The organism is Streptantibioticus parmotrematis, assembly GCF_019890615.1.
Classification (GTDB): Bacteria; Actinomycetota; Actinomycetes; order Streptomycetales; family Streptomycetaceae; genus Streptantibioticus_D; species Streptantibioticus_D parmotrematis.
In genome coordinates, this window is the sequence record NZ_JAINVZ010000008.1 from 56,951 (window position 1) to 113,838 (window position 56,888).

Consider the following 56,888-nt stretch of genomic DNA (forward strand, 5'->3'; position numbering starts at 1 on the left):
GACGGTGGGGGGATATCCGCGGTCCGAACCACCATGGGAATTAAGGCGGTTCAGGCTCGCCGGTGAACCGGGCTCGCGGTGTAAGCCCGATTCGGTGCGAGGAAGCTAGCCGGTGATTCCGCGAGAGATCAACCCGGAACGATCGTCAAGTGATCGTGGTCACAAGGGGATTGGGAAATGAGAAGGCGGGAAAGCCCTTTCCTGGCGCCGTTTTGGAGCTGTCCGGAGCCGTTCAGTTCCGCTCGGTGCCGAAAACCGGAAAAGGAACGGGATATTCCTGTGCCGAAGGTGCGGGCGATATTAGGGGAACCTCAAGAGAGGCTGCGCGGAACACGAGAAACGGCGGGTGTCCGGGCCGATTGCCCGAATACCCGCCGAATCGTTCGGCGCGGAGCGGCTACGCTTCCCGCCGGTGGTCGCCCGTCGCCCCGTCGATCAGCTCGCGCACGATGTCCATGTGCCCGGCGTGCCGCGCGGTCTCCTCGATCATGTGGACCAGGACCCAGCGCAGCGAAACCGTCTCGCCGCGCCACGAGGTGCCCGTGGCGTCCAGGTCCAGTCCGGCGATCACCTCGTCGGCCGCCGCGCGGGCGCGACCGTAGAACGCGAGCACGTCCTCGGGGCTCTCGTGCGGCTCCACCCTCAGGTCCGCGTTCTCGTCGTCGTCATCGAACGGCAGCGGCTCGGTCTCCCGGCCGAACGGCAGGCAGAACCAGCCGTACTCGACGGCGGCCAGGTGCTTGACCAGGCCGAGCAGGCTGGTGCCCGAGTCCGTCACGGGCTCGCGCAGCCGTTCGCCGTCCAGGCCCTCCGTCTTCCACACCACCGCCTCGCGGTGCCGGTCGAGGCTCGCCCGCAGGATGTCCTTCTCGCCGCCGGTCTTCGTCGTCTCCCGTGTCATGCGCGGAACGTACCAACGGCCACTGACAAGGAGCGGGTCACCAGATCTCGATCGCGTAGGACACGCCCGTGCCGGTGGTCTGGAGGCTGACCTTCTCGTCCTCGTCGGTCAGGTCCACGTCCACGGTGCCGGACGCCGCGGTGACCGTGTGGGTGGACACCCGCCAGTCCGAGCCGTCGTGCGCCGCGACGCGGACACTGGCGCTCGCCGAGCGGTCGCCGACCACGTCGAGGCCGAGGTGCAGCCGCCGGTTCGGCAGCGCCGACCACGCGGTCCCGTGCGGTACCAGGACCACCGTCGGCTGGTCGCCGGGGGCGACGGTTCCCGTGATCCACTGTGCCATGTCGTCCTCCGGTTCCGGTCCCGATCCGGCGGCCCACGCGCGCAGGGCCGTCGTGCTGGCGAAGTTCGCGACGTCGCGGTCGACGCCGCCGCTGCTGGAGTACTGGTGGAAGGTCCAGGGGTGCTGGACGCGCGGGGAGCCCGCCGTGGTGATGTCGGCGATCCACAGGCCGTCAGCCACGTACGAGGTGGTGTCCCGGTCCAGCCAGAAGTCGCGGTTGCAGTACAGCACCACGCGGTGCTGTGGTCGCAGCCGTTTCACCTCGCGCAGGAACGCGTCCTTGTCGGCGCAACTGACCCCGGTGTCCTCCCAGTCGGCGGCCAGCACGTCCCCCTGCACGCTCACGCACCGCTCGACGAAGTAGGACGCCTGGGCCGTCATGCTCCCCGGGCGCAGGAAGTGGTAGAAGCCGACCACCAGTCCGGCGGCCCGCCCGTGCGAGGCCTGGGCGGACTGCTCGGGGTTGACGTAGTCCGTGCTCTCGGTCGCCTTGACGAAGACGAACCCGAGCCCCGAGGTGGAGTAGTCGGACGACTGGTAGGAGCTGACGTCTATACCGTGCAGCACGGGACGCCTCCGATCGTTGTGCCTCGCACCCAGTCTTCCCGTAAAACCAAGGGAGTTAACGGACGGTCGCGAACCGTGACACTCCGCGCCCGGGGGCGGCGCCGTCCCCGCGCTCCGCCGCGCCGTCCCCGCGTCGCCGTCGCGCCGCGGCAGGGCCCGTCACCGGGGCGGCTGTTAGCATCGCCGCATGGTCCACCACTCCGCCGGTCTCATCTCGCGCCGGTACGTGGACCTGCACTACCAGGCCACCGCCATCTGTCCTCGGTACGTGTGACGCGTGCCCGGCACCGCCGGGCGTCCCCCTCACCCAGGACCACGTCCCGGATCTCCCGGAAGGCAGCCATGGACGGACTGGTGGCGTCCGCACGCCGCACCCCCCCGATCCGACGGGCCGACATCCCGCCCGCCGTCACCCCGCGCCGGGCCGCCTCCAGCGCCGGCACCGTCCTGCGCGCGGTGCTCGACCACGGGCCGGTGGCACGCAGCACCGTGGCCCGGCTGACCGGGCTCTCCCCGGCCACGGTCACCGGCCTGACCGGCGGGCTGCTCGCGGCCGGCCTGCTGCGCGAGGCGCCCGAGGCCGCCGGGCCCAAGGGGGTCGGGCGCCCGCACGTGCCGCTGGACGTCGACACCTCCCGCCACGTGGTCTGCGCCGCGCACATCGCCGTACTCCACTCCACCGTCGCCCTGCTCGACCTGCGCGGCCGGGTCGTCGCGCAGGACCGGCGGCCGCACACCGGCACCGCCCCGGACGACGTACTGGACGGTCTCGCGCGCGGGCTGCCCGGACTGCTGGCCCGACACGGCGACGGGCGCGCCCCGTTGGGCCTCGGCGTCGCGACCGGGGGCTGGGTGGACCGCGGTGGTGGCGTCGTCGTGCGGCACCCGCTGCTCGGCTGGGCGGACGTGCCGGTACGGGAACGCCTCGCGGCGGCGACCGGACTGCCGGTGCGGGTGGACGCGCACGCGCGGGCACTGGCCCGGGCCGAGCAACTGTTCGGCGCGGCCCGTTCCCGCGCGCGCGACAGCGTGGTCCAGCTGTTCGTCGGCAACGTGGTGGACGCGGCGTTCGCCACCGCGGGGACCATGCAGCACGGCCCGAGGTCGGCGGCGGGCGCGGTGGCGCACCTGCCGGTGGACGCCGCGGCCGACAGGCCCTGCTCGTGCGGCGCCTCGGGCTGCCTCCAGGCGGCGGTCTCGGAGCACACGATGGCCCGCCGCGCGGTCGAGCGGGGGGTGGTCGCCCGCCCGGTCTTCGCCGACCTGCTGGCCGCCGCCGAGGCGGGCGATGCGGGCGCGGTCGGACTGCTGCGCGAGCGCGCCCGGTTGGTGGGCCGGGCCGCCGCGCTCCTGCTCGACCTGCTCAACCCCGAGGTGCTGGTGGTGGTCGAGCCGGGCGTGAGCCGGATACCGCTGTGCCTGGACGACCTGCGCGAGGTGGTCCGGGAACGCTCCTCGGTCCGCGACGACCCGGATCGCGCGATCGTGCCCACCAGCTTCCCCCGCGAGGTGCTGGCGACCGCGGGCGGAGCGGTCCTGCTGGACGCGCTCTACACCGATCCGCTGGCGCAGGTGACGGCACCGAGTTAATTCAGTGAGTTGCATGGTTGACGGCGGTCGGCGCGGCTCGCGAGGATGGCGTCATGACCAGGCCACGGAACGGAATCGAGCGCACGCGCGCCAAGGCGTGTCGCTGTCCGCGTTCCTGAGTCGTCCCGCCCGCCCGGCGCACCCCGCCGGGACGTGAGCCGCTTCGTACCGAAAGCCCGCGGGAACAGGGCGCGTTGAACGCGGCCCGGACGGGCCGTTCGACCTCCCCGCGCTCACGGCGTCCGCCGCGCGCGACGTCCTTTCGACGCGTACGAGCGGCGCTGCGGGCGCCCTTTCCGCACCGCCGTGCCGCTTTCCCTGTCGTCGCCCTTTCACCGCCCCTTTCGCCGCCTTCTCGCCGCCGCGCTCCTTTCGCGCGCCCGAATCCGGGAGAGACCTTGACCACGATCACCTCCGTCAGCCCCTTCGGCCCCAGCACGGCCGGCGCGGTCGGCCCGTACAGCCCGCCCGCCGGGCCCCCGGGCGTCAGCGCCGACGGATTCCGGCGGGCCTTCCGCGGGCACCCCGCAGGCGTCGTCGTGATCACCGCGGACGCCGGACGTGGGCCGGTGGGGTTCACCGCGACCTCGCTCACCTCCCTCTCCCTCGACCCGCCGCTGGTCTCCTTCGGCATCGGCACGTCCACCTCCAGCTGGCCGCACCTGAAGGTCGCCGAGACCGCGGTGGTGAACTTCCTCGGCGCCGGACAGGAGGCGCTGGCACGGCGGTTCGCGACCAGCGGCGCCGACCGCTTCGCCGAGCCCACCCGCTGGCACCGCCTGCCGCACGGCGAACCCGCGCTGGACGACGTGTCCGCCGCGCTGCGCGTGCGGATCGAGAGCCTGGTCGCGGCGGGCGACCACCGCATCGTGGTGGCCCGGGTCGAGGACGCCTGGTCCGACGGGCGGGGCGGATCGCTGGTCTACCACGACGGCGCCTACCACCCGTTGACCGCCTCGGCCCCGCGGGACCACCGATGAGCACCGCCACGCCCCGCAGATCCTTCCTCGCCCTCACCGGCGCCGCCGCGCTGACGCTGGCCGGCTGCGCCCGGCAGGGCGTGGGGGCCGCCGCCGCGCCGACCGGGGCGCTGCCCACCACCGCGCCGCCGCCCGGTACCCGGCTGAGCATCGCCATCCACACCACGCAGATCCAGCTGGAGGCCTCGGGCCGCATCCACGACCTGCCGTTCACCGTCTCCCAGTGGCCCAACCTGACCGCCGGGCCCGACGTGATCCAGGGATTCCGCGCCAAGTCCGTCGACCTGGCCAACAACGCGGGCATCCCGCCGATCCAGGCGAACGCCATCGGCCTGGACACCAGGATCGTCGCCGTCCGGCTGAGCGAGACGCCCCTCTACGTCTTCGCCACGGCCCCCGGCTCCGCCGTGCGCGACGCGGCGGACTTCCGCGGCAAGCGCATCGCGTTCTCCCAGGGCCAGGCCCAAGGCGTCGTCGTACTGCGGGCGTTGAAGGAGGCGGGCATCTCCACCGAGGACGTCCACCTCGTCCCGCTGCCCAGCACGCAGTTCCTGACGGCACTTCAGGCCAGGCAGGTCGACGTCGCGCCGCTCGCCGAGCCCACGCTCACCAAATACCTGACGCAGTATCGAAAAGACGGCGCACGTGGCATCCACACCGACGTGGTCGACCTGCTGAGCATCCTGTGGGCACCCACCGAGGTCCTGCGCGACGAGGCGAGGACCGCGGCGATCCGCTCCTTCATCCCCTTCTGGGCGCAGGGCCAGGTGTGGGCCTACGAGAACCCGGCACGCTGGATCGAGGCGTACTACGTCAAGGACCAGGGCGTCACCCGCGCGGACGGGCAGCGCATCGTGGCCTCGCTGGGCAAGCCCTGCTTCCCCACCAGGTGGGACACGGCCATCGCCTGGGAGCAGCAGACCAGTGAACTGCTGACGGCCGGCGGCTTCGATCCCGCGGTGAAGGCGGCCGACCTGTTCGACCGCCGCTTCGAGGGCATCGCCGCCGCGTCCGTGCCCAGCGCCTACCGGAAGTGAGGCGACGATGAGTCAGGCCATCGCCCGGCGCCGCCTCGGCCCCGGACGCTCGTATCCCTACGGCCGGATCGCCGGGCCGTTGCTGCTGCTCGCGGTGTGGAGCGCGGCGGCCTACGGCGGACTGCTCGACCCACGCGTCCTGTCCTCGCCCGGCAAGGTGCTGTCCACCGCGGCCGACCTGATCGCGCAGGGCAGGCTCCAGACGAACCTGCTCATCTCGTTGCGCCGCGCCCTGCTGGGGCTGCTGTTCGGCGTCGGCGCGGGCACCGGGCTGGCCGTCGCGGCCGGCCTGAGCCGACTGGGCGAGTCGTTGATCGACGGCACGATGCAGGTCAAGCGGGCGATCCCGGCGCTGGCCCTGCTCCCGCTGCTCATCCTCTGGCTGGGCATCGGCGAGGAGATGAAGGTCGTCGTCATCGCGCTCGGCGTGGCGGTCAGCGTCTACGTCAACACCTACGCGGCGCTCACCGGCATCGACAGCCGATACGTGGAACTGGCCGAGGTCGTCGGCCTGAGCCGGGCGGCCTTCCTGCGCAAGGTCGTCGTCCCGGGCGCGCTGCCGGGGTTCTTCATCGGACTGCGGCTCGGCGTCACGGCGTCCTGGCTGGCACTGATCGTGGTCGAGCAGATCAACGCCACCAGCGGCATCGGCTACATGATGTTCCAGGCCCAGCAGTACGCGCAGTCCGACGTCATCGTCGTGGGCCTGCTGGTCTACGGGATCTTCGGCTTCGCCTCGGACGCGCTGGTGCGCGCGGTGGAAAGGAGGGTCCTGTCATGGCGACGGACACTCGCGAACTGAGCGTCGAACCGGGGGAGCCGACCACGATCACGGGCGGGCCGACCCCGATCGCGGGCGGGCCGAGTCAGGACGCGGGCAGGCCGAGCCCGGACGCCGCCTCCGGTGGGGCGCGGCCGCACGGCGGACCCGTCGTGCGTGCCTCCCGGCTGGTGCGCCGCTTCGGCGGCCGTACCGTCCTCGACCGGCTCGAACTGTCCATCGCGGCAGGCGAGTTCGTCGCACTGCTGGGGCGCAGCGGATCAGGCAAGAGCACCCTGCTGCGGGCCGTCGCCGGGCTCGACCACGAGGTGGCGGGATCCGGTGAACTGCGGGTGCCCGAGCGGGTCTCACTGGCCTTCCAGGACTCGCGTCTGCTGCCCTGGCTGCGGCTGCTGGACAACGTGGTGCTCGGTCTGAAGAGGCCGGGGGCGGCGGCCCGGGGGCGCAAGGCGCTGGACGAAGTGGGCCTGGCCGGGCGCGAGAGGGCCTGGCCGCACGAGCTGTCCGGCGGCGAGCAGCAACGCGCCGCGCTCGCCCGCTCGCTGGTCCGTGAGCCCGAACTGCTGTTGGCCGACGAGCCGTTCGGCGCGCTGGACGCGCTGACCCGGATCCGGATGCACGACCTGTTGCGCGAGCTGTACGCCCGGCACCGCCCCGCCGTGCTGCTGGTCACCCATGACGTGGACGAGGCGGTGGAACTCGCCGACCGCGTCCTGGTGCTGGAGGACGGCCGCGTCGCCCGCGACGTCGCCGTCGACCTGCCCGCCCCCAGGACCCCGCGCGATCCGCGCTTCCAGGAGTACCGCGAACTGCTGCTCGCCGCACTCGGCGTGAGCCCGCGGCCCGCGCTCCCTTCCGTACGCACCGCCGAGGAGACCACCGATGACCCGGCCCAGTGACCGCCGTCCCCTGCACCTGAACGCGTTCCTGATGAGCGTCGGCCACCACGAGGCCGCCTGGCGGCTGCCGGAGAGCGACCCGTACGCCGCCACCGATGTGGAGCACTACCGCAGGCTCGCCGCGATCGCCGAACGCGGCAAGCTCGACTCGCTCTTCCTGGCCGACAGCCCGGTGCAGTTCGGCAACCCCGGCAGGCGGCCCGCCGGGCGGCTCGAACCCATCGTGCTGCTGACCGCGCTGGCGGCGGCCACCCGCCACATCGGGCTCATCGCCACCGCCTCGACCAGCTACTACGAGCCCTACAACCTGGCCCGGCTGTTCGCCTCGCTCGACCACGTCTCCGGCGGCCGGGCGGGCTGGAACATCGTGACCACCGCCGGCGCCGACGCGGCGCGCAACTTCGGCCTGGACGACACCCCGCCGCACCGCGAACGCTACGAGCGCGCGGGGGAGTTCGTCGAGGTTGCCACGAAGTTGTGGGACAGCTGGGCCGACGACGCGATCGTGGCCGACAAGGAACGCGGGGTGCACGCCGAGGCCGACCGGGTGCGCGCACCCCGGCACCGGGGCACCTACTTCCGGGTGGACGGCCCGCTCAACGTGCCACGCTCGCCGCAGGCGTACCCGCTGCTGGTGCAGGCCGGGTCGAGCGAGGACGGCAAGGACTTCGCCGCCCGGTACGCCGAGGCGGTCTTCACCGCGCAGCAGACCCTGGAGGAGGCCAAGGCCTTCTACACCGACCTCAAGCGCCGCGTCACCGCCGCGGGCCGGGACGCCGACGCGGTGAAGATCCTGCCGGGCATCGTGCCGGTCATCGGCGACACCGAGGCGCATGCGCTGGAGCTGGAAGCGGAGCTGGACCGGCTGATCCTGCCCGAGTACGCCAAGCGCCAGCTCGCGGAACGCCTCCGGATCGACCCGGACGAGCTGGACCTCGACGCCGAGTTGCCGGACGACATTCCCACCGAGGACGAGATCGAGGGTGCCAAGAGCCGCTACACGCTCATCGTGGACCTGGCCCGCCGCGAGCACTTGACGGTACGTCAGCTCATCGGGCGGCTCGGTGGCGGGCGCGGTCACCGCACGTTCGCCGGGACCGCGACGCAGGTCGCCGACACCCTTCAGCAGTGGTTCACCGCGGGCGCGGCGGACGGGTTCAACGTGATGCCCGCCGTGCTGCCGTCGGGGCTGGAGGCGTTCGTGGACAAGGTGGTGCCGATCCTCCAGGAACGCGGGCTGTTCCGTACCGAGTACACCGGCCGTACCCTGCGCGAGCACTACGGCCTGCCCCGCCCGGCCGACCGGCTCGCCGAACACGTCCGGGAACCGGGAGAGTTGGCGTCGGCCCAGGTGTGACGACCCGCCGCCGGGGGCGCCGGGCGGCGGGGCGGCGTATCGTCGGGAGCGAGGGGGGCCGCCGTCTGCCTGGGGAGACGTCATGCGCCTGCTCGTCCTCGGCGCCACCGGCCCCACCGGCCGCCGCATCGTCGATCAGGCGCTGGCGGCCGGTGACCGGGTCACGGCGTTCGTCCGCGACCCGGCCCGGCTGCCCGCGACGGGCCACGCGGACGCCCTGACCGTCCACCGCGGTGACGCCACCCGCCGGGCCGACGTCGCCGCGGCGGCCGAAGGTGTCGACGCGGTGCTCGTGGCACTGGGCTCCGGCAACTCCGTCCGCTCCGACATCGCCTCCCGCTCGACGGCCGCGCTGATCCCGGCGCTCGGCGACGCCGGGGTCGACCGGGTCGTGATGCTGTCGGCGTACGGGGTGGGGGAGACGGCGAAGGACGCGGGGCTCGTGATGCGGGCCGCGTACCGGATCGCGATGCGGTCCCTCTTCGACGACAAGGCGAAGGCGGACGCCGCGCTGCGGGCGAGCCCGCTGGCCTGGACGCTCGTGTACCCGGTGACGCTCACCAACGGGCCGCTGACCGGCCGCTACCGGGTCGCCCCGAGGCTGCGTGGCGGGGGCGTGCCCAGGATCAGCCGCGCGGACGTGGCCGATTTCATGCTGGCCGAAGCGCGCCATCCGGCCTGGGTGGGCCGGACCGCCGTCCTCGGCGGCCGGGGGTAGACGGCCCGCGCGGCCTGCGAACGAGCGGGCTCGGCGGTCGGCCGACGGCAGTAGGTGGCATAGCCAACGATTTTCGGCCGAGTTGGGCCGGGGCATGGGGTTCGGCCGGTGCGGACGGGTAGAGTCCACCGAGGAATTAGGTGCCTGAGGAAACTAATTTCCGGTGGATGACGCGCCGGCACGGAGCGCGCCGCCGCCCGAGCGGACGGGAGTCCTGCCATGGCCGCAGCGCCGGAGCGCGTCCCCTCCCGGATCGTCGTGGTGGGAGCCTCGGCGGCCGGACTCACCACCGTGGAGGCACTGCGCCGCTTCGGCCACGACGGCGCCCTGACCCTCATCGGCGACGAACCCCATCTCCCGTACGACCGGCCCCCGTTGTCCAAGCAACTGCTCGACGGCACATGGGAACCGGACCGCCTGCGGCTGCGTGCCCCGGAGGCGCTCGACGCGCTCGGACTCGACCTGCGCCTGGGGACCCGGGCCACCGCGCTGGACACCGACCGCCGTGAAGTGTGCCTCGCGGACGGCGAACGCGTGGGCTACGACGCCCTGGTGGTCGCCACCGGCCTGTCCGCCCGCCGGCTGCCGGGCACGCGCGGACTGGCCGGAGCCCACGTACTGCGCACCCTGGACGACGCGTTGGCGCTGCGTGAGTCGCTGCGCGGCGGGGCCCGGCTGGTGGTGGTCGGCGGCGGGTTCGTGGGCGCGGAGGCGGCGGCGGTCGCCAGGACCCTGGGCGCCGAGGTCACCTTGGTCACCGATGAACCCGCGCCCCTGGCCGACGCGCTCGGCGCCGAGGTCGCGGGCATGCTCGCCGGCCTCCACCGGGCGCACGGCGTACGGCTGTCGACCGGCGTCCCGGTCCGCGAGGTGACCGCCGACGCGGGAGCCGTCACCGGCGTCCGGCTCGCCGACGGCCGCCTGATCGAGGCCGACGCCGTCCTCATGGGCATCGGCGCCGACCCCAACACCGGCTGGCTGCGCGGAAGCGGCCTGCGCCTCGACAACGGTGTCGTGTGCGACGCGACGCTGCGCGCGGACGACGGCGTGTGGGCCGCCGGTGACATCGCCAACTGGCCTGCACCGGAAGGCGGTTCACGCCGCGTCGAGCACCGCACCAACGCCGCGGAGCAGGGCATCGCGGTCGCCCGCGCCGTCCTCGCCGGGCCGGAGGCGGCCGTCCCCTTCGAGACCGTCCCGTACGTCTGGTCCGACCAGTACGACCTGCGCCTGCAGACCTACGGCCGCACGCGGGGCGCGGAGAGGGTGCGCGTCGTCGAGGGCGGCACGGACCAACTTCGACTGGTCGCCGTGTACGGCACGTCCGACCGCGTCACCGGCATCGTCGGCGTCAACCTCCCGCGCCGTACCCGCGCCTACCGACGGCTGCTCACCGGGAACGCCGCGAGCGACGAGAACGCCGTGGGCGCCGGATGGGACGCCGTGGACGCCATCGCGCGCGAGGACGCCGCACCCGTTCCGCAACGGACCGCGGGATGACCGGCACCCGCCCCGGCCGCGCCCCGCCGCGCGGACCGGACCCCCGACGCCGGAACGCCGGAGCTCACCCCGTCTCCAACCCCCGAAACGGACCCTACGGACCCAACGGAGCCGCACCATGGCGCATCCCCTTCCCGACATCAAGGACGAACCCCGGACCGGCCTTCCGCCCTACCCCATGCCCCGCGCCGACCGCTGTCCCTTCGACCCGCCGCCCACCCTGCGGCAGTTGCAGGCCGAGGCGCCGGTCAGCCGGGTCCGGCTGTGGGACGGCAGCACCCCGTGGCTGGTCACCCGCTACCACGACCAGCGCGCGCTGCTGGCCGACCCCCGGGTCAGCGCCGATGTCATGCGGGACAACTACCCGCACGTGACGCCCAGTTTCAAGGCCCGCAGGACGGACGCCAAGACGTTCATCTCGATGGACGACCCCGAGCACGCCAGGCTGCGCCGGATGGTGACCGGACCGTTCGCCATCAAGCGCGTCGAGGCGATGCGCCCGGCCGTCCAGCGCGTCGTGGACGACCTGCTGGACGAGATGGCCGCCGGGCCCCGGCCGGTCGACCTGGTGCAGGCGTTCGCGCTGCCGGTGCCGTCGATGGTCATCTGCACCCTGCTCGGCGTCCCCTACGCCGACCACGACTTCTTCCAGCGCAACAGCCGGTTGCTGATCAACCGCGACACGCCCGCGGACGCCGTGCTGGACGCCCAGCACCAGCTGATCGACTACCTCGACGACCTGGTGGGCGCCAAGCTCGCCGACCCCGACGACGACCTGCTCTCCCGGCTCGCCGCGGAACAGGTCTCCACCGGCGAGCTCACCCGGCGCGAGCTGGCCGTGATGGGATTCCTGCTGCTCGTCGCGGGCCACGAGACCACCGCCAACATGATCGCGCTGGGCACCCTCGCCCTGCTCCAGAACCCCGACCAGCTCGCCGTGCTGCGTGAGACCGACGACCCGAAGGTGGTCGCGGGGGCGGTCGAGGAACTGCTGCGCTACCTGCACATCACGCACTCCGGCCGCCGCCGCGTCGCGCTGGAGGACATCGAGATCGCCGGACAGGCCATCCGCGCGGGCGAGGGCATCATCCTCGCCAACGACATCGGCAACCGCGACGAGGACGTCTTCCCCGACCCCGACCGCCTCGACATCGGGCGCGACGCCCGCCGCCACGTGGCGTTCGGCTTCGGCCCGCACCAGTGCCTCGGCCAGCCGCTCGCCCGTGTCGAACTCCAGGTGGCCTACGGCACGCTCTACCGCCGCCTGCCGGGCCTGCGCCTGGCGACCGACTTCGAGCGGATCCCGTTCAAGCACGACGGCCTCGTCTACGGCGTCTACGAGCTGCCGGTCACTTGGTGATCCCCGCGCGGCCCCGCCGCCGCCCCCCCTTCGCCACCACCGAACGACACGAGGAGAACGACCCATGCGTGTGACCGTCGACCAGGACAAGTGCGTCGGCTCCGGGCAGTGCGTGCTCGCCGCCGAACGGGTCTTCGACCAGCGTGACGAGGACGGCGTGGTCATCCTGCTGGACGCCGAGCCGCCCGCCGAACTCGACGAGGACGTACGGCAGGCCGCCGTGGTCTGCCCGGCGCTCGCCATCGAACTCAGCGAGTGACCGCCCCGATCCGGTGAGCGCGGCCCGGCCCGGCGCACCCCCATGCCGCCGGGCCGGGCCCGTGTCCGCAGGCGCCGGTCAGTCCTCCTGCCGCTCCGGCTGCCGCTCGGGCGTCCGGGACGGGCCGCGCCGTCGTCCGCGCACGTGCCGGACCACCAGGGCCACGACCAGGACGGCGACGGCCAGCAGCACGTAGCCCTCGTAGCGCTGGATCGTCCGGTACACGGTGCCGATGTGCTTCCCGGTCAGGTCGCCCAGCGCCACCCAGGCGCCCACCCACATCACCGCGCCCAGCGCGTTGTAGACCAGGAAACGAGGCCAGGGCATCCGGGCCAGCCCCGCGATGATCCCGTTGGCCTGCCGCAGTCCCTCGACGAACCGGGCCACCACCACGATCCCGGCCCCGTACCGGCCGAAGAACGACTCCACCCGCGCGATCCGCTCCGGGGTCAGGAACACGTACCGTCCGTACCGCTCCACCAGCCGGTGCCCGCCGAAGCGGCCGATCGCGTAGCCGACGTTGTCGCCGAGCACCGCCGCGCACAGGGCCATCAACGCGACCCCGAAGACGTTCAGCCGTCCGGCGCCCGCGTAGACGGACGCGGCGATCAACACGGTCTCCCCGGGGACCGGCACGCCGAAGTCCTCCACGAAGACCACCCCGCCGACCGCCAGATAGCCCCAGTGGTTCAGCAGCGGCGTCAGCGCGGACAGCACACCCGGCAGGGGCGGTGGGGCGGCCATGCGTGATCCTCCTCGGCCATGACCGTGCGCCCCGGGCGCCGGTGCGCGATATTTGAGACAGCCCGATGTGACACCACGGGAGACCGACCGTACGGAGGCTGCCATGGCCAGCGATCCCGCCGAACTCCTCCAGGCGCTCGCCGGCGCGCACTACCCGGCCAGCAAGGAAGACCTGGCGTCCCGCGCCCGCGACCACGGGGCCAGCGACGACCTCGTGCGGCGGCTGGAACAACTGCCGGACAAGGAGATCAACGGACCCGACGAGGTCGACCGCGCGGTCTTCGGCGACCGCTGAACGGACCACCCCGCCGGGCGGTCCCGGACGCGGCCCTCAGGCGGAGGCCAGCGCGACCTCGGTGGACTTGATCAGCGCCACCACGGGGGAGCCGGTCTCCAGCTTCAGCGCGTCCACGGCGTCCCGGGTGATCGCCGCGGTCAGCTCCGCGCCCTCGACCGCCACCTTGACGCTCGCCATGGCGTTGCCCGTCGCGACCGACGTGACCGTGCCCGGCAGCTGGTTGCGGATGCTCAGGCCGTCCACCGTGCCGGTGGCGAGCGAGACCTCGGTGGACTTGGCGAGCACCCGTACCGCCGAGCCCTCGGCCAGCCCCAGGCTCTCCACCGCCTCCCGGGTCACCGCCGCCGTGATGTCCTGACCGCCCGTCGCGCGGACCCTCACCGTCGCCATGACCTCCCCGGAGGTGATCGCGGTGACCGTGCCGGGGATCTGGTTGCGGATGCTCAGGCTCATGGGAACGCCTCACTGGTTTCGGGCGGATTGCGGTGTTTCGCACCTTACGCATACCACGGCCGCGGCGCCCCGAGGGTGTTCTCGTCGCGGCTACTTGTCGCCCGACCGCGGCACGCTCAGCGGTCGGCGCACGTCCTCCTCCCGGGCCAGCCGCTCCATCCGCGCCCGGTACTCGTGGCGCCCCAGCTCCCCGGCGAGCCGCGCGGCGCACAGCGACCGCTCCAGCGCGTCGGCGGGGGACAGCGGCTCGACCGGCGCGGGGGTGTCGAACGGGGGCGGAGGCCCGACGGCCGTAGGCGGCGCGCCCTGCTCGCCGTCCGACGCGTCGGCGGACACCCGCACCGCGCGGCGCGCGTTGTCGCGGCGCTCCGCGCGCCGGGCGAAGAGCATGGTGGACAGGCCAGGTGCGCACATCAGCAGCAGGGTGAGGAGGACGACTGTGCCGGTCATGACGGACCACCTCGCACCGGAAAGCGGCTACCCCTCCAGCCTCGCACGCCCACGCGGCCTCGCACGCCCGGACGGCCCGGCCCGACGCCCCCCGATCGCCACGAAACAGGTCCGACCGGCCCAACGCGTGGTCCCCTCCGGCATCTCACCGGGAGCGGCCGGCCCGTGCGAGCGTGGCACCGTCGAGCCGCACCCCGCGCGGAGGTGAACGCGATGCGCACCACCCCACGGCTGTGGCGCTGGCGGCGCAACCCGCTCCGCCGCGTCTCGGACGTCGTGGAGGCCTGGACGCTGCTGTTCACGCTGCTCCTCGCCGCCGTGCTCGCTCCGCTGACCGGTGTCGTGGTCGCCCACGCGGACTACGCCTCCGAAGCACAGCAGGGCCGCGCGTACCACCGGACGACGGCCGTGCTCGCCGCGACCGCGCCCCGGCAGGTCGTCGACGCCACCACCGGGCAGCGGCTCGGCCAGGTGCCCGCCCCGGCCCGGTGGCAGGGCCCGGGCGGCGTCACGCACGTCGCGTACGCCGAGGTGCAGCCGGGCGCGAAGGCGGGCACCCGCACCACGTTGTGGACGGACGCGCACGGGCGCGTCGGCTCCGCCCCGCTGACCGGTGGCGCCTCCCAGGCCCAGGCCGACCTGATCGGCGGTTCGCTGGGCTGCGTGGTCGTCGCCGGGCTGCTCGGCGGACACCGGCTCGCCGTCCGCGCGACGCTGGACCGGCGCAGGGCGCGGCAGTGGGAGGCCGCGTGGGCCGAGGTCGAGCCACGCTGGACGCACGGCCGGGCCTGAGCCCTTTGAGGCGGTCCGGCTGGGCTATTCATGGCTGCCTCCTGCCCTGGTGCGGCCGCTGACGCCTCGGCGGCCTCCCGGGTCCACGTCACCCCACCATCGGCCGCGCGCGACGGCCGCTGCTTGGGGCCGGTGGACCCCACCGCCCGGCCGACGGTCCCCTCCTCGCGACATCCGGGCGGCGCCACGGCTACGGGGGCCGCATGGCCCAAGCGCGACCGCGCGCACCGACGGCAGGGTGGAGGGGGCAGGTGCCACGACGAACGGGAGGCCGGGCCATGCGACGACCCGTCACCGCCGGACTCGACGGATTCCCCGAAAGCCGGACCGCCACGCACTGGGCGGCGCACGAGGCCCTCCTGTGCGACGCGCCGCTGCGCCTGGTGCACGCCTGGCTGCTCGGCTCGGTCACCGCGCGTCAGATCCCCCGCGAGGACGAACAGAACCTCCGGGCCACGCGCCTGCTCGCCGACGCCGAGGCCGAGCTGCGCGAACGCCACCCCGGCCTGGAGATCACCACGGAACTCGTGCCGTACGAGCCCGAGGGCGCGCTGCTGGCCGAATCGGAGAAGGCGCTGCTGCTGGTGCTGGGATCGCGCGGGCTCAGCGGCGTCGGCGGCTTCCTGCTGGGCTCCACCGGACTGCGGCTCGCGGCGCACGCGGCCTGCCCGGTCGCCCTGGTACGCGGCGCGCCTGGCGCGACACCGGGCGCGGCGGGGGACGTGGTGGCCGGCGTCGGGACCCGGCATCCGGCGGACAGCGTGCTGGCGTTCGCGTTCGACGAGGCGGCCCGGCGCGACGCGACCCTGCGCGTGGTCCGCGCCGACCGCAGGCTGCCGCACCCGCACCGCTCCGCGTCCGGAGGCGAAGGGGACGCGGCGGCCCGGGAGGAACTCGACGCCGTGCTGCGGCCCTGGCGGGACAAGCACCCCGGCGTCGCGGTGGACGCCCGCCTCGTCGCGGACAGCCCCGGCCGCGCCGTGGTGGACGCCGCCCGTGACGCCGCGCTGCTCGTGGTCGGCCGCCACGCCACCGGCGCGGCACGCCCGCACGGCATCGGCCCGATCGCGCACGCCTCCGTGCACCACGCGCCCTGCCCGGTGGCGGTCGTACCGTACGACTGAGCCCGCCGCAGGTTCCGGCCTTCCGATCCCGCCCCCGGTGCGGCCGCGTTCTCAGTGCGGCCGCGTTCTCAGTCCGGCTGCGGTACGACGGCGACCGGGCAGGGGGAGTGGTGCAGCAGCGCGTGGTTGACCGGGCCGAGCTGGAGTCCGACGTGCCCGGCGCGCCGCCGGGCGCCGAGCACCAGCAGGTCCGCGCAGGCCGCCGCGGCGAGCAACGCCTTGCGGGCCGGGCCCTCGACCGTCTCGCGGTTGACGACCAGGTCCGCTTCCTCCTCGGCGAAGTCGCGCAGCGCGTCGTCCAGCAGCCGGTCGCCCGGCGCAGGACCGGTCGGCGTCACGGTCCGCGTGCCGACGCCGTCCGCCGCGTTCCGCTCGGCGCCGTCGGTGCGCCGCCAGGCGTGCACCGCGTCCAGCGCGCACCGCCGTACGACCGCCTCACGGAACGCGAACGCGGCGGCCACTGCCACCTCGTCCTGATCACCGGCGCCCAGCACCACGCGGTCCCGCTCGCCCCTGCGGCCCGCCGCCGTGCCGCGCACCACGACCACCGGGCAGGTCGCCCGCGCCGCCACGGTCAGGCCCACCGAACCCAGCAGCATCCCGGCCAGCCCGCCCCGGCCCCGGCTGCCGACCACGATGCCGAAGCAGTGCCGGCACTCGGCGAGCAGCGCCTCGGCCGGATCGGCGGCCACCACCCGGGTGGTCACCTTCACCTCGGGGCGCAGCGCGCTCGCGCGGGCCGCCGCACTCGCCACGATGTCCTCGGCCGCGACCTGTTCGGCGGGTCGGTCCGTGCCGAGGTCCGGCAGCGCGCCCTCGTAGCGCTCCCACAGCGAGCCGTGCAGGCACAGCAACGGGACCGAGTGCCGGGCCGCCTCGTCCGCCGCCCAGTCGACCGCCTGCGACGCGGTGTCCGATCCGTCGACGCCGACCACCAGCGGGAGTTGTGCCGTCATCATCGCCACCGCCTCTCCGGCCCGCCCTGCCCGCTCCAGCCCGGACCCGGGCCCGGAACGCCAGCGTCGCGCCGGGCGGACGGGCCCGGACAGAGGCGCTTCGGCCCGCATCCGGGACGTTCGGCCCACACCCCGCCGGGGTGCCGCTCGCGGAAGGTGGAGAGTGGACCGCGGGCGCGGCGGGACCGTGTGAGAACGCCGCGCCCGGAGCCGTTCGGCCCTATCCGGGCGCCCGCGCGGTGCGCGATGATCGCCTGGCCGGGACGGAAGCACGGACCACAGGTGAAGGGATCGGCATGGACGACGCGGTTGGCTTCTCCGAGCAGCGGCCGATCAGGGTCTTCCTGCTGGACGACCACGAGGTCGTACGGCGCGGGGTGCACGACCTGCTGGACGCCGAACCCGACATCGAGGTGGTCGGCGAGGCCGGTTCCACCGACCACGCGCTGGCCCGCGGCCCGGCGCTGCGGCCCGACGTCGCCGTGCTCGACGTACGGCTGCCGGACGGCGACGGCATCACCGTCTGCCGCGAACTGCGCAGCAGGATGCCGGAGTTGGCGTGCCTGATGCTCACCTCGTTCGACGACGACGACGCCCTGCTGGACGCGATCATGGCGGGCGCGGCGGGATACGTGCTGAAGCAGATCAAGGGATCGGACCTGGTCTCGGCGGTGCGCACGGTCGCTTCCGGGCAGTCCATGCTGGACCCGGCGACCACCGCCCGGCTGATGACGAGCCTGCGCGGCGAGGACGAGCCGGAGCCGCGGGACGAACGGCTCTCGGGCCTGTCGCCCCGGGAACGCGAGATCCTCGCCCTGATCGGCGAAGGGCTGACGAATCGTCAGATCGGTGAGCGGCTCTTCCTCTCCGAGAAGACGGTGAAGAACCACATCTCCCGGCTGCTGGCCAAGCTCGGCGTCGAACGCAGGGTGCAGGCGGCCGTGCTCGCCACCCAGTCCACCTCCGCGCACCCCGCCCCCGACCGCGACCGTGACCGCACGGACCGCCCGCGCGGCCCCCGGAGCTGCTGAACCGGCGACCGGCGACCTCCTCACGGGCCCGAGGCGCCCCCTGCGATCCCGCTGGTGGGGACCTTCGGCCCACGCGCGGCGCGCCCCGGCCGCCGCATCCTGGAACCCCACGGGGCACGGCTACCCGTGGGCGCGCCGGGAGGAGAAGCCCGATGAACCCCACCACGCCGACCACGCTGGACGCGGCGACCCTGGAGAAGCTGATCGCCGCCGCCTCCGCGGCGCCCTCGATCCACAACACCCAGCCGTGGCGCTACCGGCTGGACCCCGAGACGGTCACCCTGGAGATGCGCGCGGCTGCCGATCGCGAGCTGCGCCACGCCGACCCGCACGCCAGGGCTCTGCACCTGTCCGTGGGCGCGGCGCTGTTCAACATCCGTGTCGCCACGGCCCACTTCGGCTGGGAGCCGGTGGTGCGGCTGCTGCCGGACCCCGCCCGTCCCGACGTGCTCGCCGCCGTCCGGCTCGCCGGTTCCGCGCCCCGCCCGGACGCCCACCCGGCCGCCCTGTACGACGCGGTGTGGCGCAGGCACTCCAGCCGCTTCCCGTTCACCGGCGCCCGCCTGCCCGACGTCCTGTGCGCCGAGCTGCTGGCGGCCGCCGTCGCGGAGGGCACCCGGCTGAGCTTCCCCGAGCCGGAGGAGAACGCCAGGCTGCTGGGGCTGACCGCGGAGGCCGAGCAGCGCGACCACACCGATCCCGAGCGCCGCACCGAGAGCCGGGCATGGATCCGCCCCGGCGGGGTGGACGGCGTGCCGCCCTCCGCGCTCGGACCGCGCGACGCGCAGGGCAGGATGCCGGTGCGGGACTTCTCCGGGCTGCTGCCCGGCGTCGGCCCCGCGCCCGAGGCGTTCGAGGCGCAACCGTGCCTGGCGGTGCTGAGCACCTCCGGTGACGCCGCCGCCGACTGGCTGCGCGCCGGGCAGGCGCTGGAGCGCGTCCTGCTGGTCGCCACCGCGCAGCGCGCCGTGGCCTCGCTGCTGCACCAGGCGCTCGAATGGCACGACCTGCGCTGGGCCCTGCGCGACGCCCACAGCGGCCCCGGCCACGTCCAGATGCTCATCCGCCTCGGCTACGGTCCGCAGGGCCCCGCCACCCCGCGCCGGGCCGTACGCGACGTGCTCGACGACGCGTGAGACCGCGGGCGCGGGGTGACGGGGCGCGGGGCGGCGCGGGGATCAGGCGTTCCACCGCCACTGCGCGACCTCCGGCAGGTCGGCGCCGTGCTCGCGGATCCAGTCGTGGTGCCGCAGCCGCTGGTCCTCCATGTGCTGCCGCACCGGCGCCGCGCGCACCGCGAGGCCCGGCACGCGGTCGATGACGTCCATCACGAGCCGGTAGCGGTCCAGGTCGTTGCGCACCACCATGTCGAACGGCGTCGTGGTGGTCCCGATCTCCTTGTAGCCGCGTACGTGCAGGTCGCGGTGGTTGGTGCGGCGGTAGGTCAACCGGTGGATCAGCCACGGATAGCCGTGGTACGCGAAGACCACCGGCCGGTCCGGGGTGAACAGCGCGTCGAACTCCGCGTCCGTCATCCCGTGCGGGTGCTCCTCCTCGGGCAGCAACCGGGCCAGGTCGACGACGTTGACGACGCGCACCGACAGCTCCGGTAGGTGCTCGCGCAGCAGGCTCGCGGCGGCCAGCACCTCCTGCGTCGGCACGTCGCCCGCGCAGGCCAGCACGACGTGCGGTTCGCGTACCCCGTCCTCGGTCCCGGCCCACTCCCACACGCCCGCGCCCCGCGCGCAGTGGGCACGGGCCTGGTCCAGGGTGAGCCAGTCGAAGCACGGCTGCTTGCCCGCGACGACCACGTTGACGTAGTCGCGGCTGCGCAGCACGTGGTCGGCGACCGACAGCAGGGTGTTGGCGTCCGGCGGCAGGTAGACGCGGACCACCTCGGGCGCCTTGTTCAGCACGTGGTCGATGAACCCGGGGTCCTGGTGGGAGAAGCCGTTGTGGTCCTGGCGCCACACGTGCGAGGTGAGCAGGTAGTTGAGCGAGGCGATGGGCCGCCGCCACGGCAGCGTGCGGGTCACCCGCAGCCACTTGATGTGCTGGTTGACCATCGAGTCCACGATGTGCACGAACGCCTCGTAGCACGAGAACAGTCCGTGACGACCCGTCAGAAGATAGCCCTCCAGCCAGCCTTGGCAGGTGTGTTCGGAGAGGATCTCCATCACCCGTCCGCCACGCGCCAGGTGCTCGTCCGTCGGCAGGGTCTCGGCCTCCCACGCCTTGCCGGTGGCCCGGTACAGCGCCTCCAGCCGGTTGGACGCGGTCTCGTCCGGGCCGACCACCCGGAAGTCGCGGCTGTCGGTGGTCGCCTCCATGACGTCTTCGAGCAGGCCGCCCAGTACGCGGGTCGGCTCGTGTTGCGTGGCGCCGGGCTTGCCGGGGTCGACCTCGACCGCGTACCGCTCCAGCGGCGGCACCGGCAGCTCGCGCAGCAACAGGCCGCCGTTGGCATGCGGATTGGCGCCGAGCCGACGTGGGCCCCGCGGCATCGTCGCCAGCACGTCGGGCAGCGGCCGGCCGTCCTCGCCGAACAGCTCTCCGGGCCGGTAGGACCTCATCCAGGCTTCCAACTGCCGCAGATGGTCCGGGTTCTCGCGCACCGACGCGAGCGGGACCTGATGGGCACGCCAGGTGTTCTCCACCGGCAGGCCGTCCACCTCGGCCGGACCGGTCCAGCCCTTCGGGGTGCGCAGCACGACGACCGGCCAGCGCGGACGCTCGGTCACCCCCTCCTCCCGCGCCGAGCGCTGGATCGCCGCGACGCGGTCGAGCGCGGTGTCCATCGCGACGGCCATCGCGCGGTGCACGTCGAGCGGGTCGTCGTCCGGTGTGCCGGTGACGTGGATCGGCTCGTGCCCCAACCCCCGCATCAGCTCGTCGAGTTCGGGCTCGGGCAGGCGGGCCAGCACGGTCGGGTTGGCGATCTTGTAGCCGTTCAGATGCAGGATCGGCAGCACCGCGCCGTCGTGCACCGGGTCGAGGAACTTGTTGGAATGCCACGACGTGGCCAGCGGCCCGGTCTCCGCCTCGCCGTCGCCGATCACACACGCGACCAGCAGCCCCGGGTTGTCCAGCGCCGCCCCGTACGCGTGGGACAGGGCGTAGCCCAGCTCGCCGCCCTCGTGAACGGAACCGGGGGTCTCCGGCGCCACGTGACTCGGCACGCCGCCGGGGAACGAGAACTGCCGGAACAACCGCGCCATCCCCGGCGCGTCCCGGCTGACGTCCGGATAGGTCTCGGTGTAACTGCCGTCCAGCCAGGAGTTGGCCAGCACCGCGGGGCCGCCGTGCCCGGGACCCCACACGCACATGGCGTCCAGGTCGCGGGCCGCGATGACGCGGTTGAGGTGGGTGTGGACCAGGTTCAGGCCGGGCGAGGTACCCCAGTGGCCCAGCAGGCGCGGCTTGATGTGCTCGGCGCGCAGCGGCTCGGTCAGCAGTGGGTTGTCCATCAGGTAGATCTGGCCCACCGCCAGGTAGTTGGCGGCGCGCCAGTGCGCGTCCAGCAGGCGCAGCTCCTCGTCGGTGGCTCCCTCGGCTTCGCGCGCCGGGATGTCGCGCATGACTTCCTCCGAAACGTCGTCGGGCAGGCCGGTGCCCGCGCGCTCCGTCCGGCGGCGCGCGGGCTGCCGTGCCAGCCTGCCCGGGCGCGCGACGGCCCCGCTAGGGCCGGACGGGTCACCCCGACGCCGCGAGTGGGATGGCCGGGCTGGCGCCGTCCGCGGCCTACTCCAGCGGAACCGACCAGGTCAGCCGGGTGCCGCCGTCCTGCCCCGCGCCGACGGTCAGCGTGCCGCCCAGCCGCTGGGCGCGCTCGGCGAGGTTGCGCAGGCCACTGCGGTGGCTGTCGCGCGGGATGCCCCGGCCGTTGTCCGCCACGGTCACCGTCAGCGTGCCGTCGCGGGCCGCGAGCGTCACCGAGGCCGCCGTCGCCGCAGCGTGCCGCGCGACGTTGGACAGCGCCTCGCCGATCACCGCCACCGCGCCGTCGCCGGGCTGCCGGGCGACGTCCGTGTCGAGCAGTCCTTCGAGCCGCAGCGCCGGACTGAACCCGAGCGCGGGCACCTGCTGTTCGACCGCGGCGGCGGCCCGGGCCCGCAGCCCGGAGGCCGCCGGACCGGTGTCGCGGCTGCGCAGCCCGAAGATGGTCGAACGGATGATCTTGATGGTCTCGTCCAGGTCGTCCACCGCGCGCAGCAGCCGCTCGGTCGCCTGCGGGTGCTCGACGTAGCGCACGGCGCTCTGCAACGTCATCCCGGTGGCGAACAACCGCTGGATCGCCAGATCGTGCAGGTCGCGGGCGATGCGGTCGTGGTCCTCGGCCAGCGCGCTGCGCTCGGCGTCCCGGCGGCGCTCGTCCAGCTCCATGGCGACCGCCGCCTGCCCGGCGAACCCGGCCAGCGGTGCCACGTCCTCCTTGTAGAACGCCGGCTTGCCCGGCGCCCTGGCCAGCAGCAGCACCCCGCGCACCCGCTCACCGGTGCCCATCCGCACGGCGACCGCGGGACCGAGCCCCGCGCCGTGCAGCGGCCCGGTCGTCACGGTGGGATCGTGCGCCACGTCGGTGCTGGTGACCGCGTCGGCCGAGGCGAAGGCGGCGCCCATGAACGTGCCCTCCACCGGCAGCAGCCGGTCCTGGTGCACCTCCGCCTCCAGGCCGGAGGCGAAGACGACCCGCAGTGCGTCGTGTCCGTCCTGCGGCAGCGCGACCGCGCCGAGGTCGGCGTCGAGGATCGTCCGGGCCCGCTCCACCGCGACCTCGAGCACCGGGATGTCGTCCACCCCGGACAGCAGGCGGCGGGTGACCTCGGCGCTCGCCTCCATCCACCGCTGCCGCTGTCGTGCCTCCTCGTACAGCCTGGCGTTCTCGATCGCCACGCCCGCGGCGACCGCCAGCGTGGACAGCACGGTCTCGTCCTCGCCGTCGAACTCCTTGCCGCCGTGCTTCTCGGTCAGGTAGAGGTTGCCGAAGACCTCGTCACGCACCCGGATCGGGACCCCGAGGAACGAGTGCATCGGCGGATGGTGGGCCGGGAAGCCGTAGGACGCCGGGTGTTCGGACAGCTCCGCGAGGCGCAGCGGTTCGGGATGGCGGATCAGCTCGCCGAGGATGCCGTGACCCGACGGGAGCGGGCCGATCGCGTGGGCCTGCTCCTCGGAGACGCCCACGTGCAGGAACTGCACCAGCGTCTCGTCGTCGCCGATCACCCCGAGCGCGCCGTACTCGGCGTCCACCAGGATCACCGCCGCCTCGACGATGCGCCGCAGCACGTGCGGCAGGTCGAGCTCGCGGCCGACCGACAGGACCGCCTCCAGCAGCGAGTGGATGCGGTCGCGGGTGCCGCGTACGGCGTCGATGCGGACCTGGAGCTCCTCCAGCAGTCGGTCCAGGCGCAGCCCTGGCAGCCGCTCAGCATCGAACGCGCGTTCCATCGCTGCCGGTCCCTCCGCTCGGACCACCGGGAGTCGTCCACGTCCACGGTAAGTCCGCGCGGCCACGGCTGTCCTTCGACCGGCCGGGTCACAGCCGGTCGGCGTGGGTCGGCGGCGGTCGGCGAGGACCGTCCGAAGCCCTCAGCGGCTGTCGGCCCCGCCCTCCCTGATCACCACGACCGGGCACTGCGCGTGCTGCACGCAGTGCTGCCCCACCGACCCGAGCAGCGCCTCCGTGAAGCCGCCGTGCCCCCGGTTGCCCACCACCAGCAGGGCCGCCCCCATGGCCGCCTCCAGCAGCACGGTCGCCGGGACCCCGCATCCCACGCTTGCCCTGATCTCGACGCCGGGGCCGTCCGGGTACTCGGCGCCGACCTCCTCGACGGCCGTACCGAGCGCCTTGCCCGCGGCCTCCTCCAGGCCCAGGTCGGTCGCGGCCGGCATCCATCCCATCGAGCCGTAGAACTGCGGATAGTCCCAGGCGGTCACCGCCTCCACCACGGATCCCGTCAGCCGCGCCTGCCGCACGGCCCAGCGCAGCGCGTCCTTCGACGTCGCCGAGCCGTCCACGCCGACGACGATCCGGTCCGGTTCCCTGTCGCTTTCCACCGTGCTCTCCTCCCGCGGGCTCGCGCCGTGTGTCCTGGCGCCCTGGTCCGCACGCTAGGGGAGCCGGACCGCGTGCCGCGCCGTCCGTACGTCCCCCACCCGGGACCGAACGGCCCCGGTGGCCGCCGACGCGCGACGCGACGGCTGAGACGAGGCGGGGCGATCCGGTACGCCCCGGATTGTCTTCATGAGGTGAACGCGGAAACGGCGACCGCGTCGTGTCCCCGGCCACACCGCTAACGTCCGGCACTCCAGGCCCACTTGCCCATGGCCCTCCACAAGTGCTCAAGTCCGAGCCGACGTTGCGCTTGACGACGGCCGGAACACCGCTCGGCGCGAGGACTCTCTTTGATAACGGTGAGTTTTTTTCTTGACACACGAAACCCGCCTGAACAGACTCCCTTCACCTGCCACACCGGCCCGCACGTTCCCGCGCCGAGGAGAAGCGACGCCCATGGCCACCGCCCGTGCCACCGGAACCCGGCAGTCCGCGGCCGGACTCGTCGGTGAGGCCGCGAGAGCCGAGTTGTTCGGCCTCGTGCTCACCGCGGGCCCCATCTCCCGTACCCGGCTGGCGAAACGCCTCGGCCTGTCGCCCTCCACCGTGACCCGAATGCTGCCGCCCCTGCTCGACGCGGGCTATCTGCGCGAGGAAGGCGCCCGCGTCACCGGCCCCGGCCGCCCGCAGCGTCTGCTGAGCGTCAACCCCGAACGCCACCTGGTGGCCGGGGTGAAGCTGACGCCCACTCATGTCGCCGCCGTCGTCACGGACATGGGCGCCCAGGTGCTGGCCAGGGCGGAGCGCCCGGTCGCCGACCACACCGCGCCCACCGTGCTGTCCACCGCCGCTCGGGTCGTACGTGATCTGCTCGCCGACGTGCCGGACGCGGCCGGGCGCACCCTCGGCATCGGCGTCGGCATGTCCGGCCACGTCGACACCGCCCAGGGGGTGTGCCGTTACTCGGGACTGCTCGGCTGGCACGACGTGCCGGTGGCCGCGCCGCTGGCGGAAGCCACCGGACTGCCCACCACCGTGGCCAACGACGCCAACGCGCTCGCGGTGGCGGAACGCTGGTTCGGCGGCGGACGCGACGTCGACACCTTCGCGGTGGTCTCCATCGGCCCCGGCATCGGATGCGGACTGCTGCTGGACGGCGCGCTGTTCACCGGCGCCACCGGGATCGCCGCGGAGTTCGGTCACATCCCGGTCGACCCCGCGGGCCCGGTCTGCGGGTGCGGACGGCGCGGCTGCCTGGAGTCGCTGGCGTCCACCTGCGCCGTCCTGGCCCGGCTGCGGCAGGCGGGCGTGGACTGCCAGGACCTGGCGCAGGCGGTCCGCCTCGCCCGTGACGGGCGGGGTCCGGACGCCCGGGCCGCCCGCGCCGCCTTCGCCGCCGCGGGCGACGCGCTCGGCCGGGGCCTGGCCACCCTGTGCAACCTGCTCAACCCGGCCAGGATCATCCTCGCCGGGGAGGGCGCCGCCGCGTACGACTTGCTGCGGCCCGCGATGGACGACGCCCTCGCGTACCACGCCTTCTCCACGGCCGCGCACGACTGCGAGGTGTCGTCCGATCCCGTCACCGACGACCTGTGGGCCCGCGGCGCGGCCTGCCTGGTCATCAGGGACACCGTCCGCGCCCCCTTCTCCTGACACCGCTCACCACTTCCGCCGTCACGTCCGCACCCGCCAACCCTCACCCCTTCCGGGAGATCCCATGTCCTCCTCCACCCGCCGTACCGTGCTCGCCGCGATAGGAACCGTCACCGTGCTGACCGCCGCCACCGCCTGTTCCTCCGGCGGCTCCGGCAGTTCAGCGCCCAGCGCCGGCCCGGCGAAGGGCACCATCACCTGGTACGCCAACCAGTTCGGCCCGACCGGAACCGACGTGCGCAAGACGCTGATCACCGCGTTCGAGAAGGCCAACCCGGGGATCACCGTCAAGCTGGAGCAGGCGCCCAGCGACTCCGACGCGTTCCGCTCGGCGCTCACCACGCAGATCTCCGGCGGCAGTTCGGGCTTCGACGTCTACAACGGCGACGTGGTGTGGCCGGCGCAGTTCGGCAAGGCGGGGCTCGCGCTGCCGCTCGACAAGTACCTGCCCGCGAGCTACTGGAAGGGCTTCTCCTCCGGCCTGGTCGACAGCGTGACCTACAACGGGCAGAAGATGGCCGCGCCGCTGTTCACCGACAACGCCTTCCTCTTCTACCGCAAGGACCTGCTCACCAAGGCCCACCTGCCGGTTCCCACCACGTGGGAACAACTGCAGAGCGAGGCGCAGACGTTGCAGAAGGACGGCGCGGTCAAGTACGGATTCGCCGGGCAGTTCGACTCCTACGAGGGACTCACCTGCGACTTCACCGAGTTCGAGGCGGACGCGGGCGGCCAGAGCGTGAACACGGCGGGCACGAAGTCGACCATCGACTCACCGGCCGCGACCAAGGCGCTCAGCTACATGCGCGGACTGATCACCAGCAAGGTCGCGCCGAACGCGGTCACCAGCTTCCAGGAACAGCAGTCGGAGTCCCTGTTCACCTCCGGCCAGGTGGCGTTCCTGCGCAACTGGACGTACGCGTACGCCGATTCCAACAGCGCCTCCAGCTCCAAGGTCGCCGGCAAGGTCGGCATCGCCACCCTGCCCACCTTCGCCGGACAGCAGGGCCCGGGCTACTCGGCCACCGGCGGCTGGAACCTCTACGTCAACCCGCACACCAAGAACCTGGGCGCCAGCGTCGCCTTCGTCAAGTGGATGACCTCCACCGTCGCCCAGAAGATCATCGCCACCCAGGGCGGTGAGATCCCGTCCAACGCGGCGGCCCTGGCCGACCCGGGCGTGCAGGCCGCCAACCCCGCGTACCCCATCGCCGCCAAGAACAAGCTGCGCGCGCGGCCGTCCAACGTCGCCGCCTACTCCCAGGTCAGCCAGGGCATCTACAGCAACGTCAACGCCGCGCTGACCGGGTCCGCCAGCCCGCAGTCGGCCCTGAGCGCCGCGAACAAGGCCATCGACCAGGCCCTGGGCCAGGGCGGCCTGTAGCCGAGCCGGGCGCCGGGCACACCGCCCGGCGCCCCCACCGGCCCCGCCTCGCGCCGTCCCACGCGACGGGGCCGCCGCCCCGGACCGTCCGCCCTCGCAGCCACCAGGAACCCGTATGCCGAACACCGCCACGCGCAGCGGCCCCGACGCCCCGCCGCCCGCACCTCCACCGGCCGAGGCCGCGGCCCGCAGGCCCGCCGCCTCCCAACTCCAGCGCCGCGGAGCCAGGTTGGGGTGGCTCTTCGCCTCACCCGCCCTGCTGGTCATCGCCGCCGTGCTGTTGTTCCCCATCGTCTTCTCCGTGGTCATGTCGTTCAGCAACGTCGACGTGACCGGCAGCGGTATCCACCTGTCCGGCACCACCACCGGCAACTACGGCATCCTGTTCGACTCCCCGCGCTGGCGCCACGCGCTGTACTTCACGGTGCTCTACACCATCGGCACGGTCGTCGTGGAGATCGTCCTCGGCACCGCCATCGCCCTGGTCCTGGAGCGGCTGAAGACCGGGCGCGGCTGGATGATGGCGCTGCTGCTGATGCCCTGGGCGATGATCACGGTCATCTCCGCCCAGCTGTGGGCGTACATCTACAACGGTGTGTACGGCGTGCTCAACTCCGTACTGCACCCGCTGATCGGCCACGACGTCAACGTGCTCGGCACCCCCGTCGAGGCCGCCGTGGCGATGGCCGCCGCCGACATCTGGAAGACCACACCGTTCGTCGCCATCATCGTGCTCGCCGGACTCGTCATGCTGCCCGGTGACATCGTCGAGGCCGCCCGCATCGACGGCGCGAGCGCCTGGACCACCTTCTGGCAGGTGCGGCTCCCGCTGCTGCGGCCCACCCTGGCGATCGCCGTGATGTTCCGCATCCTCCAGGCGTTCGGCCTGTTCGACCTGCCGTTCGTGCTGACCAACGGAGGACCGGGCACCAGCACCGAGTCGCTCGCGGTGCTCGGCTACCGCGTGCTGTTCACCGACCTGAAGTTCGGCCCCGGCGCGGCGGTGGCCACCAGCACCGCCGTCCTGGTGCTCCTCGGCTGCCTGCTGTTCCTCAAGGTCTTCCGCGCCCAGGTCGGAACCGAGGAGAACTGACATGACGACGACGCCCGATCCCCGTACGCCGTCCGTCCCCTGGCGCAAGCGCCCGGCGGCCCGCTGGCTCAACGGCACCAACCTGGCCGCGCTGCTCGTCGCGCTCTTCGTGGCACTGCCGCTGTACTGGCTGGTCAGCAGCTCCTTCAAGAGCACGACGGAGGTCGCCACCTCCGACCTGTTCCCGCACCGGCCGACCGGCGCCAACTACTCGTCCGCGTTCTCCACGTACCACTTCGCCACCTACATCGAGAACTCCGTGATCGTCGCCGTCGTCACCACCGTGCTGGTGCTCGCGCTCGGCACGTTCGCCGGGTACGCGATGGGACGGCTGCCGGTGCGCGGACGCGGCGGCATCATGGTGGCGCTGCTGATGATCTCGCTCTTCCCGACCGTCGCACTGGTCGCGCCGCTGTACCTGCTGATGCGCGACGTCGGCTGGCTCAACAGCTACCAGGGCCTGATCATCGCGTACACCGCGCTGGACCTGCCGTTCGCCATCTGGATCCTGCGCAACTACTTCCTCGCCATCCCCAAGGAGATGGAGGAGGTGGCGTGGATGGACGGCGCCTCGCCCGTGCGCACGGTGGTGTCGATCATCCTGCCGCAGGCGCTGCCCGGGCTGTTCACCGCCGGTGTGTTCACCTTCGTCGCCGCGTGGACGGAGTTCCTCGTCGCGCTGTCGCTGGACAGTGAGGACCGCTACCGCACGATCCCGGTGGGCATCGCCCTGTTCGGCGGGCAGTACACGACGCCCTACGGCACCATCTTCGCCGCGTCGGCCGTGGCGATGTTCCCCATCGCGCTGCTCGTGCTGATCTTCCGCAAGGCGGTCGTCTCCGGGCTGACGTCGGGTGCGGTCAAGGGGTAGGCGTCCAGGCCCTGTTGACCGGGGCGGGCCCGCCTGCGTGGTGGGCCCGCCACACCGACCCCCACCTGCGCCGTCACCTGTGCCGTCCGGAACTCCCCTCCCGCGCCCCCGCCCCGTGCCGCCCGGAAACCCCACGCTCCTCCGACGGAAAGGCACCACCGCTCCATGCTCCCGTTCCGCCCCGCGCCCTCCTGGCTCGCCGACGCCGTGCTCTACCAGATCTATCCGCAGAGCTTCGCCGACGCGAACGGCGACGGCATCGGCGACTTCGCCGGCATCGCCGCCCACCTCGACCACCTCGCCTGGCTCGGCGTCGACACCGTCTGGATCAACCCCTGCTTCGCCTCGCCGATGCGCGACGCCGGATACGACGTGTCCGACTACCTCACCGTCGCGCCGCGTTACGGCACCGACGACGACCTCGCGGACCTGGTGGAACGCGCCCGGCGACACGGCATCCGCGTCCTGCTCGACCTGGTCGCCGGACACACCGCCGTCGAACACCCCTGGTTCCGCGCCGCCGCCGACGACCCGTCCGACCACCGCTACGTGTGGGCCGACGCCGACCCGCTGCCGTCCGGCTTCGTGGCCTCACCCGGCACCCGCCCCGGCGGCTACCTGCCCAACTACTTCGACTTCCAGCCCGCCCTCAACTTCGGCTACGCGCGCCCCGATCCGGCCGAGCCCTGGCGGCAGCCGGTGGACGCCGAGGGCCCGCGGGCCAACCGGCGGGCGCTGCGCGCCATCATGGACCACTGGCTGACCCGCGGTATCAGCGGCTTCCGGGTCGACATGGCCTCCTCCCTCGTCAAGGACGACCCCGGCAAGAAGGAGACCGCGCGGCTGTGGACCGAGCTGCGCGGGTGGCTCGACGAGGCCCACCCGGACGCCGTGCTGCTGTCCGAGTGGGGCGACCCCGCGGTCTCGGTGCCGGCCGGGTTCCACGGCGACTTCTTCCTCCAGTTCGGCGGTGCGACCGACGGAGGCCCGCTGCGCTCGCTGTGGAACACCGGCACCGGCACCGACCGTGACGAATGGGATCCGGTCCCCTGCTACTTCGGCGCCGCCGGAAAGGGCTCGTTCGCCGGCTTCGCCGCCGCGTACGCCGAAGCCACCGAAGCCATCGGCGAGCCCGGCCACATCGCGCTGCCGACCTCCAACCACGACTTCTCCCGCCTCGCCTGCGCCCCGCGCGACGCGGCCCAACTCCCCGCCGCCTACGCCTTCCAGCTCACCTGGCCGACGCTGCCCGCCATCCACTACGGCGACGAGATCGGCATGCGGTACGTGCCGGGCCTGCCGGACGTCGAGGGCAGCGTGCTGACCCCGCGCTACAACCGCGCCGGAAGCCGCACGCCGATGCAGTGGGACGACGGCCCCGGCGCCGGGTTCTCCACCGCGCCGCCCGAGCGGTTCTACCTGCCGCTCGACCCCGACCCGGCCCGCCCCAGCGTCGCCGCCCAGCGGCGCGACCCCGGCTCGCTGCTGCACACCGTCCGCGAACTGATCCGGCTGCGCCGCACCACACCGGACCTCGGCTCCGGGAGCCCGGTGCGTGTGCACAACGACGGCTATCCGCTGGTGTATTCACGCGGCGAACACCACCTCGTCGTCGTCAACCCCAGCGACCGCACCGCCACCGCCCCGCTGCCCGACCCCGCCCACGCCCGCGCCACCCGGCTGATCGGCGAGGGCGTCACCGTCGGCCCGGACGGCATCAGCGCGGGCCCGTTCGGCTACGCGGTGCTGCGCCACTGACACCCGGCCACGTGGGGCCCGACGGCACTAGGGTGGCGCGATGGCCCTGTATCCAGCGACCGAACCGTACACACACGGCATGCTCGACGTCGGGGACGGCAACCGGCTCTACTGGGAGGAGTGCGGCAACCCGCGTGGCAAGCCCGCGGTCATGCTGCACGGCGGCCCCGGTTCCGGTTGCGTCCCCGGCTTCCGCCGCTACTGCGACCCGGCGGCCTACCGCATCGTGCTGTTCGACCAGCGGGGCTGCGGGCGTTCCACCCCGCACGCGAGCGCGTACGACACCGACATGAGCGTCAACACGACGGCGCACGCCCTCGCCGACCTCGAACGCCTGCGGCTGCACCTGGGCATCGACCGCTGGCTGGTGTGGGGCGTGTCCTGGGGATCCGTGCTGGGACTGCGGTACGCGCAGACCCACCCGGAGGCGGTCTCCGAGGTCGTCCTGACCGCCGTGGCGACCGGCTCCAACCCCGAAGTGGCCTTGCTGACCAGGGGACTCGGCACGGTCTTCCCCGAGGCGTTCGAAGCGTTCCTCGCCGAACTGCCCGAGGGCGACCGCGACGGCAACCTCGCCGCCGCCTTCAACCGCCTCCTGGAGTCGCCCGATCCCCACGTGCGGGACCGCGCGGCCCGGGCCTGGACCGACTGGGAGACCGCGACCGTCCCGGCGCCACCCCGCTCCGTCCCCCGTTTCGAGAACCCTGACTTCCGGAGGGGATTCGCCCGGACCGTCACCCACTACTGGGGCAACGACCACTTCCTCGGCGAGGGCAACGACGAGGGTGTCGTCCTGCGCGACGCGGGCCTGCTCGACGGCATCCCCGGCACGCTCGTCCAGGGCAGCCTGGACTTCGGCAACCTGCTCGGCACGGTGTGGCGGCTCCACCACGCCTGGCGGGGAAGCGAGCTGATCGTGGTGGACGACGTCGGCCACTCGATGGGGGAGTCCGGCATGGTCGACGCGCTGATCGCCGCGACGGACGGGTACGCGCGCCGCTGAGTCCGTCGGCCCACCGGAGACACGGGCGCCGCTGAGACCGACGGGCCACGAGCCAGGCAGCAGGGCACCCCCGGTTCAGCTTCGCATTAGGTTCGCCTAACCTAAGCGGGTTCTTGTTCACGTCATCCGCTGCGGAGCTGAGTCGTCGATGCTGCCTACGTTTGTGATCGGTCTGCGGGAGGGGTTGGAGGCCGCGCTGATCGTCAGCATGATCGCGGCCTTCCTCAGACGGCAGGGTCGTCGCGACATGCTCCGCTGGGTGCTGCTCGGGGTGGCCGCGGCGGTGCTGCTGTGCGTCGGCGTCGGCCTGGTCCTGGAGGCGGTCTCCTCCAACCTGCCGCAGCGGCAGCAGGAGGGCCTGGAGACCGTGATCGGCGTCCTCGCGGTCGGCATGGTCACGTACATGGTGATCTGGATGCGCCGCCACTCGCGCGACCTCAAGGCGCAGTTGGAGGGCCTGGCCGCGGACGCGATGGACCGCGCGGCGGGCGGCGGGGCGTCGCGCGCGATGGTGCTGATGGCGTTCCTCGCGGTGCTGCGCGAGGGCTTCGAGACCGTGGTCTTCCTGCTGGCCGCGTTCAACGAGACGTCCGACCGGGCGGGCGCCGCCGGGGGCGCGGTCGCGGGCATCCTGGTCGCGGTCGCCCTGGGCTGGGGGATCTACCGGGGCGGGGTCCGGCTGAACCTGTCGAGGTTCTTCCGCGTCACCGGGCTCGTCCTGGTGCTGGTGGCCGCGGGACTCGTGGTCAACGCCCTGCACACCGCGCACGAGGCGGGATGGCTCGACGCGGGTCAGGGCACGACCGTCGACCTGAGCGCACTGGTGAGTCCCGGCTCGGTCCAGTCGGCCCTGCTGACCGGCATGCTCGGCATCCAGCCGCACCCCGTGGTCGTCGAGGTCGTCGGATGGCTGGTCTACCTGGTGCCGGTGGGCCTGTACGTGGCGTGGCCGCCGGGGCGGGTGCCGTCCCGGCGCACGGTGGCCCGGCTCGGGGGAGCGCTGGGCGCCGTGTTCGCGGTCGGCGCGCTGGCGCTGGCCGCGGCGGCGCCTGGGCGTCCCTCCGGCGGCGCGGTCACCGGCAGCGGCGCTTCGGGCGTGCGGCTGACGGAACGCACCGCCGAGCGGATCACCGTCGTGACCCGGCCGCGCAGCCCCGCGGCGAAGCCCACGGCGGCGGGCGCACCGGTCACGATCACCCTGCGGCGCGCGGGCACGCAGGCGCACGCGGGCGTCGAGACCGCCGTCTACCGCGCCTCCCGGCCCGGTTCGGCCACCGCGGGACGGCCCGCCACCGTGACCTGGGAGCAGGCGGCGGCCCTCAACGGCGGGCGCCTGCCGCTCGGCGTGCGCCCCGCGAGCGGCGGCGGCCCGACGGTCTCCCTCACGTACGCGGACACCGACGACCTCACCGTGTGGATCGCACCGCGCACCGGCCGCGTCGTCGACCTGCGCTGGACCGAGACGGTGACCGGCGCCCTGACCGGCACTCAGGTGGGTACCGTCGGGCTCGACCAGCCGGTCGCCACCGCTTCCAGCGGGCTGCCCGCCGACGTCGTGGCGAGGGCCTCGGCCGCCGCGCGCCATGACGCGCACACCTTCGATCTCCGCGCCGGTCTGCTCGCGTGGGCCGCCGGACTCGCGGTCGTGGCCGCCTTGGCGCTGGTCACCGCCGCGGTGGCCGCGTTCGGGCGGCGCAGCGATGCCGCCGCCCCCGAGGGGGCCCCGGTTCCGGAGTCCTCGACCCGGTAAGTTAGCTTAGCCAAACCTAACCCTCACCACCCTCTTTCGTTCACGGAGTCACCCATGTCCTCTCGCCCCGGCAGACCCACCCGCCTCCTCGCCGCCGCCACCTGCCTCCTCGGCCTGGGCGGTGCCCTGACCGCCTGCGGCGGCAGCACGCACGGGCACAGCACGTCCTCGGCCAAGGCGGCCGGCGGCGACCCGCGCAAGGCCGTCGTCGACATCACCGCGGCCGACGGGTGCAGTGTGAACACGCGGTCCTTCCCCGCCGGGGCCCTCACGTTCAACGTCACCAACAAGGACGCCACCGCGGTCAGCGAGGTGGAACTGCAGAGCGGCGCCCGCATCGTGGGCGAGAAGGAGAACCTGCCGCCCGGCTTCTCCGGCAGCTTCTCGGTGAACGTCGACGCCGGCAGCTACACCCTGTACTGCCCGGGCGCGCAGCAGGAGAACACGCCCCTCACGGTGACCGGCAAGTCCGCCTCCGGCGGCGACACCGCGACCGGCACCCTGCTCGCTCAGGGCACCAAGCAGTACGCCACGTACGTCACCGGCCAGGTCGGCTACCTCGTGCAGACCAGCGAGGCCCTCGACAAGGCGCTCCAGGGCACCGACCTGGCGGCAGCCCAGCAGGCCTACATGAAGGCCAGGCCGTACTACGAGAAGATCGAGCCGGTCGCCGAGTCCTTCACCGTCGGCAAGGACAACCTCGACGCCGACATCGACGCGCGCACCGGCGACGTCCCGGCGGCGCAGTGGGAAGGTTTCCACCGCATCGAGCAGGGCCTGTTCCAGGACAAGAGCCTCAAGGGCCTGACCGGTTACGGCTCGGGCCTGGTGGCGAACGTCAAGAAGCTCCAGACGCTGACGACCGGCCTGACCTACAAGCCCTTCGAACTCGCCAACGGCGCGCAGGAACTCCTCGACGAGGTGGCCAGCAGCAAGATCACCGGTGAGGAAGAGCGCTACTCGCACATCGACCTGCTCGACTTCCAGGCCAACGACGAAGGCGCGGAGCAGGCGTTCGCGTCCCTCCAGCCCGCCCTGACCAAGATCGACCCGCAGCTGACCCGCACCATCGCCACGGCCTTCGGCTCGCTGGACAAGCTGGTCGACTCCTACCGCACCGGCTCCAACGCGTCCGGTTTCCAGCTCTACACGACGCTGAACGACACCGACAAGCACAAGCTGGCCGCCGCCGTGAAGGCCGTCCAGGAGCCGCTGTCCCAGGTCGCGGGCAAGGTCGCCAACAGCTGACGACCGCGGTGCGGGCGCGCCACCCCTGAGGCGCACGACACCACCAGCACGCCACGCCACGAGCCATCCCACGCCCTGCCCGGACCGCGCGCCGCGATCCGGGCAGGGCGCCGAGCCCGCAGACGGAAACCACGAACATGAGTAGCAAGTCAGTGCCGAGCAGACGCAACCTGCTGGGCGCCGCCCTGGGCGCGGCGGCCGCCGGTGCCGCAGGCTACGCGGTGGCGCACGAGACCGGCCACGCGGGCGGTTCGCCGGCCGCCGCGCGGACGCAGGAACCCGTCCCCTTCTACGGCGCCCGGCAGGCCGGCATCGCCACCCCCGCCCAGGACCGGCTGGCCTTCGCCGCGTTCGACATCACCGCCACCGATGCCGAGTCCGTGCAGGTCATGCTCGGCACCTGGGCGGCCGCGGCGGCCCAGATGACCCGGGGCCTGCCGGTCGGCGCCGACGACCGCAACACCCAGTCGCCACCGGTGGACACCGGGGAGGCGGAAGGCCTCGGCCCGGCGCGGCTCACCGTCACCGTGGGATTCGGACCCACGTTCTTCGACGAGCGCTTCGGCCTGTCGCACCACCGGCCCGCCGCCCTCGCCGACCTTCCCACGCTCCCCGGCGACGGCTCGCTCCAACCGGAACGCAGCGGTGGCGACCTGTGCGTGCAGGCCTGCGCGGACGATCCCACGGTGGCGTTCCACGTCATCCGCAACTTCGCCCGGCTGGCCCGTGGCACCGCGGTCATCAGGTGGTCGCAGCTCGGCTTCGGCCGTACCTCCTCGACGTCCCAGGCCCAGCAGACCGAGCGCAACCTCATGGGATTCAAGGACGGCACACGCAACATCAAGTCCGAGAGCGGCACGGACATGGCGGACTACGTGTGGGTCGGCAAGGAGACCGACCAGTCGTGGATGCGCGACGGCAGCTACCTCGTGGCCCGGCGTATCCGGATGCTCATCGAGTCCTGGGACACCGACAGCCTCGCCGACCAGCAGAACGTCTTCGGCCGATTCCGCACCAGCGGCGCACCCCTGACGGGACACGGCGAGTTCGACACACCGGACCTGAACGCCAAGGGCCGCGACGGGCAGCCCGTCATCCCCGCCGGAGCCCACATCCGGCTGGCGAGCCCGTCGAGCAACAACGGCCAGAAGATCCTGCGGCGCGGCTACTCCTACACCGACGGCATCGACGCCACCACGGGCCTGCTGGACGCCGGGCTGTTCTTCCTCGCGTACCAGAAGGACCCCCGCAAGCAGTTCGTGCCGATCCAGACCCGACTGGGCCGGCAGGACAACCTCAACGAGTACATCCGGCACACCGGCAGCGCGCTGTTCGCCGTCCCGCCCGGTCTGAAGGGCGCGGGGGACTGGTGGGGCAAGTCGCTGTTCGCGTGAACGCCGGCACCGGGCACCGGGCACCGGCGTTCACGCGGGTCCGGCGCCTCACACCCGGGCTCGCTGCCTCACCCCCGGGCCGCGCCTGTGGGAAGGCGCAGCAGCGGCGCGGCGTGCAGGTCCGGGCGGACGCGGGTCAGCCGGGACCTGAACTCGACCGCGTCCCGGCCGCGCAGGCCCAGGCCCTCGGCGGCGCAGCGGAACGTGGCGTAGCGGGCGGTGGGATGCCGTGCGGTGACGCCCGCCGCCCACGCGTCCAGCGCCGCCAGCGCGCCGCGCACCCCGCCCCCGGGCGCGCCGTCGCCGACTCCGCTCCTCAGCTCCGCCGCCCGATCCCTTTCGCGTTGCACTTCGTCGAACCCGCAGACCCGCAGGGCGACGTGCTCGGCGTCGCGCAACGTCGGGCACTGCCGCGCGTACAGGGCGTGCGCGAGGCGGTTGAGGCTCAGCACGGTGGCGAGCGGAAGGCGGAAGACCGCGGCGCTCGTCCGGGTCAGCGGCACCGGGCGGCTGGTGTCGCGCACGAGGCAGCCCCCGCGCAGACCACCGGCCGCCGCCGCGAGCAACGCGCTGGCCTCGGAAGGATGCCAGTCGAAGACCCCGGACACCGCACGGCAGTGCTCCGCCGTGAGCGTGAACGTGTCGTCGCCCAGTCGCGGTGACAGCACTTCCTCGGGGATCTCGCCGTCCAGACCGGGTCCGGCCACGTGGACTCGCGTGGCGACGCCCGCGGTGGCGCAGGCGGCGACCACCAGGGCGTCCGGCAACGGACTGAGCAACGTGGGCTCGTCCCCCCGGGCGAGGACGTCACCGCCCACGTCCACGACGTCCACCCGCCCGGCGCCGTGGTGCTCCACGACCTCCTGGATCTGCCGGGCCAGCCCGGGCACGCCGCCGTACGGGTCCAACAGCCCGATGTCCGAAGCGAGTTCGGCGGACAGACGCGGAAGCGTCGATCCGGCGGGTGCGACGGGGCGGGTGTCCGGCGTGAACAACGGGACGTGCGGCGTGAGGTGGCGCAGCCCGGTGAAGTCGGCGGCTGCGCGCGGACCCGGTACGGGGTCCACCACCAGGCGTTCCCACGAGTAGCTCAGCATCACGACCGGCCGGTCCGGGTACAGGGCGTGCGCGACGACGGCCGTGCCGATGGGGTCACCACCGCCACCGGCCGCTATCACGACGCGCTTGCCGGGGTGCCGCAGGGATCCGGTCACGAGGCGTCCCGTTCCCCGGCGGAGCGGTTCAGCGCTCGGCCTTCGCGGTCAGGCCGGAGATGCGCACCGGCTCGCCGATCGCCTTGCGGGCCCGGGCGTTGCCGTGGTGCAACCCCTCGTAGTACGCACGGTCCCGCTCGATCACCTCCGGCGAGAACAGCATCCAGGACAGGATGTCCCGGTATTTGAAGCCGTCCGGGGTCAGCTGGACGCGGTCGGTGGGAAGCCTGCGCAGCAGCCCCAGTTCCTCGGCCGCGCCGAGCACCGGCTCGAAGAGGTGGGCGGACTCCCGGTACCCGAACCGGTCCAGCTCGCGCAGGTCCAGGTCGAACAGGTCGAGCACCAGGCGCTTGCGCATGCGTTCCTCGTCCGTGAGCACGAAACCGGTGCGCGGGGTCAGTGTGTGCTCGCGCGCCGACCTGATGTACTCGCCCACCTCGGCCATGCTCGGCTTGACCGCGCCGACCATGTAGTCGACGGTGCTGCTGTAGCTGCGCGCCCCCGCGCCGAGGCCCAGCAGCGGGACGCCGTGGAACGTCAGCACCTTCTGCTGGTAGCCGCCGCGTCCCAGCCGCTTGTAGCGGACGTTGGACTCCTGGACGTAACCCGCCTGCTTGAAGCGCTCGTTGGCGTAGTCGTAGCGCTCGTAGAGCCCCGGATCCCACATGTACTGGTACTTGCCGGTCCTGGAGAACCAGGCGTCGGGGCGGACCGTCAGGAAGTAGGTGCTGATGGTCTCCGGTGCCAGCAGGGCGAGTTCGTCCACCGAGTGCCGCCAGCTCGCGTCGGTCTGGCCGGCGAATCCCATGATGAGGTCGGTGGACAGGTTCGGCAGTTCCAGGTCGCGGACGATGGCGACGGCCTCACGGATCACCCGCTCGTTGGCCTGCCCCCGCCCGGCGGCGCGGATCTCCTGCGGCACGAGCGACTGGATGCCGATGTTCGCCCGGGTCAGGCCCATCGCGATGAGCCCGCGCAGGGTCGCCGGCTCGTTGACGATGGAGTCCGGGGTCGCCTCGATGGCGACCTCCTCCACCGTGCTGCGCCAGTTGGGGTAGACCTCGTCGAGGGTGGCGAAGAGCTGCTCGAAGTGGCGTGGGCCCAGCAGGCTCGGGGTGCCGCCCCCGATGTAGACGGTCCGCAGCCGCCGGCTCTGGATGACCTCGGTGTGATCGCGGATCTGCGTGCACAGCGCGTCCATGTACGCGTCGTACACGTCGGCGTCCTCGGAGATGACGGTGTAGAGGTTGCAGAACCCGCATTTGTAGCGACAGAAGGGGACGTGCAGATAGAGGTTGAGCTCGGGGACCGTGTGGTGCGTTAAGTCGCGCGCCCAGATGTCGTCGGCACGCAGCGAATCGGGCAACGGCCGGTAGGCCGAGCGGGAGGGATAGGCGTAGTTGAACGGTGGAATGACCCCCTCCGCCAGATAACCGGCGAGTTCGTCCCTGACGTTGTTCACAGGTGCCCTCCTTGTTTTCTCCGTGCTTTTCGTGGTGCGCGGCCTCAACGGAATGGCCGGGGCGGGGTGCGGGAGCGGCTCGATGGTGTCGCCGTGTCGTGCGAAAGAGCGGAGCGCGCCGGGGTGATGGGCGGGAAACCGCTCTCCGACGGGCGAGCGGGAAACCGCTCTCCGACGGGCGAGCGGGAAACCGCTCTCCGACGGGCGGAACACAGGCCGTTCGCGCACGGTGGGGCGCGGGAAGCCGCCGGGGGCGAGGCGCGCGGACGGGTGTCGCGCCCGGGCCGAGAACCTCGGCGGCAGAAGCCCGAAAAGGCCCCGGGCGGCTGCCTCGACAAGTAAATACACGTCAGGTGACGTGCCGACAGGCCCGGATGCTACGAGTCGTCACATTGCCTCGCACATCCCGCTCGTGTCTTCCTACGAACCTCGTCCTCGATGCCGGTTCGGGGGATCGGCCGTGCCACACTGCGAAACCGGCGCTGAACGCGGAAGGCTTCCGCCGCGCCGATCCGTGAGGTCTCCGCATCGCGGAAAACCCGAGGTCTGATCGGGTGGGTGAATTGCGCGGAACCGCAATCACCAGGAATTTCACGTCAGTTGGAACCGGTGGCCGAAGAGCGCGCCACCATGGACACGGGGGCGGTGAGAACGCTGTGACCGGACGAGCCGGTGTGCGCGAGCCTGTGGGATTACGGGCCGTACTGGACGTGACCGGGCCCTGGCTGCCGCTGATCTCGTTCCTGGCCCGGCTGCCGGCCGGACTGTGCCCCACCGGGACCCTGGTGATGGTGACCTCGCTGGGCGGCATTCGCCGGGCGGGCCTGGTGGCCGGATGCCTGTGGGCCGGTCAGGCGGCCGGTGGACCGTTCATCGGCCGTCTCGCGGACCGCCGCGGACAGCGCCCGGTCCTCCTCACCGCTTCCCTGCTCAACGCGACGGCCACCGCCGCGCTGGTCGCGTCCGCGCTCGGCTCCCGGCCGACGGCGGTCCAGGCCGTGTGCGCGACGGTGGCGGGCCTGACCGTGCCGCAGGTCGGTCCGCTCTCGCGCAGCCGCTGGGTCGGGCTGGTGCGAGGACGCCCCGACGCACCGGCGCTCGCGGCCCGGGCGGTGTCACTGGACACCACGCTCGACGAAGTCGGATTCATGGTCGGCCCGGCCCTGGTGGGCGTGCTGGCGCTGCTCGTCGGCCCGGCGGCGGGTGTCGGCTGCGCCGCCGTGCTCATGCTGGTGTTCGGCACGGCCTTCGCTCTGCACCCGACCGCCCCGCCCGGCGCACCGGCGGCGCCGGACCGCACCGAGCCGTTGCTGTCCCCTTCGCTCATCGCGCTGTGCGGCATCGCCGTGTCGCAGGGCTGCCTGTGGGGTGCCACCAACGCCGGGATCAACGCGCTGGCCCACGGCCCGGGGGAGCAGGGGGTCGCCGGGCTGGTGTGGAGCGCGATGGCGGTCACCAGCACCCTGGCGGGCCTGGCGGTGACGGTACGGTCCCGGGGCCCGGCGACAGCACGGCAGTTGCGGACCGCGGTGGCCTGCGAGGCGGTGCTGACGTGCTCTCTGCTGTGGGTGCGCGGATTCGCCGGGGCCACCGCCGCCGTGGCCGCGATCGGATGCGCCGTGGCCCCGCTGCTCATCGCGGTCTTCGGGCTCGCCGCGCGGACCGCCCCGGCCGCCCGGATGGGCGAGGCGATGACCCTGCTGGGCAGCGGGCTGATCGCGGGGCAGGGGATGGCCGCGATGGCGGCGGGCCAGGTGGCGTCCGCCCACGGTCCCGGCTGGGCCTTCGGCCTGGCCTGCGCCGCCGGAGCGTGCGCGTCCGCCGCGGCCTTCGGCTTCGTGCGGACCGGTGTGCGGCGGCCGGTGGCCGTCGACCCCACGACGACCGGTCCCACGACCACCGACCCCTTGATCCCACCGCAACGGGCCGCTCCGTCCGAAGGAGGAACATGACACCGCGCCAGAAACCGGCGCTCCTGGTGATCGAGGCGCTGGCGACGGCCGGCGAGTACCTCCTCGACTCCGCGCGACGCCTCGGCCTGCGCGTCTTCGTGGCCACCCACGCGGACGTCTTCGCGGCCTACCCGCCTGCCCTGCGCGCACGGATCGACGGTGTCGTGTTCACCGACTTCGGCGACCCGGACGCCGCGGTGAGGGAACTGGGCGAATTCTGCCGGGCCGCCGGGGTGGGAGCCGTGGTGGCGTGCTGGGAGTTCACCTCACCCCTGGCCGCCGCGCTCGCCGCCGAACTGGGGCTGCCGGGGAACGACCCGACGCGTGCGCACGGCTGCCGCAACAAGCTGAGGATGGCCGAGTTGTTCCACCGCCACGGTGTGCCCGCCCCGCGAACCGTCCCCACGGAGCGTGACGGCGACCCGGTCCGTACTGCCGAGGCGGCGGGGATCGGCTACCCGCTCGTGGTGAAACCGGCGGAGGAGGCCGGGTCCATGGGGGTGTCCGTGGTCGCCGGACCGGACCGACTGCCCGCGGCGGTACGGCTGGCCCGCTCCTGGCCCGTGGAGTTCTCCCACGGGTTCCCCCTCGACGACACCGCACTGCTCCAGGAGTACGCGGACGGCGCGGAGTTCAGCGTGGAGACCGTCGTGTGGTCGGGACGCGCCCAACACGTCGCGATCACCGCGAAGTTCACCACAGGCGACGGCAGCCGCGCCGAACTCGGGCACACCGTCCCCGCCGCACTGGACCCGGCGGACGCACGGCTGCTGTGCTCCGCGGTGGACGCGGCGCTGGAGGCACTCGGTGTGACCGACGGCCCGGCCCACACGGAGGTGAAGCTCACCGGCGACGGCGCGGCCCGCGTCATCGAGGTGGCCGCCAGACCGCCCGGCGGTCACATCGTCCGGCTGGTACGGCTCGCCCGGGGCGTCGACCTGACGGCGGCTCAGATCAAGGTGGCGTTCGGATCGGAGCCCGACCTGGAACCGCGAGCGGACGGCGCCGCCGCCATCCGCTTCGTGACCTCACCGCACGCCGGAGTGCTCACCGCCGTCCACGGCCTGCCCCGCACGGGGGACGTGGTGGGCGCCGCGCGGGTGACCGACGTGGCGATGTACACCGAGCCCGGCGCGGCGGTGACCGGTCCACGGGACAACCTCGGCCGCCTCGGACACGTGATCCTCGAAGCGGCCTCCGCCCGGGAGGCCGACGCGGCGGCGGCCGTCGCGATGGCGGGAGTGGTCGTGGACGTCGACCCCGCCGGAGCCGACGACACAGCGGAAGCCACGGCCGGGCGGACGACGCAGTCCGGGACGACCAAGACCAGGACCATGACCGTGACGACGGATTCGGAGTGACGCGGTGCGACGCATAGCCTTCCTGCGGTCGGTCGAGATCGAGAGAGCCGTTCCCCACATCGGCCTGATCGCCCCCGACCTGGAGGCGGCAGGCGCGGTGGCGGGACTGTTCCACACCGACGGGGAGTGCGCCGAGGGGGAGTTCCCCGGCGAGGCGCGGAGGATCCCCGCGGACGCCTCGCCCGGGTGGATCGCCGACACCATCGAGGCCTGGGGCGCGGACGGCTACGTCTCGCTCTCCCTCCCCGACGAGAACGCGCTGCGCGACGCGGTCGTCGGAGAGATCCTCGCCGACCGCGGCATCCCCGGGGTGACGCACTCCGTACGCGCCACGGCCCTGTTGGCCAACAAGCACGAGACCAAGGTCGCGGTGTCGGCGGCGGGCCTCACCACCCCACCGGGCCTGCTGATGGACGGCGACCTGCTGGCGGGACGCAACCTGCCCGTCCCCGCCTACCGCGACGCCTTGCGACGACGGGCCGCCGCGCTCGGATTCCCGCTGCTGACCAAGCCGTTGTGGGACAACCTCAGCAGCGGCATCCGCTTCCTGCGCGACGCCGAGGCGCTCGACGCCTACCTGAAGGAGCCGTACGACGGCAACGCGGTCCTGGAAACCTGCCTGACCGGTGAACTGTGCTCGGTGGAGATCGTCGGCCGGGACGGCGAGTACCTCGTCCAGCCGTTGGTGTGGAAGGGCCGCACCGGCGGCGAACCGTCCTTCCTCTTCGGCCAGTTGCGGCACTGCGCGCCACGACCCACGAGGGAACGGCTCTTCGGACCGGTGGCGAAGCGGTTGGTGACCCTGTGCCGGGAGCTGGACCTGAACGGTGTCGTCGAGGTGGAGATGATCCACGCCGACGGCGCGTTCCACGTCATCGAGATCAACCCCCGGATCTCCGGTTCCACCGCCATGTCGATCGCGGCCTCGGAGTGCAACACCTACGCCTGCCTGCTGCACATGCTGCTCGGCGACTGGTCCGCGTACCGCGCCGGTCTGCGCACGCGGCGCCGCAGGTGGTCGCTGGAGTTCCCGGTGGGCCACGTCACCCCGGAGTTCGAGCGGGCGGCGCGGGCCGAGCTGGACGTGGTGAGGGTGAGCAACCTCGTCATCGACGGCCGGGACCACGGCGGCAACATGGTGCTGGCCTGCGCCTACGGCGAGGAGGAGCGGCTGCTGCGCGGGCTGGAGCGGCTGGAGTCGCGGTTCGGCACCATCGGCCGTGGGGTCGTCGAGGAGGTCGAGGACGTGGTGTCCCGTCACTGCCGCACGCCGGCCGAGACCGCACCGGCCACGCCATGACGACCCGTACGGACCGCCCGGCCGCCGCCGGACGGCGCACCGGATCGCGACTGGGCCTGCCCGAACTGGCGGGCCACGGGCGCCTGGTGGGCGCCAACCTCATCGACAGCCTGGGCACCGGACTGGTGCTGGCCTTCACCGTGGTCTACTTCGCCAGGACCACGTCGGTCCCGCTGGCGCAGATCGGCACCGCGCTGAGCCTCGGGCGGCTGCTGTCCCTTCCGGTACCGGCACTGGTCGGCCCGCTGCTCGACCGCTACGGACCGCGTCGCGTCGCGGTGGCGGCCAACCTGGTCTGCGCGGTGGGATTCCTCGGTTTCCCGGCCGCGCGCTCGCTCTGGTCGATCGTGCTGACGCAACTGGTCGTCCAGGCCGGGACCACCGCGTACTGGACGTCCAGCCGCTCGCTGGTGGCACTGGCCGCGTCGGCCCCGCAGGAGCGCCCCCGATGGTTCGCGCTGGTGTCCGCGCTGCGCAACACCGGCATGGGACTCGGCGCCCTGGTGTCGTCCGCCACCGTGGACGTCGCGGGCGCGACCGGGCTGCGTGCGGTCGTCGTCGCCAACGCGCTCACCTTCGTGGCGGCGGCGGTGCTGATCGCCGCCTGGTCTCCTGGGTCCACTTTAACTGGGCCGATGGATAAAGGAATTGACGTCGAATCAAGCGGCTTCGGGTACAAGGCGGTTCTCCGGGACCGCGTCTACCTGCGGCTGGTGGCCGCCAATCTCGCCTACGTGCTCGGCGCGATGATGCCGTCGGTCCTGCTCGCGGTCTACGTGACCGCGAGCGTCCGCTCGCCCGCCTGGCTGGTCGGCGTACTCCTCGCACTCAACACGGCGGTCGTGGCGACCGCGCAGACCTCGACGTACCGGTTGCTGGAACGCCACCGGCTCTCCCGGATCGCCGCGGCGGGACTGGCGGCCGACGCGGTCGCGTTCGTCCTGTTCGCCCTCGTCCCGTCGGGCGGTGGGGTCCTCGCGGGGGCGTGCCTCGTCTCCGCCACGCTGGTGTTCACCGCCGCGGAGGTCGTCGGATCGCCGTCGCTGAACGAACTGAGCGTGCGCCTGTCCGCGCCGCACCTGCACGGGCGTTACCAGGCGGTCTACCAGATGTCGTGGGCCGTCGGCGGCGCCCTCGCGCCCGCGCTGCTGACCGGACTGCTGGCCCTCGGGCCGCTGTGGCCCTGGATCGCGCTGGCCCTCGGCAGCGCGGGGGCGGCGGCCGTCGCGCTCACCCTGGACGGCCGCCAGGTCGATGCCGCCACGTAACAGCGCACCCGGCGCGGGAGAGCCGCAGCGGCATGCCATCAGGTCCGCGAGGACGAGGACGACGAACACGAGCCGGGAGCACACACCATGCGGGTCCACAGCGTCGACGCCATGACCGACGTCGATCCCACGGCCTGGGACGGCCTCGCCGCACCGGCGAGCTTCTACGCCACGCACGGCTGGCTCGCCTCCCAGGAGGACCCGGACACCGGGCCACGCCACTTCGTCGTGGAGACGGACACCGGCCGCCCGCTCGGCGCCGTCGCCACCTACCTGTGCCGCCGCGTGGCCAACCCTAACTACCGGGTGGGCGCGCTCTTTCCCGACCTGACGGACCTGACGACGCCTCAGGGGCGACCGGTGCTCCTGGCCGGCGGCACCCAGGGGTACCACCACCCGCTGCTGATCGCCCGCGACCTCACCACCGCCGACCGGCGGCGGGTGCTGGACCTCCTGGTGGCGGCCGTACGCGAGTACGCGCGCGAGTCGGCCGACGGCGTCACGTGGTGGCTCTACCTGCCGGACGGCGACGCGAGAGAACTCGCCCGGTGCCTCGGCACGGCACCGCGTCTGGTGCGCGGTGACTGCGCCATCCACCTGCCGGGCGACTCGTTCCACGACTTCCTCGCCGCCTTCCCCTCCCGGCGTCGCCGGATCCTGCGCCGCGAGGACGAGGCGTTCGAGGCGGCAGGACACGAACTGCGGCGACTGCCGTTGTCCGCGTGCTGGCGGGAGGCCGGGGCCCTGCTGGCCCGCACCCAGCGGCGCTACGGCCATCGCGTGGACGACGAGGAGATGGCCACGCTGCTGCGGCGGCAGTCCGAGGCCACCGGGGACTCCGGCACGGTGCACGGATGCTTCGCCGACGGCCGCATGGCCGGCTTCTGCCTCACCTACGCCGTCGGCGACACCCTGTACGCGCGGGCCTCCGGCTTCGACTACGGCCGACTCGGCGGTGCCAAGGAGCACTTCAGGGTCTGCTACTACGATCCCGTCCGCCTCGCCTACGCCACCGGACGGCACACCTACCACCTGGGCGTCGGCTCGTACCGCACCAAGACGCTGCGGGGCGCGGCCGTCACGCCGCTGTGGGCGCTGTGCGACGGCGACCCGCGCTGGACCCGTGAGGCCGCGGCCGACCACAACGCCACCACCGCCCGCACCCTTCTCGCGGACATCCCGCCGCACGCCCTGCGGGACCCGTCCTCGTGGCCGCTCGTCGGCCTGCGCGGCACGACCTCCGCCGTCTTCTACGTCTCGTAGTACCTTTTGTTCGGTATGACGCCCCGAAGGCACGCCGGTGCGACGCGGTCGGCCGGGTGCGGGCGGGGGTCGACGAGGCGGAAGGGCGGTGGCAGGTGGCAGGCGATGCGCACGGGGACGGGCGACGGCGTGCCCGGGGCGAGCTGGAGGGCGAGGTGCTGGCCGCGCTGTGGGCGGCCGGCGAGCCCGTGACGGCCGCGGCGGTCCACGAGCGGATCGGTGGCGGCACCGCGTACACCACGGTCCTGACCATCCTGACGCGGCTGTGCGGCAAGGGCCTGGTGACCCGGCGGCGGGAGGGGCGCAGCCACCTGTACGTGCCGGTCGACGACCAGCCGGGGCTGGCCGCGGCGGGCATGCACTCGTTGCTCGACGAGGGCGGTGACCGCGCGCAGGTGCTGGCCCGCTTCGTGTCGGAGCTGTCCGCCGAGGACGAACGGCTGCTGGAGCGGCTGCTGCACGGCGACGCCCGCGGGCAGGGGTGACGTCGTGTTCTGGCCGTTGCCGATGTACCTGCCGCTGCTGGTGAGCACGGTGCTGGCGCTGGTCGCACCATGGGCGGGCCGCAGGATGCCACCGCGGACGGGGGCGTGGGCCATGGCCGGCGCGGCGGTGGTGGCCGCGGGGACCTGGGTGACGCAGCTGGCGATCCTGGCGTTCACCGCCGTGAGCCGGTTTCCGCTGGTGGCCGCGCGCGGGCGCTGGTCGGTGGGGGTGCTGGCGGCGGAGGACCCGGTCAGCCGTGAGGTCGCCGCGGTCTGCGCCGGGGTGGTGCTGACCGTGGCGGTCAGCGTGTCGGTGGCGTCGTGGCGGCGGGGCCGGGCGATGGTCGGAGCCTGGCGGGAGTGCCGACGGCTCGCGACGGGCGGGGACCTGGCCGTCCTCGACGACCCGGTGCCGACCGCGTTCGCCGTGCCGGGCCGCCCGGGGCGGGTGGTGGTCTCGTCGGGAATGCTGCGGTTGCTGGACGCGCCGGAGCGCCGGGCCCTGCTGGCCCACGAGCGGGCGCACCTGCGCCACCGGCACCACCTGTTCCTGCTGGTCCTGCATCTGGCCGCGGCGGTCACCCCGTTGCTGCGGCCGGTGGAGCGGGCCGGGGCGTTCGCCGTCGAGCGGTGGGCGGACGAGGAGGCCGGCGCGGTGGTGGCGGACCGGTCGCTGGTGGCCAGGGCCGTGGCCCGTGCGGCCCTGGCGGCCGGCCGGGCCCGTCCCGGGGCGCTGTCCGCCACCGCAGGCCCGGTGCCGCAACGGGTGCGGGCCCTGCTGGCGCCGCCGGTGCCGCGCCGCAGAGTGGAGGTGGCGGCGTTCGCCGTGCTGATGGTGGTGTGTTGCGCGAGCCTCGCGGTGGCCGCCCGTGACACCGACCGGCTCTTCGACGCCGCGGGCGTGCACGCCCACGCGGCCGCGGCGCATCTGCGCGCGCTGCGTTGACCGACCGGGCGGGGGTGGGCGGCGTAACGCGCTGCTCGGTCGCCGTGCGTAGACGGCGGAACGCGCTGCTCGGTCGGGCGTGCGTGAACGGCGGGACGCGCTACTTGGCCGCCGTGTATATCAGCAGTGCCGCTCCCGCGAGCACCGATGTGCCCACGATGACGAGCAGCGTGCTGACGATCACGAAGACCACCAACTGACCCGCCCGCACCAGTGCGGTGGGCTCCTCGGCCCGCTCCGCCCGGGAGGCCGTCCGGTTTCCCGCACGGGACCCCGCCCGGGCGTCACGGTGCGAACGGCCCCGGTGGCCCGGGGTGCTGGTGTCGGTCATGGGGTCCTCCGGTGGCGGTTCGGGCGGATGTCTTCCGGGGCGAACGGTTTCGTGGCGTGCGTGCGGTGTGCGCGATGTGTGAGACGCGTGACGGGCGCGCGGAGTTCACGCGGGTGCGCGCGGGGCATTCTGGCGGCGTCCGCCTCGTGTGCCCGCGGAGGCGCCGCCGTGCCACCGGTCACCGGAGGCGCCGCCGTGCCACCGGTCACCCGGCCGGGCCGGTGGTCCCGCCGGGGGCGGCCCGGCCCCGGCGTGGGAAGCGGATGGTGGAGACGACGAACACCGCCGGATTTCGCGGGTCGTCCAGGTCCACCGTGATCTCGTGCGCGGGGCGCGGCGCGGGCGCGGCCAGCGTCGTCCCGGCCCACCGGTGACCCGGCGGGAAGCGCCAGCCGACCTGCCCCTGGCGAGCGGCCGAGACCTCCACCGCGGTCATGCCCTCGCGCAGCCGCGCCGGGCCGGTGCCCAACCGGGCCAGGAAGGCGCCCAGTCCGGCCCGGTCGGTGGTGAACCGCACGTAGAGCGAGTCGGCCTGCCATGAGTTCGCCTCGTAGAACTCGACGTCGTGGGCGCCCGGCGGGATCGGCACCTGGTAGACGCCGCACTGTACGGCCGAGGGCGTGCCGCGCACCAGCCCCGCCGTCTGGGCCCGCACCTCGCGCTCCGACGCCGCGCTGTGACTCTGCAGTCCCGAGACGACGAGGTAGCCGACCGAGATCGCCGTCAGCAACACGGCGACACTCCGCCGGAGCCGGGGACTGCCGGGTGGGCCGGTCACCGCGGGCTCGCCCGCCCGTGGCCCGCCGTCGGCGGCCGTGCCGCGCCCGCCGCGTCCGCCGCGTCCGGTGTCATCCGTCGTCCCTCCCGGGTTCATCCTGCGGCCCACCATACTTCTACATGATGTAGTAACTTCCGCACGAGTTCGAGTCCGAGTCCGAGTCCGGGCCCGGCGTTCACGCCGCCGCCGACCCACGTTCTCCAATTTCTACATCATGTAGTAGTTTCCCCGGCGAGCGCCCGACACGTCCGGGGCGGGCCTGCCCGCGCGGTCGCGCGAGGGCGCGGCCCCGGCCTGCGCGGCCCCGCCGGGGACCCGAGCACCCGCGGCCGCGCGCGTTTCCCCTCAGGAGGCTGAACGACCGTGTCCACCTGCGACGACCCGCCCGAGGGGCCGGCGGTACCGCTATCCGTCGTCACGCCGTCACCGGGCCGGGGACCCGGACGCGTCGTCATCGTCTCCGCGAGCGTGGGAGCGGGGCACGACGGCGCGGCCGCGGGACTGGCCGGCCAACTGGCGGCCCACGGTTACCTGGTGGACCGGCACGACTTCCTTGACCTCGTGCCCGCGGGCTTGGGACGACTGCTGTCCGGCGTCTACCACCGCCTGCTGATCTGGGCACCGGTGGGCTACCAGCGCCTGTACGCGGCGACCGAACACACCCGGCGGCCCGGCGCGGTGTGGCGGGCGCTGTTCCGCGCCGCCGAGCGCCGGACCCTCCGGGCGATCCCACCGGACACGCACGCGGTCATCTCGACCTACCCCGGCGCCTGCCAGGTCCTCGGCACACTGCGGCGGCGCGGTCTGCTGACCGTACCGGCGCTCACCTACCTGACCGACTTCTCCGTCCACGCCATGTGGGTCGCCCCGGGCATCGACGCCCACCTCGCCGTTCACCCCATACCCGCGGCCGAGGCCCACGCCCGCGGCGCCGCGAACGTCACCGTGGCGGGGCCCGTCACCGATCCGCGCTTCACCCCCGCCACGGCCGGCCGCCGCCGCGCGGCCCGCGCCCGCTTCGGTCTGCCGGACGACGCGCCGCTCGCCCTGCTGGTCGCGGGCTCGTGGGGCGTCGGGCCGGTGCGGCGGGCCGCGACCGAGATCCGCGACAGCGGTGTCGCCGTGCCGGTGGTCGTGTGCGGACGCAACCAGGCCCTCGCCGATCAGCTGCGCCGGGACGGCGTCGAGCACGCCTACGGCTGGACGGACGACATGCCCCGCCTGATGCGGGCGTGCGACGTGCTGGTGCAGAACGCCGGCGGGCTCACCTCGCTGGAGGCGTTCGCCGCCGGGCTGCCGGTGGCCAGTTACCGATGCATCCCCGGCCACGGCCACACCAACGCCGCCGCCCTGGACGAGGCCGGACTCGCCGCGTGGATAACCGCACCCGACGACCTCGCCCGCGTCCTGACCGACCTGCTCCACGGTCCCCGCGGCCGGGCCCAACGCGCGGCCGGGCTCGCCCTGCACCGGACGGCCACCGGTCCGCTTCCCGCGATCAGCAGCGCGACCGGTGACCGGCCCGCGCCGCTCCCGCCCGTGGCCGTCACCCGCCGCCCGGTCCGGCGCCGGATCGGTGTGATGGCCGTCGTCGCGGCGGTCACCGTCTCCCTCGGCATCGCGGCCCCGCTCGCGTACGCCTACGCCGAAGCCCCCGCACACGTTCCCGTCGCCGCGCGACACCAGCACGGAGCCGCCCGATGACCGCCGCCCGCCTCGCCCGTGCCACCGCCCTCGCGTCCGCCGCGGCCCTGCCCGCGCTCGCCACCCTGCACGCCGCACCGGTGATCTCCACCTTCGGCCCGCTGCGCAACCGCGCCATGCCACGACTGGCCGGGCGGGGCCGCCGCGACCACGTCGCCCTCACCTTCGACGACGGCCCCGACCACCTGGCCACCCCGCACTTCCTGCGCCTGCTGGAAGCCCGCGGGGTGCGCGCCACGTTCTTCCTGCTCGGCTCGATGCTGGTCCGTTCGCCCGCCCTGGCGCGCGAGACGGCCGCCGCCGGGCACCAGATCGGCATCCACGGCTGGCACCACCGCCCGCTCGCGCTGCGCGGACCGCGTGCCACGCTCGACGACCTCGCCCGCGCGCGGGACGCCGTGGCGGAGGTGACCGGACGGCCCCCCGCGCTCTTCCGGCCGCCGTACGGGGTGATGTCCACCGCGGCCCACCTCGCCTGCCGCCGCCTGGAGCTGACCCCGGTGCTGTGGACCGCCTGGGGCGAGGACTGGCGCCGCCGGGCCACACCGCGTTCGGTGCACGACACCGTCGTACGGGACCTGCGCGGCGGCGGCACGATCCTGCTCCACGACAGCGACTGCACGTCCGCCACGGGCTCGTGGCGCACCACGCTCGAAGCGCTGCCCCGGATCCTCGACACCTGCGACGCCCGGGGCTGGGCGGTGGGTCCGCTGGCCGACCACGGCGACCGCTGGGCCGTCGGCGGGGGAGAGGCGGGATCCGGCGCGTAGGGTGCGGTGGGTGATCGGGATACCACAGGCGTTCGCGCACGGGACCGTCGAACGCGAGGGAGAGGCGGGGCAGGCCTGGCTGGCCGAACTGCCCGGAATCGTGGACGAGTTGCTGCGGCGGTGGGAATGCGTGCCGGACGGCCGGGTCACGCACGGCGCTGTCGGCGTCATCGTCCCGGCGCGGCGGGCGACCGGTGAGGCCGCCGTCCTGAAGGTGTCGTTCCCGCACCCCGGCAACGTGCACGAGCCGGACGCGTTCGCGGCCTGGGACGGGCGCGGTGCCGTACTGCTGCACGAGCGCGACGACGAGCGCTTCGCGATGCTGCTGGAACGGGCGCGGCCGTCGACCCTGGCCGGGGTCGAGGACGGCGACGAGCTGGTCGCGATCGCGGGACGGCTCAACCGCCGCCTCGCCGTCCCCGCGCCGCCCGGCCTGCCCCGGATGCGGGAGGAGGCCGACGCCTGGGCCGAGCGGATCCGCCGGGACGCGCGGGAGCTGACGCACGCGCTGCCGCACCGCGTGGTGGACACCGCCGTGGCCACCGCCGAGGAGCTGGGCCGCGACCAGCCGGACGTGCTCGTGCACGGTGACCTCCACGCCGGGAACGTCCTGCGCGCCGACCGCGAGCCCTGGCTGGCCGTCGACCCCAAGGGCCGCGTGGGCGATCCCGCCCACGACTGCGGTGCGCTGCTCAAGTCGCGGGCGTTGGCCCTGCTCGCGGAAGGCGACCTGCGCAAGGCGGTGCTGCGCACCCTGGACGTCTTCGCCGACGCGGCCGAGCTCGACCCCGGACGTGTCCGTCGCTGGGCCCAGTTCCACGCCGTCGAGGCGGCGTTCTGGGCCCGGCGGCACGGTTTCCGGATCGCCAGGAGCGGCCCCGAACGCGACGGGGTCGTCCAACTGGCAGACGAACTGGCGCAGTTGATGACAGAGCTCACGTAGGCCCCCGGACCCTGCCCCGTGAGCTCGCCGCCCCCTGAGCCTAATGGCGGCTATATTCCCATTGTCCGCATTTGAGGTATTTGCCGTTTTAATTCCCATGACAAGTTGGGTTCGTGGGGTTTCGGCGGGGTCGGCTCGGGGAGGTGGGATGTGTCACATGCGTAGTCGTTGGGAGTGACCATGAAGAAGAAGACCCTGGCCATGGCGTTCGCCGCCGCCCTGCTCACCGCCGGCGGCGCGGGCGCGGCCTCGGCGGCCGCGGTCCCGCAGCAGCAGCCCGCACATCCCACCGGCTCCACGGCCACGGCCACCACCACGCCCAAGGGCGCGACCACCAGCACGCCCAAGGGCGCGGCCGGGGCCACGTCCAAGGGCACGACCTTCCACTGCTCCCACCCGAACCGCACGTTCACCATCTCCGCGGACCCGTGGGTCATGGGCCAGTACGAGGCGTACTACGGCCAGCAGGGGTGCACGCACACGCCGTAGGACCCGAGCGGGCGCGACGGTTCCGAACGGCGGCCCCGGCCGGACGACCGGCCGGGGCCCAGGCGTGCCGCAAGCCCGGCCGGTCTCCGGGTCGGTCTCCGGGCCGGGCGGGTCAGCCCGCGGTGCCCGGCGCGAACGTCACCTCCGCGGTGCCGACCGTGCCGGCCCGGCGACCGGGGGCCTCCTGGAACCGCCAGTACTGACAACTCCGCCCGCGTTTTGGACGGCAGCCGGTGGCCCGGGTCGGAAGGGCCCGCGCAGCAGGAGGATTCCGCTCTCGTCCGCGACCGTGCGGTAGCCGTCGGCGCGGTACGCGGTGAGCATGCGGGCGGTTTCGGCCGTGGAACAGGGGGACTGGGTGGTCGGGTCGGTGCGGTCCACGACGACCCAGGCGGGCAACCGCGCGGGAAGCGCCGCCCGTCCGGTGCCCGGCGCGCCGGACCCCTCGCACACCAGGCTCACCGTGGCGCGGTCGGTGAGCAGCGGGGCGAGCCGGTTGCTCGCGGCGACCGTGGCGCCGTCGGGTATGCGGTCGGCGAGCCGGTGCGCGGTCCGCACGTGCGCGGAGGTCCGCCACGTCGAGGGCAGCACGACGTCGTGCAGGGGGTAGACCGCCGTCGTGACGAGGGCGAACAGGCCCACCACGGTGAGGATCCGGCGCAACGTGGCGGGCGCGCGCAGCTCTGGTCGGCGGGCGAGGACGTCGACGAGGCCGGCGAGGACGATGGGCATCAGCACGGCGCTGTAGTGGTAGCCGACACCCCAGTAGTGCGGATCCGCGGACAACAGCCGCCAGGCGAGCGTCGGCAGGCAGAGCGCGGTGATCGGGGAGCGCGGGCCGACACACGCGGTCATCCCGGCCAGCATCGCCAGCAGCAGCAACTTCAGGGGCGGCCGGAACAGATGGGTCACCGCGTGCACGGCGGCCGCGACCACCCCGCCCGTTCCGGAGGCCGGGTGCGCCGCCGACATCTGGTGCCAGTAGTCGAACGTGCCGTGGGGATTGGCGGCCGGCAGCAGCACCAGCACCTCGACCGCCGTCCCGATGACGCCGACCACCGCGGTCACCAGGCCCAGGCGCCTCGGCCCGTGCCATGCCACGTAGAGGCCCACGGCCGCGAGGGTGAGCCCCAGGTCCTCCTTGACCAGCAGCAGCGGTGCCGCCCACAGCACGGCCGCCCTCCAGCGGGAGCGGCCGAGCGCCTCCATGCTGAACGCGAGCAGCGGCACCGCGAACGCGATCTCGTGGAAGTCGAACCCGATCGCGGACGCGATGCCCCAGGAGGCTCCCGTCGCGCAGCCGATGACCAGACCGGCCACCGGACCCGCGACCCGGTGCGCCCACCGGGTGAGCGGCAGACAGGCCAGTGCCATCAGTGCCGCCTGCGCCAGCAGGAGGGTCAGGGGACCGGGGAAGAGCCGGTAGAGCGGCGCGAGGAGCGCCAGGACCGGGTGGAAGTGGTCGCCGAGCAGGTCGAAGCCGGGGCCCTTCAGGTCGGCGACGGGGGCGTGGCCGTGGGCGTAGGCGCGTACCGCCTGCTCGAAGATGCCCAGGTCGTACCCGGCCGACAGCATGCGCTCGTGGCGGCGGACGGAGACGATCGCGTAGAGCGAGAAGAACAGCGCGCAGAGCGTCCAGCCCATGGCGACCGGGCCGGGCAGCCGCAGGCCCGGCCCGGTGGCGGACTCGACGGGCGGGCGGTCCCGGCGCGCCGGCCGGGTGCGGGGGGAGCGGGAGCGCGCCGGAGGCCGGGGCGCGAGGGCCAGGGTGGCGAGCGCGCCGCCGTCCGGGCCGCCTCCCGCGTCAGCCGGCCCGTGGCCCGGTACGCCGCGCGTCGTGCCGCCCGGCGTGCCACCTCTCATGTCGCCCATCGATGCGTTCTCCACTTCCCTGCTTTCACTATATAACTAGTGAAGTGGTGTCATGGGTGGGTCGTGATTGTCAAGTCCCGCCCTGTGGCTCGCCGGTTGGGGACGCGGGTAGAGTTCCCTAGATAACTAGGAAAACCATTAGGTCGAAGGCGTGGGAGGGTCGCGATGGAGTACCTCATCGACCGGCGCAGCGGAGTCGCCACCTACGTGCAGATCGTCGAGCAGACGAAGCGCGCGCTGCGGCTCGGCTTCCTGCAGCCGGGGGAGCAACTGCCCACCGCGCGCGAGGTCGTCGAGGCGACCGCCATCAACCCCAACACCGTGCTGAAGGCGTACCGGGAGCTGGAGCGCGAGGGACTGGTCGACAGCCGTCGTGGCGTGGGCACGTTCGTGCGGCACTCGCTGGGCAAACCGCAGGCGGCCGCGGACTCCGTGCTGCACGCGGAACTCACCGACTGGATGCGGCGCGCGCACGCCGCGGGCCTCGACCGGGAGGACGCGGCAGCGCTCATCGCCTCGGTACTCGACGCCTGGTTTCCGGTAGCCCCGGCCGCCTCGACGGCGCACCGCCGCACCGGGGACGCGGTATGAGCGGGGCGTCCCGTTCTCCCGGCGGGCGGTCCGGCGAACTGGCCCGTACGACGGCGGACCGGCACCCGTCCGGCGACGTGGCCGTGCTGGAGGCCCGCGGTCTGGGCAAGCGGTACCGCCGCCGCCATGCCCTGAGCGACTGCTCCTTCCGCATACCCGCGGGCCGCGTCTGCGGCCTCGTCGGGCCCAACGGCGGTGGCAAGAGCACCCTCATGGAGCTGGCCGCCGGTCTGACCCGGCCGACCAGCGGGAGCATCACGGTCTTCGGCGAGGCACCGCACACCGCGTCGGCACGCCGCCGGATCGCCTACCTGGCGCAGGACAAGCCGCTCTACTCGCGCTTCACCATCGAGGAGACGCTGCGGCTGGGCCGCGAACTCAACCCCGTCTGGGACCAGGACAACGCCGAACGCATCGTGCGTCAGGGCGAGTTGCCGCTGTCGGTGCGCGTCGGATCACTGTCCCGTGGCGAGCGCACCCGGGTCGCACTCGCGGTCGCCCTGGCCAAGCGTCCCGAACTGCTGCTGCTCGACGAGCCGATGGCGGACGTCGATCCCATCTCCCGGCACCAGCTCACCGGTGTCCTGATGGCGGAGGCCGCGGAACACGGCATCACGGTGCTCATCTCCTCCCACGTCCTGGGCGAGCTGGACGGCATCTGCGACTTCGTGCTCCTGCTCGGCGCGGGCCGTACCCGGCTGGCCGGTGACGTCGACGAGATACTGGACCGCCACCGGCTGCTGGTGGGGACCGACGACGCCGAGGACCCGCTGCCCGAGCCGGATCTGCACGAGGTGGTCGAAGTGCGGCGCACGCGACGGCAGGTGACGGCCCTGGTGCGGCCGCGGGTGCCGGTCGCCGACGGATGGGACGTGGTGGAGCCGGCCGTCGAGGACGTCCTCATGGCCTACCTGCGCTCGCCCGGGGCGACCCCGCTGATCACGTCGAGCGCGCGTCCGGTCATGACCCCGCACGCGGAGCGCTGAACCACCGCCCGAGGACCGCGCGTTGAACCGGCCCCCGGGAGCGGTCCGCCGAACCTCCGCCCGCGAGCCCCGCGTTGAGCCGTCCGACCTGGAAACGCCCGCGGGGCCGATGGCGCCGCCGGGCCCTGCTCGGGCTCGACGGCGCCACCGGCCCCGCGTCCAGGTCAGACGAGGCGCTTGCGGCTGCGCAGCAGGACGTACGCGACGACGGCCACCGACAGCGCCACCAGGATCGCCGTGCCGGTCCACTGCATCGAGGACATCCGGGAAATCGGCAGGTACTTCACCGACCAGCCCACGATGTGGTTGCTTGCCAGGCAGGCGGCGTGCGCCTTGTCCGTGGGCGCGTTGCTGCACGTGCTCCAGCCCACGGTGTGGCCGGAGCTCGTGAGGTAGGACTGGTCCACCTCGTAGGCACCGGGCGGCAGTTGCGGGGGGTCCCCCAGCACGCCGCCGTGGGTGAGCACCGTGACCACGCTGCCGAGGGAGAGCTGGAAGTGCACCCACAGGATCTCCAGCACGACGGTGAAACCGAAGGTGACCACCATGGCCATCAGCACCCGCCGCACCAGCAGGCCGATCGCCATGCCGCCGACCACGGTGAACAGGGTGAGCGCCGCGGGCAGGGGACCGGTGGTGTCAAGCACCGTCTCGTCGGTCCACGTCAGCTGGCTGGTCGCCTTGACCGGCCCCACCCACCAGCCGTACGCGACGCCCAGGGCCCCGGTGCAGACGAGGACCACGGCGAGGGTGATGCCGAGCTTGGCGGTGAGCCAGCGGACCCGGCTCACCGACTGCGAGGCGACCAGCTTCGCCGTGCCGTT

The 56,888-nt window shown here is 73.4% G+C and carries 52 protein-coding genes (1 of these 52 cut by a window edge); 37 read left to right on the top strand and 15 right to left on the bottom strand.

Going from position 1 to position 56,888, the window contains the following annotated elements:
• Window positions 1-397: 397 nt before the first annotated feature.
• Window positions 398-901, bottom strand: coding sequence for a DinB family protein (locus K7472_RS14090; protein ID WP_222977762.1), 504 nt, complete (start codon window positions 899-901; stop codon window positions 398-400).
• Between the two features lie 37 nt (window positions 902-938).
• Complete coding sequence (locus tag K7472_RS33700; protein WP_222977764.1) at window positions 939-1,811, bottom strand: glycoside hydrolase family 25 protein; 873 nt, start codon at window positions 1,809-1,811, stop codon at window positions 939-941.
• Window positions 1,812-2,153: 342 nt separating this feature from the next.
• Between K7472_RS33700 and K7472_RS14100 the strand changes: the two genes are divergently transcribed.
• From K7472_RS14100 to K7472_RS14145, 10 genes are all read left to right on the top strand, one after another.
• Entirely contained in the window at window positions 2,154-3,401 is a 1,248-nt protein-coding gene (locus K7472_RS14100) for an ROK family protein (RefSeq protein ID WP_222977766.1), read from the top strand.
• A gap of 398 nt (window positions 3,402-3,799) precedes the next feature.
• Entirely contained in the window at window positions 3,800-4,381 is a 582-nt protein-coding gene (locus K7472_RS14105) for a flavin reductase family protein (RefSeq protein WP_252395588.1), read from the top strand.
• Window positions 4,378-5,418, top strand: a complete 1,041-nt coding sequence (locus tag K7472_RS14110) for an ABC transporter substrate-binding protein (protein ID WP_222977768.1) — start codon at window positions 4,378-4,380, stop codon at window positions 5,416-5,418. The genes K7472_RS14105 and K7472_RS14110 overlap by 4 nt, the downstream gene beginning before the upstream one ends.
• A 7-nt stretch (window positions 5,419-5,425) precedes the next feature.
• The gene (locus K7472_RS14115) at window positions 5,426-6,220 is read left to right on the top strand and encodes an ABC transporter permease (protein ID WP_222977770.1); all 795 of its coding nucleotides are present in this window, start codon (window positions 5,426-5,428) and stop codon (window positions 6,218-6,220) included.
• A complete protein-coding gene (locus tag K7472_RS14120; protein WP_222977771.1) occupies window positions 6,196-7,098 on the top strand; it encodes an ABC transporter ATP-binding protein in 903 nt (300 codons plus the stop codon). The genes K7472_RS14115 and K7472_RS14120 overlap by 25 nt, the downstream gene beginning before the upstream one ends.
• Window positions 7,082-8,455: an LLM class flavin-dependent oxidoreductase gene (locus K7472_RS14125; protein WP_222977772.1), complete on the top strand. Its 1,374-nt coding sequence runs from the start codon at window positions 7,082-7,084 to the stop codon at window positions 8,453-8,455. The genes K7472_RS14120 and K7472_RS14125 overlap by 17 nt, the downstream gene beginning before the upstream one ends.
• Before the next feature lie 82 nt (window positions 8,456-8,537).
• Window positions 8,538-9,173, top strand: a complete 636-nt coding sequence (locus tag K7472_RS14130) for an NAD(P)-dependent oxidoreductase (RefSeq protein ID WP_222977774.1) — start codon at window positions 8,538-8,540, stop codon at window positions 9,171-9,173.
• A gap of 219 nt (window positions 9,174-9,392) precedes the next feature.
• Window positions 9,393-10,673: an NAD(P)/FAD-dependent oxidoreductase gene (locus K7472_RS14135; protein WP_222977777.1), complete on the top strand. Its 1,281-nt coding sequence runs from the start codon at window positions 9,393-9,395 to the stop codon at window positions 10,671-10,673.
• 118 nt (window positions 10,674-10,791) lie between these two features.
• A complete protein-coding gene (locus tag K7472_RS14140; protein ID WP_222977781.1) occupies window positions 10,792-12,033 on the top strand; it encodes a cytochrome P450 in 1,242 nt (413 codons plus the stop codon).
• A gap of 64 nt (window positions 12,034-12,097) precedes the next feature.
• Window positions 12,098-12,292, top strand: a complete 195-nt coding sequence (locus tag K7472_RS14145; protein WP_222977783.1) for a ferredoxin — start codon at window positions 12,098-12,100, stop codon at window positions 12,290-12,292.
• A gap of 78 nt (window positions 12,293-12,370) precedes the next feature.
• On the opposite strand, the gene K7472_RS14150 is transcribed toward K7472_RS14145, so the two are convergent.
• Window positions 12,371-13,036, bottom strand: a complete 666-nt coding sequence (locus K7472_RS14150; protein WP_222977784.1) for a DedA family protein — start codon at window positions 13,034-13,036, stop codon at window positions 12,371-12,373.
• A gap of 103 nt (window positions 13,037-13,139) precedes the next feature.
• Between K7472_RS14150 and K7472_RS14155 the strand changes: the two genes are divergently transcribed.
• Window positions 13,140-13,331, top strand: coding sequence for a DUF2795 domain-containing protein (locus K7472_RS14155; RefSeq protein WP_222977786.1), 192 nt, complete (start codon window positions 13,140-13,142; stop codon window positions 13,329-13,331).
• A 36-nt stretch (window positions 13,332-13,367) separates the two neighbouring features.
• Here the strand turns inward: K7472_RS14155 and K7472_RS14160 are convergent, their stop codons facing one another.
• Together K7472_RS14160 and K7472_RS14165 are read right to left on the bottom strand one after the other, a co-directional pair.
• Entirely contained in the window at window positions 13,368-13,787 is a 420-nt protein-coding gene (locus K7472_RS14160) for a TOBE domain-containing protein (RefSeq protein ID WP_222977788.1), read from the bottom strand.
• 90 nt (window positions 13,788-13,877) lie between these two features.
• On the bottom strand, window positions 13,878-14,237 hold the full coding sequence (locus tag K7472_RS14165; RefSeq protein WP_222977790.1) for a hypothetical protein: 360 nt from the start codon (window positions 14,235-14,237) through the stop codon (window positions 13,878-13,880).
• Between the two features lie 213 nt (window positions 14,238-14,450).
• On the opposite strand from K7472_RS14165, the gene K7472_RS14170 reads away from it, so the two are divergent.
• The gene (locus K7472_RS14170; protein ID WP_222977792.1) at window positions 14,451-15,029 is read left to right on the top strand and encodes an Rv1733c family protein; all 579 of its coding nucleotides are present in this window, start codon (window positions 14,451-14,453) and stop codon (window positions 15,027-15,029) included.
• Between the two features lie 278 nt (window positions 15,030-15,307).
• On the top strand, window positions 15,308-16,153 hold the full coding sequence (locus K7472_RS14175; protein WP_222977794.1) for a universal stress protein: 846 nt from the start codon (window positions 15,308-15,310) through the stop codon (window positions 16,151-16,153).
• A gap of 68 nt (window positions 16,154-16,221) precedes the next feature.
• Here the strand turns inward: K7472_RS14175 and K7472_RS14180 are convergent, their stop codons facing one another.
• Window positions 16,222-17,112, bottom strand: a complete 891-nt coding sequence (locus K7472_RS14180; protein ID WP_222978035.1) for a universal stress protein — start codon at window positions 17,110-17,112, stop codon at window positions 16,222-16,224.
• A gap of 293 nt (window positions 17,113-17,405) precedes the next feature.
• Between K7472_RS14180 and K7472_RS14185 the strand changes: the two genes are divergently transcribed.
• Window positions 17,406-18,140 (top strand): response regulator, encoded by a 735-nt coding sequence (locus K7472_RS14185; protein ID WP_252395589.1) that lies wholly within the window; start codon window positions 17,406-17,408, stop codon window positions 18,138-18,140.
• Between the two features lie 152 nt (window positions 18,141-18,292).
• Window positions 18,293-19,276, top strand: a complete 984-nt coding sequence (locus tag K7472_RS14190) for an Acg family FMN-binding oxidoreductase (RefSeq protein WP_222977796.1) — start codon at window positions 18,293-18,295, stop codon at window positions 19,274-19,276.
• A 42-nt stretch (window positions 19,277-19,318) separates the two neighbouring features.
• Here the strand turns inward: K7472_RS14190 and K7472_RS14195 are convergent, their stop codons facing one another.
• The 3 genes from K7472_RS14195 to K7472_RS14205 all read right to left on the bottom strand — a co-directional run bounded on the left by K7472_RS14195 (window position 19,319) and on the right by K7472_RS14205 (window position 24,197).
• Window positions 19,319-21,718 (bottom strand): phosphoketolase family protein, encoded by a 2,400-nt coding sequence (locus K7472_RS14195; RefSeq protein ID WP_222977797.1) that lies wholly within the window; start codon window positions 21,716-21,718, stop codon window positions 19,319-19,321.
• A 163-nt stretch (window positions 21,719-21,881) separates the two neighbouring features.
• Entirely contained in the window at window positions 21,882-23,588 is a 1,707-nt protein-coding gene (locus K7472_RS14200; protein ID WP_222977798.1) for a sensor histidine kinase, read from the bottom strand.
• A 141-nt stretch (window positions 23,589-23,729) separates the two neighbouring features.
• A complete protein-coding gene (locus K7472_RS14205) occupies window positions 23,730-24,197 on the bottom strand; it encodes a universal stress protein (RefSeq protein WP_222977800.1) in 468 nt (155 codons plus the stop codon).
• 454 nt (window positions 24,198-24,651) lie between these two features.
• Between K7472_RS14205 and K7472_RS14210 the strand changes: the two genes are divergently transcribed.
• The 9 genes from K7472_RS14210 to efeB all read left to right on the top strand — a co-directional run bounded on the left by K7472_RS14210 (window position 24,652) and on the right by efeB (window position 36,349).
• Window positions 24,652-25,848, top strand: coding sequence for an ROK family transcriptional regulator (locus K7472_RS14210; RefSeq protein WP_222977802.1), 1,197 nt, complete (start codon window positions 24,652-24,654; stop codon window positions 25,846-25,848).
• 64 nt (window positions 25,849-25,912) lie between these two features.
• A complete protein-coding gene (locus K7472_RS14215; RefSeq protein ID WP_222977804.1) occupies window positions 25,913-27,232 on the top strand; it encodes an ABC transporter substrate-binding protein in 1,320 nt (439 codons plus the stop codon).
• A gap of 115 nt (window positions 27,233-27,347) precedes the next feature.
• A complete protein-coding gene (locus K7472_RS14220; protein ID WP_222977805.1) occupies window positions 27,348-28,325 on the top strand; it encodes a carbohydrate ABC transporter permease in 978 nt (325 codons plus the stop codon).
• A 1-nt stretch (window position 28,326) separates the two neighbouring features.
• Window positions 28,327-29,196 carry a carbohydrate ABC transporter permease gene (locus tag K7472_RS14225; protein ID WP_222977807.1) on the top strand — a complete coding sequence of 290 codons (870 nt, stop codon included), beginning with the start codon at window positions 28,327-28,329 and terminating at the stop codon, window positions 29,194-29,196.
• Between the two features lie 165 nt (window positions 29,197-29,361).
• A complete protein-coding gene (locus K7472_RS14230) occupies window positions 29,362-30,954 on the top strand; it encodes an alpha-amylase family glycosyl hydrolase (protein WP_222977809.1) in 1,593 nt (530 codons plus the stop codon).
• A gap of 40 nt (window positions 30,955-30,994) precedes the next feature.
• Window positions 30,995-31,957 (top strand): prolyl aminopeptidase, encoded by a 963-nt coding sequence (gene pip / locus K7472_RS14235; RefSeq protein ID WP_222977811.1) that lies wholly within the window; start codon window positions 30,995-30,997, stop codon window positions 31,955-31,957.
• Window positions 31,958-32,105: 148 nt separating this feature from the next.
• Window positions 32,106-33,707: an iron uptake transporter permease EfeU gene (gene efeU, locus K7472_RS14240; RefSeq protein WP_222977817.1), complete on the top strand. Its 1,602-nt coding sequence runs from the start codon at window positions 32,106-32,108 to the stop codon at window positions 33,705-33,707.
• 54 nt (window positions 33,708-33,761) lie between these two features.
• Complete coding sequence (gene efeO / locus K7472_RS14245) at window positions 33,762-34,955, top strand: iron uptake system protein EfeO (protein WP_222977824.1); 1,194 nt, start codon at window positions 33,762-33,764, stop codon at window positions 34,953-34,955.
• A gap of 137 nt (window positions 34,956-35,092) precedes the next feature.
• Window positions 35,093-36,349, top strand: a complete 1,257-nt coding sequence (efeB, locus tag K7472_RS14250; RefSeq protein WP_222977826.1) for an iron uptake transporter deferrochelatase/peroxidase subunit — start codon at window positions 35,093-35,095, stop codon at window positions 36,347-36,349.
• Window positions 36,350-36,417: 68 nt separating this feature from the next.
• On the opposite strand, the gene K7472_RS14255 is transcribed toward efeB, so the two are convergent.
• Entirely contained in the window at window positions 36,418-37,563 is a 1,146-nt protein-coding gene (locus tag K7472_RS14255) for a DUF1152 domain-containing protein (RefSeq protein WP_308013909.1), read from the bottom strand.
• Window positions 37,564-37,591: 28 nt separating this feature from the next.
• Entirely contained in the window at window positions 37,592-39,025 is a 1,434-nt protein-coding gene (locus tag K7472_RS14260; protein ID WP_222977832.1) for a coproporphyrinogen-III oxidase family protein, read from the bottom strand.
• 674 nt (window positions 39,026-39,699) lie between these two features.
• On the opposite strand from K7472_RS14260, the gene K7472_RS14265 reads away from it, so the two are divergent.
• From K7472_RS14265 to K7472_RS14295, 7 genes are all read left to right on the top strand, one after another.
• Window positions 39,700-40,977 (top strand): MFS transporter, encoded by a 1,278-nt coding sequence (locus tag K7472_RS14265; RefSeq protein WP_222977834.1) that lies wholly within the window; start codon window positions 39,700-39,702, stop codon window positions 40,975-40,977.
• Window positions 40,974-42,338: an ATP-grasp domain-containing protein gene (locus K7472_RS14270; protein WP_222977836.1), complete on the top strand. Its 1,365-nt coding sequence runs from the start codon at window positions 40,974-40,976 to the stop codon at window positions 42,336-42,338. The genes K7472_RS14265 and K7472_RS14270 overlap by 4 nt, the downstream gene beginning before the upstream one ends.
• 4 nt (window positions 42,339-42,342) lie before the next feature.
• Window positions 42,343-43,638, top strand: a complete 1,296-nt coding sequence (locus K7472_RS14275) for an ATP-grasp domain-containing protein (RefSeq protein ID WP_222977837.1) — start codon at window positions 42,343-42,345, stop codon at window positions 43,636-43,638.
• Window positions 43,635-44,906 carry an MFS transporter gene (locus tag K7472_RS14280; RefSeq protein ID WP_222977838.1) on the top strand — a complete coding sequence of 424 codons (1,272 nt, stop codon included), beginning with the start codon at window positions 43,635-43,637 and terminating at the stop codon, window positions 44,904-44,906. The genes K7472_RS14275 and K7472_RS14280 overlap by 4 nt, the downstream gene beginning before the upstream one ends.
• Before the next feature lie 87 nt (window positions 44,907-44,993).
• Complete coding sequence (locus tag K7472_RS14285) at window positions 44,994-46,169, top strand: GNAT family N-acetyltransferase (RefSeq protein WP_222977840.1); 1,176 nt, start codon at window positions 44,994-44,996, stop codon at window positions 46,167-46,169.
• 95 nt (window positions 46,170-46,264) lie between these two features.
• Entirely contained in the window at window positions 46,265-46,654 is a 390-nt protein-coding gene (locus K7472_RS14290) for a BlaI/MecI/CopY family transcriptional regulator (protein WP_222977842.1), read from the top strand.
• A gap of 4 nt (window positions 46,655-46,658) precedes the next feature.
• Window positions 46,659-47,600: a M56 family metallopeptidase gene (locus K7472_RS14295; protein ID WP_308013910.1), complete on the top strand. Its 942-nt coding sequence runs from the start codon at window positions 46,659-46,661 to the stop codon at window positions 47,598-47,600.
• Between the two features lie 100 nt (window positions 47,601-47,700).
• On the opposite strand, the gene K7472_RS14300 is transcribed toward K7472_RS14295, so the two are convergent.
• Window positions 47,701-47,931 (bottom strand): hypothetical protein, encoded by a 231-nt coding sequence (locus tag K7472_RS14300; RefSeq protein ID WP_222977844.1) that lies wholly within the window; start codon window positions 47,929-47,931, stop codon window positions 47,701-47,703.
• Window positions 47,932-48,136: 205 nt separating this feature from the next.
• A complete protein-coding gene (locus tag K7472_RS14305) occupies window positions 48,137-48,664 on the bottom strand; it encodes a hypothetical protein (protein ID WP_222977846.1) in 528 nt (175 codons plus the stop codon).
• Window positions 48,665-49,072: 408 nt separating this feature from the next.
• Between K7472_RS14305 and K7472_RS14310 the strand changes: the two genes are divergently transcribed.
• From K7472_RS14310 to K7472_RS14325, 4 genes are all read left to right on the top strand, one after another.
• Complete coding sequence (locus K7472_RS14310; protein WP_222977848.1) at window positions 49,073-50,413, top strand: MGDG synthase family glycosyltransferase; 1,341 nt, start codon at window positions 49,073-49,075, stop codon at window positions 50,411-50,413.
• Complete coding sequence (locus K7472_RS14315) at window positions 50,410-51,183, top strand: polysaccharide deacetylase family protein (RefSeq protein WP_222977850.1); 774 nt, start codon at window positions 50,410-50,412, stop codon at window positions 51,181-51,183. The genes K7472_RS14310 and K7472_RS14315 overlap by 4 nt, the downstream gene beginning before the upstream one ends.
• 10 nt (window positions 51,184-51,193) lie before the next feature.
• The gene (locus K7472_RS14320; protein WP_222977852.1) at window positions 51,194-52,126 is read left to right on the top strand and encodes an aminoglycoside phosphotransferase family protein; all 933 of its coding nucleotides are present in this window, start codon (window positions 51,194-51,196) and stop codon (window positions 52,124-52,126) included.
• 180 nt (window positions 52,127-52,306) lie between these two features.
• Entirely contained in the window at window positions 52,307-52,615 is a 309-nt protein-coding gene (locus tag K7472_RS14325; RefSeq protein ID WP_222977854.1) for a hypothetical protein, read from the top strand.
• 138 nt (window positions 52,616-52,753) lie between these two features.
• Here K7472_RS14325 and K7472_RS14330 read toward each other — a convergent pair whose 3' ends face one another.
• Window positions 52,754-54,487, bottom strand: a complete 1,734-nt coding sequence (locus K7472_RS14330) for a DUF2079 domain-containing protein (protein ID WP_252395590.1) — start codon at window positions 54,485-54,487, stop codon at window positions 52,754-52,756.
• A 165-nt stretch (window positions 54,488-54,652) separates the two neighbouring features.
• Between K7472_RS14330 and K7472_RS14335 the strand changes: the two genes are divergently transcribed.
• Together K7472_RS14335 and K7472_RS14340 are read left to right on the top strand one after the other, a co-directional pair.
• Window positions 54,653-55,078: a GntR family transcriptional regulator gene (locus K7472_RS14335; protein ID WP_222977857.1), complete on the top strand. Its 426-nt coding sequence runs from the start codon at window positions 54,653-54,655 to the stop codon at window positions 55,076-55,078.
• Window positions 55,075-56,064, top strand: a complete 990-nt coding sequence (locus K7472_RS14340; RefSeq protein ID WP_222977858.1) for an ABC transporter ATP-binding protein — start codon at window positions 55,075-55,077, stop codon at window positions 56,062-56,064. The genes K7472_RS14335 and K7472_RS14340 overlap by 4 nt, the downstream gene beginning before the upstream one ends.
• A 164-nt stretch (window positions 56,065-56,228) precedes the next feature.
• On the opposite strand, the gene K7472_RS14345 is transcribed toward K7472_RS14340, so the two are convergent.
• Window positions 56,229-56,888 carry the 3' portion of an ABC-2 membrane transporter-related protein gene (locus tag K7472_RS14345; protein WP_222977860.1) on the bottom strand. It continues 333 nt past the right edge of the window, so only the last 660 of its 993 coding nucleotides appear in the window; its start codon lies beyond the right edge, outside the window; it ends in the stop codon at window positions 56,229-56,231.

Bases quoted from the DNA above. Each gene is read 5' to 3' on its own strand.
- K7472_RS14125 (WP_222977772.1), top strand. From the start codon at position 7,082: ATGACCCGGCCCAGTGACCGCCGTCCCCTGCACCTGAACGCGTTCCTG.
- K7472_RS14330 (WP_252395590.1), bottom strand. From the start codon at position 54,487: ATGGGCGACATGAGAGGTGGCACGCCGGGCGGCACGACGCGCGGCGTA.
- K7472_RS14090 (WP_222977762.1), bottom strand. From the start codon at position 901: ATGACACGGGAGACGACGAAGACCGGCGGCGAGAAGGACATCCTGCGG.
- K7472_RS14120 (WP_222977771.1), top strand. From the start codon at position 6,196: ATGGCGACGGACACTCGCGAACTGAGCGTCGAACCGGGGGAGCCGACC.
- K7472_RS14300 (WP_222977844.1), bottom strand. From the start codon at position 47,931: ATGACCGACACCAGCACCCCGGGCCACCGGGGCCGTTCGCACCGTGAC.
- K7472_RS14185 (WP_252395589.1), top strand. From the start codon at position 17,406: ATGGACGACGCGGTTGGCTTCTCCGAGCAGCGGCCGATCAGGGTCTTC.
- K7472_RS14180 (WP_222978035.1), bottom strand. From the start codon at position 17,112: ATGATGACGGCACAACTCCCGCTGGTGGTCGGCGTCGACGGATCGGAC.
- pip (WP_222977811.1), top strand. From the start codon at position 30,995: ATGGCCCTGTATCCAGCGACCGAACCGTACACACACGGCATGCTCGAC.
- K7472_RS14220 (WP_222977805.1), top strand. From the start codon at position 27,348: ATGCCGAACACCGCCACGCGCAGCGGCCCCGACGCCCCGCCGCCCGCA.
- K7472_RS14160 (WP_222977788.1), bottom strand. From the start codon at position 13,787: ATGAGCCTGAGCATCCGCAACCAGATCCCCGGCACGGTCACCGCGATC.
- K7472_RS14100 (WP_222977766.1), top strand. From the start codon at position 2,154: ATGGACGGACTGGTGGCGTCCGCACGCCGCACCCCCCCGATCCGACGG.
- K7472_RS14200 (WP_222977798.1), bottom strand. From the start codon at position 23,588: ATGGAACGCGCGTTCGATGCTGAGCGGCTGCCAGGGCTGCGCCTGGAC.
- K7472_RS14140 (WP_222977781.1), top strand. From the start codon at position 10,792: ATGGCGCATCCCCTTCCCGACATCAAGGACGAACCCCGGACCGGCCTT.
- K7472_RS14130 (WP_222977774.1), top strand. From the start codon at position 8,538: ATGCGCCTGCTCGTCCTCGGCGCCACCGGCCCCACCGGCCGCCGCATC.
- K7472_RS14190 (WP_222977796.1), top strand. From the start codon at position 18,293: ATGAACCCCACCACGCCGACCACGCTGGACGCGGCGACCCTGGAGAAG.
- K7472_RS14170 (WP_222977792.1), top strand. From the start codon at position 14,451: ATGCGCACCACCCCACGGCTGTGGCGCTGGCGGCGCAACCCGCTCCGC.
- K7472_RS14335 (WP_222977857.1), top strand. From the start codon at position 54,653: ATGGAGTACCTCATCGACCGGCGCAGCGGAGTCGCCACCTACGTGCAG.
- K7472_RS14210 (WP_222977802.1), top strand. From the start codon at position 24,652: ATGGCCACCGCCCGTGCCACCGGAACCCGGCAGTCCGCGGCCGGACTC.
- K7472_RS14340 (WP_222977858.1), top strand. From the start codon at position 55,075: ATGAGCGGGGCGTCCCGTTCTCCCGGCGGGCGGTCCGGCGAACTGGCC.
- K7472_RS14225 (WP_222977807.1), top strand. From the start codon at position 28,327: ATGACGACGACGCCCGATCCCCGTACGCCGTCCGTCCCCTGGCGCAAG.
- efeU (WP_222977817.1), top strand. From the start codon at position 32,106: ATGCTGCCTACGTTTGTGATCGGTCTGCGGGAGGGGTTGGAGGCCGCG.
- K7472_RS14325 (WP_222977854.1), top strand. From the start codon at position 52,307: ATGAAGAAGAAGACCCTGGCCATGGCGTTCGCCGCCGCCCTGCTCACC.
- K7472_RS14175 (WP_222977794.1), top strand. From the start codon at position 15,308: ATGCGACGACCCGTCACCGCCGGACTCGACGGATTCCCCGAAAGCCGG.
- K7472_RS14285 (WP_222977840.1), top strand. From the start codon at position 44,994: ATGCGGGTCCACAGCGTCGACGCCATGACCGACGTCGATCCCACGGCC.
- K7472_RS14270 (WP_222977836.1), top strand. From the start codon at position 40,974: ATGACACCGCGCCAGAAACCGGCGCTCCTGGTGATCGAGGCGCTGGCG.
- K7472_RS14315 (WP_222977850.1), top strand. From the start codon at position 50,410: ATGACCGCCGCCCGCCTCGCCCGTGCCACCGCCCTCGCGTCCGCCGCG.
- K7472_RS14115 (WP_222977770.1), top strand. From the start codon at position 5,426: ATGAGTCAGGCCATCGCCCGGCGCCGCCTCGGCCCCGGACGCTCGTAT.
- K7472_RS14280 (WP_222977838.1), top strand. From the start codon at position 43,635: ATGACGACCCGTACGGACCGCCCGGCCGCCGCCGGACGGCGCACCGGA.
- efeB (WP_222977826.1), top strand. From the start codon at position 35,093: ATGAGTAGCAAGTCAGTGCCGAGCAGACGCAACCTGCTGGGCGCCGCC.
- efeO (WP_222977824.1), top strand. From the start codon at position 33,762: ATGTCCTCTCGCCCCGGCAGACCCACCCGCCTCCTCGCCGCCGCCACC.
- K7472_RS14135 (WP_222977777.1), top strand. From the start codon at position 9,393: ATGGCCGCAGCGCCGGAGCGCGTCCCCTCCCGGATCGTCGTGGTGGGA.
- K7472_RS14145 (WP_222977783.1), top strand. From the start codon at position 12,098: ATGCGTGTGACCGTCGACCAGGACAAGTGCGTCGGCTCCGGGCAGTGC.
- K7472_RS14215 (WP_222977804.1), top strand. From the start codon at position 25,913: ATGTCCTCCTCCACCCGCCGTACCGTGCTCGCCGCGATAGGAACCGTC.
- K7472_RS14165 (WP_222977790.1), bottom strand. From the start codon at position 14,237: ATGACCGGCACAGTCGTCCTCCTCACCCTGCTGCTGATGTGCGCACCT.
- K7472_RS14150 (WP_222977784.1), bottom strand. From the start codon at position 13,036: ATGGCCGCCCCACCGCCCCTGCCGGGTGTGCTGTCCGCGCTGACGCCG.
- K7472_RS14110 (WP_222977768.1), top strand. From the start codon at position 4,378: ATGAGCACCGCCACGCCCCGCAGATCCTTCCTCGCCCTCACCGGCGCC.
- K7472_RS14155 (WP_222977786.1), top strand. From the start codon at position 13,140: ATGGCCAGCGATCCCGCCGAACTCCTCCAGGCGCTCGCCGGCGCGCAC.
- K7472_RS14230 (WP_222977809.1), top strand. From the start codon at position 29,362: ATGCTCCCGTTCCGCCCCGCGCCCTCCTGGCTCGCCGACGCCGTGCTC.
- K7472_RS14195 (WP_222977797.1), bottom strand. From the start codon at position 21,718: ATGCGCGACATCCCGGCGCGCGAAGCCGAGGGAGCCACCGACGAGGAG.